Consider the following 57,671-nt stretch of genomic DNA (forward strand, 5'->3'; position numbering starts at 1 on the left):
GCTGGGGGCGCAGGAGGATGCTCGCGAGCTCTACCGGGTGGGACTGGAATCGGTCGGCTTCCTCCTCGCCGTCGGCGACCTGCTGATCGGCTGGTTCCTGTTGCGCCAGGCCGAGATCGCGCTACACGCACTCGACGGCGACCCGGATCCGCGTGAGCAGGATTTCTACCGCGGCAAGGTGGCGGTGGCGAAGTTCTTCGCAGGCAACGTGCTGCCGCGGCTGGCCGCCGAGCGGAAGGTCGCGGAGTCGATCGACGTGTCGATCATGGACCTGCCCGAAGAGGCCTTCTGAGCGTCGGTCAAGATGGCGAGACCAACCGGTGGGATTGACGAGGAAGGGACCCCATGAAGGTGATCACGTCCATCGACGACGCGGCGTCCGCGGTCGGCGAGGAGCTCGGCGTCAGCGAGTGGCTGCAGATCGATCAGAAGCGCATCAATGACTTCGCCGACGCGACCGGGGATCATCAGTGGATCCACGTGGATGTGGAGAAGGCCAAAGCCGAAAGCCCTTATGGCACACCGATTGCGCACGGTTTCCTGACCCTGTCGCTGATCCCGGCGCTGTCCAAGGACAACTTCCGCATCGAGAACGCGAAGATGGCGATCAACTACGGACTCAACAAGGTTCGGTTCGTGGCGGCCGTCCCGGTGGACAGCAGCATCCGGGTGCGGTCCGAACTCGTCGGCGCCGACAAGGTCGACGACAACACCGTCAACCTGACCGTCAAGCACACCATCGAGATCGACGGTGTCGACAAGCCCGCCGCCGTCGCCGAGATGATCGTCCGCGCGCTGTTCTGACCAGACACGAAAAAGCCCCGACACGCTCGCGCGTGCGGGGCTTCTTCGTGTGACCGGCTATTCGGGGGTGTACCCGAACGGCAGCAGCACGCTCTTGGCCTGGGTGTACGCCTCGATACCCTCGGGCCCGTTCTCCCGGCCGATGCCGGAGTTCTTGTAGCCACCGAACGGCGAACCCGGATCGAACGCGTACATGTTGACCGCGTAGGTACCCGTGCGGATCTGGGCGGCGATCTTCATCGCCTTGTCGTTGTCGGTGGTGTAGACCGAACCGGCCAGACCGTAGACGGAGTCGTTCGCGATGCGGACGGCATCCTCTTCGGTCTCGTAGGGGATCACCGCCAGGACGGGTCCGAAGATCTCCTCCTGCGCGATCGTCATCGAGTTGTCGACATCGGCGAAGACCGTCGGCTGCACGAACCAGCCGCCGTCGAGCCCCTCGGGACGCTCACCGCCGGTGACCAGCCGGGCGCCTTCTTCGACACCCTTCTTGATGTAGCCCTCGACCCGCTCGCGTTGCTTCTCGCTGATCAGTGGGCCGATCATCGCGCCCGGGTTGTCGGGCAGCCCGATCGGCATGGCCGCGACGGCGGCGGACAACTTCTCGACGACCTCGTCGTAACGCGACCGCGGCGCCAGGATGCGGGTCTGGCCGACACAGGCCTGCCCGCAGTTCATCAGTCCGGAGAAGACCAGCATCGGCAACGTCGAATCCAGGTCGGCGTCCTCGAGGATGATCGCGGCCGACTTGCCGCCCAGCTCCAAGGTGCACGGCTTGAGCTTCTCGGCGGCGATCTTGGCGATCTCCTTGCCGACGCCGCTGGACCCGGTGAAGGTGAACTTGTCGATCTCGGGGTTGGCGGTCAGGGCGCGGCCGGTTTCAGGGCCGCCGGGCACCACCGAGAGCACACCCTCCGGCAGGCCGGCTTCGGCGAAGACGTCGGCCATCGCGAACAGCGACAGCGGGGTCTCCGCGGCCGGCTTCACGACGATGGTGCAGCCGGCCAGCAGCGCGGGGCCGAGCTTGTTGGCGGCCAGGAAGAACGGGACGTTCCACGCGGTGACGGCGGCGACCACGCCGATCGGCTCGCGCAGCACCATCGTGGTGCCGTAGACGCCGTCGCGGAAGTCGCGCCAGGTGAACTTGTCGGCGGCACCGGCGAAGTACTGGAACGACGACATCGCGGCGCCGTACTGCATCATGTCGACGATCGTCGGCGGCTGGCCGGTCTCGGCGGCCAGCAGGAACTTGAACTCCTCGGCGCGCTCTTCGAGGATCTTGACGGCGCGGCCCAGGATCTCGCCGCGCTCGGTGGGCGACATCTTCGGCCACGGGCCCTCGTCGAACGCCTTGCGGGCGGCGGCGCAGGCGGCGTCGACATCGGCCTTGGCAGCCAGCGGCACCTTGCCCACCAGTTCGCCGGTGGCAGGGGAGTGCACTTCGATGACCTCGGAGGTGGACGGCTCGGTCCACTTGCCGCCAATGAACAGCTTGTCCCACTCGGTTCTGAAAGCCGTGCTCTGTGTCATGACCGTCACACTACCTATTGGAGACAGAAACTAGAACCTGTTCATTTCGGGCGAATCGGCGGCTGCAGCACCAGCACCAGGTTGCTCACCAGGAACTCCCGTACGCCGGCCAGTCCGGTCAGCCCCCACGCCCATCGCGGGTGGTAACGCGGGAATGCCGCGACCAGCGTTCCGGTTCCGGCCGCCCAGCGCAGGCCCGCGGCCGCGGAGACGGCGAACAGCGACGACCCGTAGTTGTTCTTGGGCGGGTGGCCGTGCTTGCGGGTGTAGCGGGCCGCCGCCCGGGCTCCGCCCAGGTAGTGCGTGAGGCCCATCTCGTGGCCGCCGAACGGCCCCAGCCAGACGGTGTACGACAGGATCGCCAGACCGCCGGGCCGGGTCACCCGCAGCATCTCCGCCCCGAGCTGCCACGGGCGCGGCACATGCTCGGCGACATTCGACGACAGGCACACGTCGACACTGCCGTCGGCGAACGGCAGGGCCATCCCGGATGCCCGGACGAAGGAGCCCGGCCCGGCCTGCCGGACGTGCTCGGCGGCGTGCATCTCACTCGGATCCGGTTCGACGCCGACATAGCTCCAGCCCGATCGGGTGAACGCGGTGGCGAAGTAGCCCGGCCCGCCGCCGACGTCGACGAGCGTGTGTCCGGCCACCGGACCGTTGGCGGCCTGCCACAGGTCGGTCACCATCTCCGCGGTGTCGGTGGCCAGGGCGCCGTAGAAGCGGGCGGGGTCGGACTGTTCGTACCGGAATTCACTGAGCAGCCGCGTCGATCTGCCCAGCGTCGCGCGACGGGCGAACAGGTCGGTGACGGCCATCGGGCCCACCTTAGTCAGCTCGAAATTCACCCTCGCCAGAGTTGAAACTCACGCTGCGCAGAAAAAGTTCGAGGTGCAGAGCTGCAAAAAGTGAAACTCGACTGGCGGTCTAGGCTGGCGTTGATGTCCACACCCGTTCGCTCCGTCCTGCTGTTGTGCTGGCGGGACACCGGCCACCCGCAGGGCGGCGGCAGCGAAACCTACGTCCAGCGCATCGGCTCGCTGCTGGCCGAATCCGGCATGGACGTCACTCTGCGCACCGCCCGGTATCGCGGTGCACCCCGTCGCGAGCTCGTCGACGGTGTGCGGGTCAGCCGCGGCGGCGGGCCCTACAGCGTGTACATCTGGGCGGGGCTGGCCATGGTGGCCGCCCGGCTCGGCCTAGGACCGCTGCGCGCCGTGCGCCCCGACGTCGTGATCGACACCCAGAACGGGGTGCCCTTCCTGGCCCGGCTCGCCTTCGGCCGCCGGGTCGCCGTCCTGGTGCACCACTGCCACCGTGAACAGTGGCCGGTGGCCGGTCGCTTCTTCGGCCGCGTTGGCTGGCTGGTCGAATCGTGGCTCTCGCCGCGCATGCACCGGCACAACCAGTACGTCACAGTCTCCCTGCCGTCGGCCCGCGATCTGTCCGATCTCGGCGTCGATACCGCGCGGATCGCCGTGGTGCGCAACGGTCTCGACGACGCTCCGCCGGACACCCTGACCGCACAACGGTCGTCGACGCCCCGGGTCGTGGTGTTGTCACGGCTGGTGCCGCACAAGCAGATCGAGGACGCGTTGGATGCGGTGGCGGCGTTGCGGCCCCGGGTCGACGGCCTGCACCTGGACATCGTGGGCGGTGGCTGGTGGCACGACCGACTGGTGGAGCGGGCCGAGAACCTCGGCATCTCCGATGCCGTCACGTTCCACGGCCACGTCGATGACCACACCAAACACGCTGTCGTGCAACGGTCCTGGGTGCATGTGCTGCCGTCACGCAAGGAAGGTTGGGGCCTGGCCGTCATCGAGGCCGCCCAGCACGGTGTGCCGACCATCGGCTACCGGTCCTCGGGTGGTCTCACCGACTCGGTCATCGACGGGGTCACCGGCGTGCTGGCCGACGATCACCACGACCTGGTGGATCGCCTGGAACGCCTGCTGACTGACCACGTTCTGCGCGACGAGCTGGGCGCGAAGGCCACGGCGCGCAGCCGGGACTTCTCCTGGCAGCAGAGTGCCGATGCCATGCGCACGGTCCTGGAGTCGGTGCACACCGGCGGCCGGGTCAGCGGCGTCATCTAGCACGAGATCGACGTCAGGGCTGCGATTGTGCCCAAATAACGACCGTGGCGTCGATTTCGGTGATGCTCAGGCCCGTTGCGGCCAAAGCCGATTAGCGCGCGGTGTTTTCGAGTGAGCCGATCAGCTCGGCGAAACGCCGGGCCGCCGCGTCGACGCCGGCGTCGTCGTCGGTGCCGGCCAAGTCGAGCAGCAGGCCGCGCATGACCGCCAGCCCCAATCGGGCGAGCGTGGGGTCGTCCGCGGATCGTGTCACCGTGAGCCAGCGATCGACCGCGCCGGGCAGCATCGTCGCGAACGGTGATTCCCCCTGGGCCCCACGGGCATAGCATTCGAAGAACAGTCGCTCGAGCGCTCTCAGTTCGGGCCTGCGCAGATGCTCCCACATCTCGGCGAACCCCGTGCCGCCCGCTGCCATCAGCTCACGCAACAGCGCCATCTGCCTGCGTTCCACCTCGTCGACGATCGCCAACAGCAGCTCGTCGCGGGATCCGAAGTGGTGCAATAACATTCGGTGGCTGGTTCCCACCGCGTCGGCGAGTTCACGCAGCGCGCGTCCACCGACACCGTTCTCGGCGCAGTCGGCGACCAGGGCGTCGAGCAGTTCCGTGCGCCGTCGCAGATCAGGCGTTCGAACCACGAAGCTTCCGCAAGCCCTCGCAGCGCGCCTTCAACCCCTGCGCTTCCATCGCCAGGTAACGCCGCGTCATCCGCTGCATCAGCACTCCGACTATCGCTCCGACCACTCCGCGCTGGGCGAGGTCCTGTCGCACCAGTGTTCCGCCGCCGGCAGCCGGCAGCACCTCGTGTCGTGCCGAGGTCAGCCCGCCGGGTGACCGCTGCACCCACGTCCACGATGTACCCGGCTCGATGTCCGTGACCGTCCAGATCAGCCGGGGCATCCGCGGTTGGGTGATCTCGAAGCGGCGCCCGACCGCGAGTTGTGCGCCGTCCAGGCCGTGCAGTCGGGTGACCGATGCGGTCCAGTCCGGCCAGTGCTCGACATCGGTGAACACCTCCCACACCAGATCTGCGGGTGCATCGATCGCGACGCTGCTGGAACTGAGCATGTACCAGATGGTACATCTTTAAGGCGGAGCAGCTCAACCGCCTTCGGCGTGAAGGTGGACCAGCCCGGAGGCGACGGCATAGCGCGGCCCATGTGTGCCGTCGACGTTGGCCCGGCCGACGGCCACCGGAACGGAGCGCAGCGACTCGCCGACCGTCCGCAACAGTTCGTCGTCCAGCGCGCCGCCACCGGCCAGCACCAGCGCGACCGGCGGCTCGTCGAAAGCCTTCAGGCAGCGTGCGATGTTGGCGGCCACGGTCTGCTGCTTGACCGCCAACCGCAGGCTGCGCCACTCCTCGGCGGCCAGCCGGTTGGAGAACGGGACCAGCCCGGCGTTGCCACGGGTGCACAACCGGCCGATCGCCTCGGGCGGGGCAGGAGCGTCCAGAAACACCCGGCGGCCGTCCTCCTCGTGAGCGATGTGCGGCCCCTCCACCCGGATTGCCGGTGAACGCTTGATCTGCTCGGCCAGTGCCCGCGGCACTCCGAGGGTTGCCGCGACCGCGGTGGTGATGGCCTCGCCGGCACCGGCAGCGACCACTTCCTGGTCCGCGCCGATCAGGTCGATGGTCCCGCCGCCGATATCGCAGACGATCGACCCCGGCGGGAGATGGGGAGTGGTGTGGGCACCGCGCGCGGCCGCCCGCGGTTCCGACGCGATGGTCCGAGCCGGGCGACCGCACAGCTCCGCCAGGGTGGCGGCTGCGTCGGCCACCTCGTCAGCGGCCAGCAGCGCGACCACCGTGCCGCTGGTCTCCGCGACCCCGCGGCGCAGCCACGCGCCGTCGTCGATGGCCTTCAAACTGGTCAAGTAGGCGTCGTCGACCGCGATTCCGGACGCGGCCGAGGCCACGGCGGCCAGGCGCACCGCCACCACGGTGCCGGGCGGCCGGACCCGCAGCAGGCTTTCGGCCTCGGCCGGCGAATAGCGCCGCACGACGCCGTCGACGCGACAGTCCGCGTAGTCCCCGTCGGCGGACGGCGGCTCGGGCTCTCCGTCACGCAGAGTCACCGCGATGGCCGGTGAATCCGCCAATTCGCGGGTGAACTCGGCGATCTGGTGAATGTGCTCGTGCGCCACCCCCAGCGCCGCCGACAGCGCCAGCGGATCGGCCAGCGCCCGATACGACCGCCCTTGCGCCACCACCTCGATCGCGACCGGCGCGCCCGGTCGCAAACCGCCGAGCTCGACTTCGTCGACAACCGGGATGCCTGCGGGTATCCGGTTGGCGATCAGCACGGCCTCGTCACGCTCGACGATCACCCCTGCGATGTGCCATCCGCGCTGGACGGCGTCGCTGATCTGCCGTGCCGCGACCTCGAAATCGACTGTTGCGCCGACCGATACGATCGCTGGCCGGGCGGCCACGGAACCGATGACATCGGCCAGCGGTACGTGCACGCCCACGGCCGATCCCGCCCCTGCCGGCGTGCTGGCGCTGGGCCTGCGCAGGCTTCGCACCGGGCAGTGCGGTGGCGTCGGTGGCGGCAGTGGTGCGGTGGCGGTGTCCACCGGACGCAATACCGACAGCACCACCTCGTCGACTCTGCACTCTGCCTGCACCTCGAGTTTGTGCAACAGCGCCGCCGCGCCGGCCAGGGATTCCCGAGATCCCTTGCGACCCCGGGTCGGTGCCTGTCCGTGGCATACGGGTTCCACTGAGCCAGACGAAGTCCGGGCGACGACGATCTCGGTGGTGTGGTTTCCGACGTCGATTCCGGCCACCACGCTCAACGCAGCAGACCCCTGCGCTGGTAGACCGCCGCAGCGTGACGCACCAGCTCCGCACACCGGGCCGCGCCGCGCGCCTCCAGATCGGCCACGAGTGCGTTCAGCTCCGGCGCCGTCGACCGGTGCGGGCGCAACGCCTCGTAGAGCTTCATCACCTCGTCGTCACCCATCGTCGCCAATTCGGCTGCGCGAAGGAAGTTCTCGGCCAGTTGCGGGTTACCGCCCGCCGCGGCGACGTCCGCCTGATGAACCAATGCCGACGGCTCCATTCGGAGATCTGCCAGCGTGAGCTTGCCGTCGACGGCGGCCGCCACGGTGAATCGGTCCTCGGTCATGCTCGCCTCGCTTCGACGGTCACGGGTGATTCGCCCGGTTCGCACGCTTCGCGCTCCAGGGCCACGAGCGCCACTGCCCTGGCGTGATAGCGCGCCGAAATGGACTCGTCGGTCCCGCCGGTGAAGATGGGTACCGGCGCCATGCCCTTGGCGTGGCGGGCGGCGTTCTTGCCCAGCTGGCGGTACATGTCCGCGTCCAACAGCGGTGCCACACTGAACAGCTCGAGATTCGCCAGCGGCGCCAGATCCCGCCGGTGGATCAGAGCAGTACCCTTGCCCTGCAAGCCGATTCCGATCCCGGATCCGGACAGCTTGGCAGCGGTCAATCCGATCAGCCCGACGTCGATGGTCGATCGCACCCGGACCAGCCGGGCCACGCAACCTTCCTCTTCCAGCCCCGCTTCGATCTGCCGGAGGACCTCACCGACGGTCAGCCCGCACAGGGTCAGCCACACGCTGCACCCCAGTGCCGGCGACAAACCGATGCACACCTCGCGCGGATCGCTGCCCTGCCTGGCGGTCTCGACCGGGGTGAACGTGATGTGACCGTGGTGGTCGGCCTGATCGGCGGTCAGCTCCGCCGTCGTCCGGGCTTGCCGGATGTCGTCGATCTCCGCTCGCCGCTGATCGGACAAGGCATAACCCGTTCCCGGGCCGGCATAGTCGTTCGGGTCGGTGAGCTTGGACAGCACGTTGAAGTCCTGATCGAAGATGGCCGATGTCTGCAGCTGGTCGCCGCGCAATCGTTCGGCGGTCAGGCGCATGATCGACTCGGCTTCCGGCTCGAAGCCGGTGCGGTGCAGCGCGGCCACGACGTCGAACACCGTCAGCTGGCGAGCCTCGATCGCGGCCGCCGCCTCGGCGACCATCTTCGGATGCCCGGCGGGCAGGTCGCGAGATCCGTTGGCCACCACCACCTCGTCGACGCGGGCATCGTCGTAGTCGGCAAGGCCGAGATCCCGGTAGACCGCTTGCACCGCCGTGGCCGCCCGCCGGCGCACTCGCGCCAGGTGCTCGGCCGATACCGTCCGCAGTCCGCCGTCGGCACCCCAGTCCCGCTGCAGCACCAGGAAGTCGTCCATGTCGTCGGAGTTGAAGTTCGACAGCGCAAAAGCGTTGTCGTAGCGGGGAATCGAGCCGAATCCGGAGAAGATGAAGTCCGCCCCGGCGAGCAGGACGGGCAGGGTGTGGGCGCTGCGACGAATGTCCGACTCCGAGATCAGGTTGTCGTTGCCTGCGCAGGACTCGAGGTCGCGCAGCATCACCATCAGGTTCTCGGCCAGCAGTTCTTTCATGCCCTCCGGGACTGAGGCCACCACACCGACACCGTCGATCCCGCCGTTCTGCACGCCCTGCGACCCGAGCGCGCGGGCCAGCGACACACACCGGGACTCCAGATACAGGATCGAACACTTCTCGGCCGCACCCATCAGAACTTCGGCACCGCCACCGCTGGTCACCCGCATCTTCAGCCCGCGGGAGGCGTAGGCCGAGGTGAGAATGGCCTTCGAGAAGGGAGTGTCGTCACCGTCGACGAACACCTGCTCGGTTCCGTAGATCGAGATGGTCTCGGCGTAACTGGTCAGGCCGCGCAGGCCCAGCCGCAGCTCCAGGGCTTCTTCGATCGAACACTGAGCGAGCGCCCCCGGAACACCGACCTGGCTGCCGATCAGCAACGCGACGGCGTTCGACGGGGCATCGCCGAGCACCGGCACCGTCGTCTCGACTTCCCGAAAGCCATAGGCCACCGCGCTGGCCGCGTCGGCGGCGATCAGCAGCGGATCGTCGAGCTGGTTGGTGACGTGCGCCTGATTGCTCGGGGTACGTCGGGCGCGCATCTTGGCCATCGCCATCTGCATCTCGACCGGCGTCATCACCGCGACCACTCTGGCCAGCTTGGCCGGCGTGGTGCCGCCGATCAGACGCACCACCTCGGAGCGCGGCACATTGACGTCGACGGCCATCCTGGCCAGTGCGACGTCGTCGAGCGCCATCGCTTCACCGGCCGTCTCGAGGTCGATCCCGTGCCGGGCGATGAACTCGTCGATGACGTCGAAGTCGCTCGCGGATTTTCCGTCCAACTCGACCACGACACCGTCGCGCACCACCAGAGACGGTGCGGGGTCGTGCGGGCTGTGCATCGCGGCCAGGCCGAGAGTCGGGTCGGCCACGCTGAAGCCGTCCAGGTTGACCGCTTTCGCGTCGAGTATCCGCATCCGGCCCTGGTCGAGATCTTCAGGGCGGGAAAGAACCTCGTCGTCACGTCCAGCCATACTCTCTGTCATCCTCGTTCCGCTTCGCGAATCGCTTTGTCCTCGAATACGATACGGGCGATCAGGGCGCCGCGTCGGGGGTCGCCGAACTTGACCTGCGCCGCCGGCGCGCGGCGCTGAACACAGCCACCGCCCCCGCGGCGCCCAGCGTCAGCAGCCATACCAGGTGGGCCACGAACACCGCGAGCCGCGCTGCGGGTGTCGCACCGACGCTCACCCCCCCGACGCGGTACAGCGCGAGCTCGCCGTCGCGGTAGGCCACCGGCAGCTGCGCCAGGGTCCGCTGTGCGTTGCCGATCGTGCCTGCGCTGCCCGATTCGATGACCACCCAGCCCACCCCGGCACCGGCGAGCGCCTCGGGGGAACCGCCGGCCAGCAGCATCCGCTGGACATCGCGGGCATGGCCGCCCTCACCGGGGACCTTGTGCCCGGAGATCGTCAGGTCACCGGTGGCCAACACCTCGGCGCGGACCCAGCGCGGCAACGGATCGAGCACCGGTGCCGCACCGGCCCACGCGAACTGGCGCATGCTGTCGGCGGGCAGCACGGCGACGTCGGCCGGGTCGGCGTCGATCAAGCCGGCCACCACCGCCCAACCCTGCGGATAGCGCACCGGCGTCACCTTGCCCCAGGCGCCGAAGGCCAGATCGGGCAGCACGGCGATGAGCGCCACGACCCCCATCACCGCGGTGGCGCCGGGCCGGAGCCGGCCCCGCAACGTCACCACCGCTGCCGCCGCGGCGACCGCATAGCCGGGCATCGCCAGCGCCACCCACTTCTGCCCGTCGCGCAGGATCCCGACCGCGGGCACCGCTTCCACCACGTCACGCAGCACCGCCAGCCCCGGTCCGGTGGCCGCTGCGGCGGGCAGCAGCACGCCGACCGCGGCGAGTGCCAGCAGCGGCAGCACGGACCGGCGACGCAGTACCGCGGGCAACCCGATGGCCACGATGCCCACCAGCACCAGGGTTGCGGGCAGCGCGAAAAGCATTGTGCGAGAAGAGGGAACAGCCTCGGCGTTCCAGATTCCGCCGAGTCCCGCCAGGCTGCCGAGGGTACCCAGGCCCGGCTCCGCCCGAGCCGCGAACGCCGTCACACCCGGGGACGGCGACGAGCCGAGCCCGCCGCCCAACGCCGACGCCATCAGCCACGGTGACGCCGCGAGCACCGCGGTCGTCAGCACCCCGACCGCGCACCATGGCCGCGACGCCCCCGTCCCGGGAACCGCGACACACACCAGCGCCACCACAGCGGCCAGTAACAGCCCGGTCGGTGTCAGCCCGGCCAGCGCGATCCAGAACACCACCGCCGCCCACCGAGCCACGGTCGCCTCATCCCGCACCCGAATCACCGCGGCAGCCACCCACGGCAGGCAGCCGTACCCGACCAACAAGCTCCAGTGCCCTTGGAGCAGCCGCTCCGCGACGTAGGGGTTCCATACCGCGAGCGTCGCCGCGATCAGCTGCCCGGGCATTCCGGCATCCGGGACCAGCTCGGCGGCCAACCGTCCGGCTCCCCAGCCGGCCAGGAAAATCCCGGCGACCAGCAGCGCCTTCACCAGCACGCCGCCGTCGAGCACCGGCGTCAAAGCGGCGATGAGGAAGTCCTGCGGGAGTGCGCGGGGCGCTGATTCGGACAAACCCAGCGCCGCATCGGAGAAATACGACCGCGGCGTGGACACCGCATCGCGCAACAACAGATAGCCGGGCGCCAGCAGCGGCGCGGTGACCGCGAGAGCCAACAGGAGTGCGTAGCCCGGCACCACCCACCGGACGGCCCGGTGCGCCCGGGTCACGGGAGTGCTCACCGTTGCGGCGGCGGAGGCTCCAGGTCCGGTCTGGCCGCGGGCAGCTTCTCGGTGGCCGCCTCGGCGGCCGGCATCGGTCCGGTTTCGTCCTTGCCGAAGAAGCCATGGTCGGCGGTGTCCAGGCCGGGGTCGATCAGAGCCGACTCGGCACGCAGGCTGAACGTGCCCAGCAGCGCCCCGCCCACGAGTGCCACCAGACCGGCGGCGGTGAAGCTGATCGGCAGCACCCGCGACCACAGTCCCACCCGGTCGCGCTCATCGCGGGCGGAGGCCACCCGGGACTCGATGGTCTGCTCGGTGGAGGTGACCTTGTAATCGGCCAGTTCCATCTCCGGGCGCAGCGCATCGCGGGCGTAGTAGTGGTTGGCGTGCTCGGTGGACTTCACGATCACGCCGGTCACCGGGTCGACCCAGAAGGTGCGCTGCGCGGCGTAATAGCGGGTCATGGTGACCGGCTCCTCCGGCGGCCCGGGCAGACCCCACAGCTCGGCCCGCGCGGTCACCTCGCCGTCCTCGTTCTTGTCATAGAGCGAGGCGTACTTGATCGGGTCGACCAGCTTGCCGTCGGCGTCGTAGCCGACGTTCTGGGTGAAGCGGTAGGTGGTCAGCCCGTTGACGTCTTCCTGGCCGTCGTAGTTGGCGTCGAAGGCCTTCTGCGCGATCGGGTCGAAGAACGGATAGGTCTTCTTCTCGGTGCCGAACGGGAACCGGTAGGCCAGGCCGTCATGAGGAAGCGCAATGTTGGTCGGCGGCTTGTTGTCCTCGATACTCCGCGGCTTCTGCACCGACCCGCCCGGATGGGTGTCGTCGGACACCGCCATCGCGGTGCTGCGGTTGACGGTCACGGTGTCGACCATGGCCAGCAGCAGGCCGTTGTCCTGTTGCTTGTCGCTGCGTCGCACGCTGGTGCCCGCTTGCAGCGTCACCACGTCGGCGTTGGCCGGCGACTCGACGGTGATCTGCTGCTGGGAAACCAGCGGCACGTTCTTGTCCACGACGAACTTCTCACCCATCAACGACGCCGGGTCCAGCGCACTACCCGTGCCGTCGCTGACCAGAGTCTCGTCGATGTTCAGCGGGATCTTCTTGATCTTGCTGGAGGTGTAGGTCGTCAACAGCAACGCGGCGATCAGGAGGGCGGCTCCGAGCCCGATGATGCCGAATGCCGCGATACGCACCATGCCTGCGCGATTCACGCTGCCGTGGCCTCCTCACTGCCGATCGTGCCGCACCCCGCCTGACGGCGAAGCAAACCTGTTCGACCCTAACAGCCCAGCCCAAGGCACCGGTTCATTAGGAGGTCGCCACCGCAGGCCAGGTGTACCCACTTTCGCGAACCACCCCATTCCGGCGCACACTGGCTCCCATGACGTCGGACGCGCAGGGGGTCGGGGGCACCCGCGGCTTCCTCCCCGCCGTGGAGGGCATGCGCGCGTGCGCCGCCATGGGAGTGGTGCTCACCCACGTCGCATTTCAGACCGGCACCACCGGCGCCGTGGTCGGACGCCTGCTGCATCGCTTCGACCTGGCCGTCGCGGTGTTCTTCGCGCTCTCCGGCTTCCTGTTGTGGCGCGGGCACGCCGCCGCGGCCCGCGGACTGCGCCGTCGCCCACCCACCGGGCATTACCTGCGTTCGCGGCTGGTGCGCATCATGCCCGGATATGTGGTGGCGGTCGTCATCATCCTGACGCTGCTGCCGGAGGCCAACCACGCAAGCTTCACGGTGTGGTGGGCCAACCTGACGCTGACCCAGGTTTACGTCCCGCTCACGTTGACCGCCGGACTGACCCAGATGTGGAGCCTGTCGGTCGAGGTCAGCTTCTATCTGGCGTTGCCGATCCTGGCCTTCGCGGCGCGCCGGCTGCCGGTGCGGGCCCGGGTCCCGGTGATCGCGGCGATCGCGCTGGCCAGCCTCGGCTGGGGTCTGCTGCCGATTCACACGGTGCAGGGGGTCAACTTCCTGAACTGGCCGCCGGCCTACGCCTCCTGGTTCGCCGCGGGCATGCTGCTGGCGGAGTGGACGGTCAGCCCGCTGGGGTGGGCGCACAAGCTGGCCCGGAACCGCTGGGCCATCACCGGTATCGCACTGGCGGCCTATCTGATCTCAGCCTCACCGCTGGCCGGTCCGAAGGACCTGGTTCCCGCCACACTGGGGCAGTTCGTGATCCGCACCTCGATGGGGGCCATCGTCGCCGGTGCGCTGCTGGCGCCGCTGGTGCTCGACAGGCCCGACACCCGGCACCCGATTCTGGGCAGCCGGTTCATGGTCACCCTGGGCCGGTGGTCCTACGGGTTGTTCGTCTGGCACCTGGCCGCGCTGGTGATGGTGTTCCCGATGGTCGGCCGGTTCATGTTCAACGGCAACCTGCTCGTGACACTGGTGCTGACGCTGGTGCTGGGCTTCGCGATGGCGGCGGTCAGCTATGCCCTGATCGAATCGCCGTGCCGGAATGCCCTGCGGCGCTGGGAGTATCGCGAGAAGGCTCCGGTTCCGCCGCTGGACAGTTCGGTCGATGATGCGCCGGAGCCCGTGATTGCGCGATGATCTTTGCCTGACCCGATGTCTGAAGGGATCGCCATGGCTGCTGAACCATTGACCATCATGTTCTGGCCCGAGTCGGCCTACGGCCCGACGAACCAGTGCATCGGTCTGGCGGCCATCCTGCGTGGGCGCGGCCACCGGATTGTGTTCGCCGCCGAAAGTTCGTGGGCGGGCAAGCTCGCACCGCTGGGCTTCGTCGAAGAACTGGTCGATCTGGCCGAACCCGTCGACGGCGCGGCCGACGAGGATCCCGGCAAGTTCTGGACGGACTTCATCGCCGAGACCGCCCCGGAGTTTCGCAAGCCGACTGTTTCGCAGCTCGAAACCTTCATCCAGCCGACCTATCAGGCGCTGATCGACGGCGCCAAATACTGTGAGCCGCGACTGCGGGAGATCGTCGCCCGACACCAGCCCGACGTGATCGTCGAGGACAACGTGGTGCTGTTCCCGGCGTTGGTGAGCGCAGGTGCACCGTTCGTCCGGATCGTGTCGTGCAGCCCGCTCGAAGTGCCGGGACCGAATGTGCCGCCGCCATTTTCCGGGCTGCCCAGTGCCGACCCCACGCAGTGGGACACCTACCGGGCCGAGTTCGACCGCACCCACCGTGCGATGTGGTCCGACTTCAACGCGTGGGTTCAGCGCCACGGTGCCGACCCGCTGCCGGATCTGGAGTTCATGCCGCGCGACAACGCCGCCAATCTCTACGTCTACCCGGCCGAGGCCGACTACCTCGACGCACGTCCGCTCGACGACAGCTGGACGCGGATGGACTCCAGCGTCCGCGAGACCGACGCGGAGTATGAGCTGCCCGCGTCGGTCGCCGACCGTCCGGACGCCAGCGCGCTGATCTACCTGTCGCTGGGATCGTTGGGCGGCGCCGACGTCGAACTCATGCAGCGCCTGGTCGACGTGCTGGGCAAGACCGAGCATCGGTACATCGTCAGCAAGGGTCCGCAGGCGGATCGGATCACGTTGGCCGACAACATGGTCGGCGAGCAGATGCTGCCGCAGACCAAGGTCATCCCGCAGGTCGATCTGGTCATCTCGCATGGCGGCAACAACACGGTGACCGAGGCCCTGCACTTCGGCAAGCCGCTGATCGTGCTGCCGCTGTTCTGGGACCAGTATGAAAATGCCCAGCGCATCGACGAACTCGGCTTCGGCGCTCGACTCGACACGTATGCCTTTCGCGACGAGGAGCTCATCGCGGCCGTGGACAGGATCCTCGCCGACACCGAGCTCCGAAACCGGCTGTCTGGAATAGGCGAGTCGATCCGGGCCCGAGACGGTCTGCGTGTCGGGGCCGACGTGATCGAGCAGGTGGGACTGCAGCATCGGAACCGCGACAGCGCGTCAGGCTGACGACGTGTGCGGTGACCTCGACTCACTGGATCTTGTTGACGGTAAACGACTTTCGATCGTCGCGACGAAAGACGGGCTGACCGCCGAACCGCAGGTCCGCGACTCCGCCGGGTCGTGGCGACGTGCCCGGCCCGGCGATGGTGTCGCCGAGGCGCTGCTGGCACTGTTGGCGGCGTCGCCGGAGGTGTCCGAGATCGGATCGTTCACCGTGCACGCCTGGTCAGCGCGGGTCGCAGCGGGCGAACGCGCGATCACCGTGGATCAGACCAACGAATCGGTGATCGTGGGTGACGCGGCGGTGGTTAAGTGGGCCGCCCATCTGCAGGCCGGACCGCATCCGGCGCCAGGCCGGATCGAGATGTTGCGCGCCAATGGCTTTCGGCACATGCCGTGCCCGTGGGGGCTGGTCACCTGGCGATCGGAGGACGGCGCGGAGACGCTGGTGGCCGGTGTCGACGAGTATCTGCCCGGCGCCGTCGACGGGTGGACGTGGGCGGTGGACCTGATCGCGTCGGCGGCAGCCGAGCCGGACTCCCCGGCGGACGACGTGGCGACGGCGGCCGCTGACGTCGGCACTGTGATCGCCGAACTGCACGCCGCACTGGCTCCCTCCGCGACCATCGCCTCGCCCGCCGACGCCGAGCGGTGGCGGGCGGCAGCAGCCGCGACCCTGGATGAGGCTCGGGCGCACAGTGATCCGGCCATGCGCGATCTCCTCGAAAGCCGGATGATCAACGAGATCTTCGACAGCCTGGGCGGGATGGCCGGCGCTCCGGTGATCGAGGGCCACGGCGACCTGCATGTCGGCCAGATGCTGAGACATCCCGGCGGGTACGCGGTCATCGACTTCGACGGGAATCCGGTACTGCCACCCGCCGAGCGTGTCCTGCCGATCCCGGCCGTCCTCGACGTCGCCGGGTTGGCGCAGTCACTGAGCCATGCGGCGATCGTGGCCCGCCGCCACCACCGCGTCGATGAGGTGGCGTTGTCCAGGGTCGAACGGCTGGCCCGCGATCACTTCACCCGCAGCTACGCCGCACACCTGGCCGCACTGGGGCACGGCGAGCTGTACGATCCGGCCTGTCTGCGAGCATTCCGCTTGCAGCAGGTGTTGCGGGAAGTCGTCTACGCCGCACGGCATCTGCCGCGCTGGATGTACGTTCCGGAGGCGGCACTACCCATGTTGCTCGACGAAGGAATCACCGGTGGACCCTGACGGCTTCGCCGCGGACCTGGCCCGCAAGCCCGAGGCGTTGTCTCGGCTGGCCGAACGACTCGCCGCCGGCAATCCCTGGGCAGCGGTCGTTCCGGCCAGCACGCAGCGGGTGGTGTTCGTCGGGATGGGCTCCTCCGCCTACGCCGCGGGCGTCGTGGCCGCGCGGATGCGCGCGCGAGGGATTCTCGCGGTCTCGGAGTTGGCCTCCACCCGTCTGCTGCCGGACTGGGGACCGGGCACTCTGGTGGTGGCAACCTCGGCGACGGGTGGTTCGGCGGAGACGCTGGACGCGCTGCGTAGGCTACCCGCCGGGGCGACGACGGTGGCGCTGACCAACACCGCAGGCTCGGCGATCACCGAATGCTGCTCCGCGGTCGTCGATTTGGCAGCAGAACCCGAGCGCGGCGGGGTGGCCTGCCGGAGCTATCAGCACACGCTGGCGCTGCTCATGGCGCTGGAGTCGCATCTGGCCGGCCGCGACACCGCCGGGTTGGTCGCGTCGATCGCGACGACGGCCGAAGCGAGCGCGCACCTGCTCGACACCGAGGCGGCCTGGCGTCCCGAGGTGGCAGACATGCTGCTCGGGCCCGCGGGCACTCACCTGGCGGCGCCGGCCCACCGGTTCTGCTCAGCACAGCAGGGCGCGCTGATGCTCCGCGAGGGCCCGCGCCGTGCCGCCGTCGGCTGTGAAACCGGCGACTGGAGCCACGTCGACGTCTACCTCACCAAGACCACCGACTACCGGATGCTGGTCTTCGCCGGCTCGGAGTGGGAGGACCAGATGGCGGAGTGGACGACGTTGCGCGGCACCACCGTTGTCGCGGTGGGTGGCACCGTGCCGGGGGCCCGGCTCGAGGTCCGTTACCCCGGCGACGAGCAGGATGATGTGCGGCTGCTGACCGAAGTCCTGGTGCCGGAACTGGTCGCGGCCCGCGCCTGGCAGCAGACCGCGACGGCCTGACCTAACCCCGCAGCCGGGCGATCACCTGATCCCGCACCGCGGATCGGCGGGCTTTGCCCGCGTCGTCCCGCAGCGGGGTGTCCACGAACTCCACCGCGCGCGGCACCTTGTAATCGGCCAGCCGCTGCGCCACGAACTCCTTGACGTCGTCTTCGGTGAGCACGTCACCGTCGGTGTGCACCAACGCATACGGCACCTGACCGAGGTCCTCGTGCGGCACCCCGACGGCCAGACAGGACAGCACGGCGGGGTGCTCGGACAGGGCGCTCTCGATCTCCGCGGGGTACACGTTGCGGCCGCCGACGGTGAACATGTCGACCCGACGGTCGGCCAGGTACAGGTAGCCCTCGGCGTCGAACCAGCCGAGATCCCCCAGCGAGTCCCAGCCGTCGCGGGATTTGGCGGTGCTGCCGATGTAGCGGTAGGTGGGCTGCGAACCGGGGCTGGGGCGCATGTAGATCTCCCCGAGCACCCCCGGTGGGCATTCGGTTCCCTCGTCGTCGAGGACCTTCATCTCACCGGCCACCACGCGCCCGACTGATCCGCGGTGGGTCAGCCATTCGGAGCCGCTGATGAACGTCAGCGCCTGAAGTTCAGTGCCGCCGTACAGTTCCCACACCGCGTCCGGGCCGAGCAGGTCGATCCACGCCTGCTTGACGTTCGGCGGGCAGACGGCGGCGACGTGCCACAGCCGGCGCAGCGACGACAGGTCGTAGGCGGCCGGGTTGGCGTGGTAGACGGGCAGCAGTCGCTGCATGATCGTCGGCACGGTGGTCAGGTAGTTCACCTTGTAGTCGGTGATGACCCGCAGGAAGCGCTCCGGGTCGAACCTGGGTAGCAGCACCAGGTGCTGCCCGGTCGCCAATGCGATGGTGGCCGAGGTGAATCCGGTGTTGTGGCTCAGTGGGACCGGCACCAGCTGGGTGTCGGTCGGTTCGTTGCCCATCCCCATCGCCACCAGGTCGGCCGGATACCGGCTGTCCCCACCGGCCTCGATGAGTTTCGGCCGTCCGGTGCTGCCGCCCGACGCGATCGACTTCCATGCCGGTGAAACCGCCTCGGGCAGTGGAGCATCCGAGAGATCCGGACTGCCGGTGAAGTCGGCGCCCACCGACGGCACGACCCCGCGCGGGTCGGCGCGCCCGACCAGCAGGGCGCGCGGCTTCAAATCGAGCAGCCCTTCGAATTCGGCGTCCGGCATCCGCGGTGACAGCGGTTGCGGGATGGCGCCGAGCTTCCACACCGCGACCGTCGCCTGCACCCACTCGATCGAGTTGGCCACCGCGATCGTCACGTAATCGCCTTGACCGACTCCGAGTTCGGCATAGGCGCGGGCCAGCCGGTTCGACACCGACTCCAGCTGAGCGCGCGTGATGGTGCGGCCTTCGCACGACACGGCCGGGCGATCGGGTGCCTCGGCGGCGAGCTGGCTCAGCCGGGCCCCGAGCGCAGGCGTCTGGTCACTCATAGGCGCCTTGCTTGGCGAAGATGGCGCGGGGATTGTCCACCAGCATGGTGGTGATCTGCTCGTCGGTCACTCCGCGCCGGCGCAGCGCGGGAAGCACGTCGTTGTGAATGTGCCGGAAGTGCCAATTGGGCATGGCCACCGGGACGACTTCCTCGGGCAGCCAGTCGATGTAGCAGGACGCGTCATGGGACAGCACCATCTTGTCGGCGTGCCCGCGTTCGCACATCCGCACGACGGTGTCGACGCGGTCGTCGAAACTGAGGAAGCCGTCCAGCCCGAATCGGTCCATGCCGAGGTACGAGCCTGCGGCGATCAGTTCCTCCAGATAGCCCAGGTCGGTGGTGTCGCCGCTGTGCCCGATGATGACCCGGCTGAGGTCGACGCCCTCTTCGGCGAAGATTCGTTGCTGCTCGAGACCGCGCCGGCTCAGCGCGTGGGTGTGGGTGGTGATCGGCACCCCGGTCTGTTTGTGGGCCTGGGCCACCGCGCGCAGCACTCGCTCGACGCCCGCGGTGACCCCAGGTTCGTCGGTGGCGCACTTGAGGATTCCCGCTTTCACGCCGGTGTCGGCGATGCCCTCGGTGATGTCCCGGACGAACAGATCAGTCATGATCTCCGGACCGTCAAGCAGGGTTCCCGGGCCGGTGAAGTGGAAGTACATCGGCACGTCGTTGTAGGTGTAGATCCCGGTGGCGACCACGATCTGGAGGTCGGTCTGTGCGGCCACCCGCTGGATACGCGGAATGTAGCGGCCCAGCCCGATGACCGTCGGGTCGACGATCGTGTCCACCCCGAGTGCCTTCAACTCGTTGAGCTTGGCGACCGCGTCGGCCTCGCGGGCCTCGCCGTCACCCCAGCCTTCGGGATAGTTGGCCATGATCTCCTGCGACAGGATGAAGACGTGTTCATGCATGAACACCACACCCAGGTCGCTGGTCGCGACCGGGCCTCGCACGGTCTCGACCTGTGACGGCTCTGTCATGCCGACACCCTAACGGGAAATGCTTGTGTCCTCTTTGGTTTCGCGATCAGTTCGAGGCTGTCGAGGACGGATGGCGGAGGCGGCCAGCGCGCCGACGGCGATCAGGGCGAGCAGCTGCACCCACGGTGAGTGGCCGATGTAGCCGTCGACCGAGCGCCACGGGTAGCGCGACAGCAGCGCGCCCGCCGCGATCAACCCGCAGGCGCTGGCTGTCAGTGTCAGCCGGTCGCGCAGCCGGGCCCGCCCGCGTAGCAGGTATCCGAGCAGCATGGCCGTCCCGAACACGGCCAGCCCGCCGACTCCGGCGATCAACCCTCCGGCGGCCAGCGCCCCGGCGCCGGCCAGCAGCGGCACGGCCCAGGGCCGGGCCGGCTCGTGCGCTGCCGGCGGGCGCCGCGGCGGCACCAGCGCCAACAGCAGCAGCAGCGGGAGCAGGGACAGGCCGACGGCGAGCCCGATCCGGTAGATCCGGTTCGAGGGGAAGCTGACCGTGACGGTGCCCTGTTCACCGGCAGGTACCACCCAGCCTTGTTGCCAGCCGTTGACGATCACCGGCGTGAGTGTGACCCCGTCGGGCAGTCGGGCCACCCAGCCGGGATTCACGCTTTCCGGGACCACCAGCACGCGTGCGGTGGGCGCCCGGTGGACGTCGAACTCCCGGCGATCAGCACCCCAACTGGTGACGTCGGCGGGAGTCGTTGGGGCGGTGCTGATTTGGCTGGCCAACGGGCCGGACAGCTGGGCTCCGTCCACCACGAATGCCGAGCCGGGACTGATCAGCAGCTCCTGTTGGCCGGCGGGCAGAGCGATCGGCGCCGGGTCGCACGCGCGGGCCGGGACCGGTTCGCCGTCCAGCAGTGCGCCGACGGTCGTCGTTACCGAGGTCTGCACGAACCGGCCGGACACCGCGACGATCGGTCCCTGGCCGCACGGGATCTCGATGGTGCGTTTGCGGTTGGTGGCCGCGTCGGCGGCGGCGACGGGCTTGCCGTCCGGGCCCAGTACACCCACCTCGGCCAGGCCGGGGGGCTTGAGCTGATCGAAACCCAGTGCGGTGCGGTCGATCACGTCATTCCAGTCGAGCAGGCTGATCCGGACGGTGTCGGTCAGCCGTGGACGCAGCGTCAGCCTTTGCGCACCGGCATCCGGTCTGGCGTCCATCCGGCGGACCTGCGGGCCGTCACCGAGGTCGACGGCCACCATCGTGGGATGAGTGGGCAGCGCCGACGAGCTCGGGGTCAGCACCAGGCCGGTGACCTCGGTCGGTTTCGGCAAGGTCACCGTGAGGGTGGGGGCACTGCGATGCTGCACCACGTTCTGGGGTGCCGTCCACGAGGTGCGCGGGTCGCCATCGGTTGCGGCATAGGCGGATCCGTCGACGTCGATCAGATCGGCGTCGGCGCGTGAGCGGACGGTGCCCGGCTGGGCTACGAGGTCCGCCAGATGCGGTCCCTGCCGGGCGCGGACCCAGATCGTGGGGATGACGTCGATCGGTTTGGGCACGGTCAGCGTGCGGCTCAACGTGACCGGCTCCTCGGGGGCCTGCGACATCGACGCCGCGCAGTGCACCCCGTCGGGGGAATCGGCACAGCCTTGCCGACCGAGCAGTTCGGAGCCGAGGTCCCAGCCGGCAATCGCGGACCCACCGGGCGGCCCGGGCACGACGACGCTGTGCCTGATGTCGACGGGATGGGCGAATCCGGAGGCGTCGAACTGGGTCACCGACAGATCGGTGATGCCGAACTGAACACCCGACGAGCCGTCGTCGGTGCCGATCGCGGTGATCCGGACCCACGGCGACTCGCCGTAGGGGAGCGCCACTGTGAGCGGTTTGCCCGGCTCGTCGAAACGCACTGTGGTGGTGCCGTTTACGGTGGACACCTGCAATCGGCGGACCTGGGCCCCGACAGCGGTGGCACTCGGGGTGATGGTCAGCGTTGCATTGGTGACCGGATGGTCGAAGTCGACCTGCAGCCACTGTCCGATCGCGGCCTGCAACGAGTTGGACACCCACGCGGTGGCCGAGTCGCCGTCGATGGCGGCGGCCGGTCCGCTGGCCGGCGCGACGTTGGGCAGCGCGGTGGCGTCCGACGACGAGCTCGACGCGGACAGCCGCCCTCCGGTCCAGGCGCCGTGGACGGGCCGGGCGCCGGGAACCGGGTAGTCGGGTACCCGGTTGAAGGTGTTGCGGTGGTCGCCCTCGGCCCGGGCCGCCGACGAGTGATCGTCGACCCGGCCGTAGTCGGTTTCCCGGTCGACGGGGGTATCTGTCACGGTGACCACCGGTACCGGAAGCCCGGCGCGCTGGGCGTCCGAGGTCAGCAGCATCGGGCCGAGGGGCGGTAGCCCGAGCAGCCTGCGGCGTTCGTCGATGCGCAACAGCACCTCGGGACCGCCGTCTATCCGGGCCATCCGGTTCGCATCGGTCAAGTACGGTGTCGCCGGATTGCCCTGGGCGCCAACGTGATAGATCTCGACTGCGGGATAGCGTGGCCGCAGCCCGCTGTCGCTGATGAAACCGTCCAGTGTGCCCGGTCCGACCGGGTCGCCGAACTGCGCCACCTTCTGCAGACCCGGCGATCCGTCGATGGCGCGGTGCACCAGCAGCGGGCGGGCCGAGCGTGACTTGTCCGGGTCCAGGTCGTTGCGGACCACCACGTAGGAGATGCCCTGGCGGGCCAGGGTGTCGGCCAGGCCCGCCGACGGCCGGCCCGCGGCGAACAGTCGCTGCACCGAATCCAGCGCACGGATCGTCTGCGGCGGGGTCAGGGGAATGGAATCACGTACCCCCCAAGGGCTTTCGCCGAGAACCTGCAGCGGTTCATCGTGGCTGTTACCCCAGACCTGGGTGGCGAACGGCGCACCGGGAACCACCAGCACCCGGCCTGGTGTCGGCTGACCGGTGTTGTTCTTGGTCAGCCAGTCCGCGGCCTGATGCCAGTAGTCCGGGATCGCGCGGAATGCACCGGGCGGGGTGAGCCGGCCGGTCCAGGCCATCGACGTGGCGACCATCAGCGCGGCCATCACGACGATGCCGACCGCCACCCGCTTGTCGTTCTCGGGATGCGCGAACGCCCGCACCCATACCGGCCGGGGCGCGCTGCCGGGCAGCGGGATTCGGCTGAGCAGGTGTGCGAGCCCCAGCACCAGCGGGAGACGGATCACCGGCTCCAGCTTGTGGACGTTGCGCAGCGGGGCGCCCGCCGCGTCGAGGAAGGCCTGCACGTGCTGCGCCACCGGCGAACCGAGTCCACCGGAGTAGCCGAGGCCCAGCAGCACCACCCCGGTGAGCAGCATGATGACCAGCCGGCCGCGGGCCGGCATCGAACGCAGCGCCAGCCCCGCCATCCCACCGGCTGCGACGAGAGTGGTCGCCAGCACCATGGCCGGCTGGGTGACGAGTTCGGCCGCGGCGGTGGCGTTCGGCGAGACGAACGGCGTCCAGCTGTCGGTGCCGCGCAGCATCTCGGTCAGCGACGCCCACTGCGTGGTGACCCCGGAGGACTCGATGAAGTCCAGGAACGGTGGACTGATCCGGCCCAGCAGCAGCAGCGCGACCACCCACCAGGTGACCGCTAGCGCGGAGGCCAGCGCCCACCAGGCGCTGAACCGCAGCCACACCCGGTTGGGTCGGTGACACAGCCACCAGATGATCGCCGGCAGACAGCCGGTGAGCGTCGCGACGGCGTTGACCGCTCCCATCAACGCCAGCGCCAGACCGGCGCGGCCCGCCAGCATTCGCAGCGATCTGCTTCGTCCCGACGTCCCCGGCCCGGCGGCTCCGGCGCCACCCTTCAGCGCAAGGATCACCGGCAGCAACACCCACGGCGCCAGCATCATCGGCAGCGTCTCCGAGGAGATCGACCCCAGCGTGGTCAGCACCCGCGGGGACAGGGCGAACGCCAGAGCGCCGATGATGCGCGACGAGCGGGTCCCGATGCCCAGCGCTTCGGCCACCCGCAACAAACCCCAGAAGCCGGCGGTCAGCAGCAACGCCCACCAGAGCCGCTGAGTGACCCAGCCCGGCAATCCGAGGGTGTCGCCGAGCAGGAAGAACGCCCCGTGCGGGAACAGGTAGCCGTACGCCTGGTTCTGCGCCTGGCCGAACGGCAGGTCGCTGTTCCACAGGTTGGCCGCGCGGGTGAGGAAACGCAGCGGGTTCGCGGTCAGGTCGAGCTTGGTGTCCGGCGAGATCAGTCCCGGCGACTGGGCGAAGCACAACACCAGCGCGACGAGGAAGACACAGGAGAGCCAACGCCGCGATAGCGGCGGGGTCGTGATGGGCGCCTCCGTGACCGCGGGGGAGGCGGCGGCGATAGTGCTCAGGCTAGCCGCGGTTGCCGTACTCGACGCGGTTCAGCACCGACGACGCCGGGTCGCCGGGCGACAGCGGGGGCTTGGTGTCCTGCTGGATCATCAACGTCACGCCGAAGATCGCGGCAGCTCCGAGCAGCAGACCGACCACGATGCTGGCGGCGGCGGGAACCACGAACCGGTTCATGGTCGCTTCTCCTCGCGGGTGCTGGGACGGTGCAGATCATCGGGTGAAGACCCGCAATGTCACGGGTGAATACCCGCTGGCAAACCTAGCACGCGGCCAACCTTGGTTGGCCCTCGGCGAGGGCCGTGACAGCATGTGCGGATGCCTAACCGCCTGTTCTCGATTCGCGGAGTCGCGGCCCTGTCGGCACTGCCCCTGCTGCTCGTCGGCTGTTCAGGGACCGCTTCGCGCCCCGCGGCGTCGTCGTCGGCACCGGTCGGCAAGTCGTCGTCGGCCAGCTCGGTGCCGTTGGCCGGACCGGCCCAGGCGCCTGCCTCCCCGGCACCGCCGGCGTGCGGCGACGGCCCCGGGTTGCTCAGTGCGATGTCGACCCGCGACAAGCTCGCCCAGGTGCTGATGGTCGGGGTCAAGGGGGCCGCCGATGCGCGCAACGTGGTGGACACCTATCACGTCGGCGGCATCTTCATCGGCAGCTGGACCGACCTGTCGATGCTGACCGATGGCTCGCTGCCCGACTACGCCAATGCCGGCCCGCTCCCACTGGCTGTCAGCGTCGACGAAGAGGGCGGCCGCGTGCAGCGGCTGACGTCGCTGATCGGCGACGCCCCGTCGGCGCGGGTGCTGGCGCAGACCCAGACCGCCGATCAGGTGTACCAGCTGGCACTGGACCGGGGAAAGAAGATGCGCGGCCTCGGCATCACCATCGACTTCGCGCCCGTCGTCGACGTCACCGACGCCCCGGACGACACCGTGATCGGCGACCGGTCGTTCTCCGACGACCCGGCGAAGGTGACCGAATACGCCGGTGCGTACGCCCGCGGTCTGCGCGACGCCGGTCTGCTCCCGGTGCTGAAGCATTTCCCCGGCCACGGTCACGGTTCGGGCGACTCGCACACCGCCGGGGCGGTCACCACCCCGCCGCTGGACGCTCTGATGACCAACGACCTGGTGCCCTACCGCACGTTGACCACGGAAGCGCCCGTCGCCGTCATGGTCGGCCACCTCGAGGTGCCGGGGTTGACCGGGACGACGCCGGCCAGCCTGAGTGCCGCGGCGGTGGGTCTGCTGCGCAGCGGCGGCTACGGCGGCCCGGGTTTCGACGGCCCGGTCTTCAGCGACGACCTGTCCAGCATGGCGGCCATCGCCGACCGGTACGGGGTGGCCGAAGCGGTGCTGCGCAGCCTGCAGGCCGGCACCGACGTGGCGCTGTGGGTGACCACCGACGAGGTGCCGGCGGTGCTCGACCGGCTCGAGAAGGCGGTCAATGCGGGTGAACTGTCGCTGCCCGCCATCGAGACTTCGGTGTTGCGAATGGCGCGTCTCAAAGGGCAAAGTCCCCGCTGCGGCGGTTAGCCTGAGAGATCACGGACTCAGCGACGCGGGGGTCTGGCGGAAGGCGGTGATATGGCGGGTGGCACCAAGCGGTTGCCCCGTGCCGTGCGGGAGCAGCAGATGCTCGACGCCGCTGTACAGATGTTCTCGGTCAACGGCTATCACGAGACGTCGATGGACGTCATCGCCGGTGAGGCGCAGATCTCCAAGCCGATGCTGTATCTGTACTACGGCTCCAAGGAAGAATTGTTCGGGGCGTGCCTGGCCCGCGAACTGAGCCGCTTCATCGAAGCGGTGCGTGAGGACATCGACCTCAAGCAGAGCCCACATGACCTGTTGCGCAGCGTGATTCTGTCCGTGCTGCGATACATCGACGCCAACCGGGCCTCCTGGATCGTGCTCTACACCCAGGCGACCAGCTCTCAGGCGTTCGCGCACACCGTCCGTGAGGGCCGCGAGAAGATCATCGACATGGTGGCCCGGCTGCTGGAGGCCGGCACTCGACACCCTGAGCCCGGCACCGACTTCCACATGATGGCTGTCGCCCTGGTGGGTGCCGGTGAGGCGGTCGCCGCCCGCGTCAGCGCAGGCGACGCCGATGTCGACGAGGCCGCCGACATGCTGATCAACCTGTTCTGGCGCGGCCTCAAGGGCGCCCCCGCCGACAAGGAAGCCGCACCCGCGACTTCCTAGAGCCCGCGAACCGTTCCGGTGAGGTGCGGGTATCCCTTGCTCAGGTTGCGCATCGAGATGTCCCAGCCGTCGGTGACCCGGTCGACGTAGAGACCGGCGGTGGCCGGCAGGATGACCGGCTTGCCGAACTTCACCGAGTAGCGGACCGCATCGGGTATCTGCGCCTCGATGTTGGCCAAAACCGCTGCCGCGCTGAACATCCCGTGGGCAATCACCGTGGGGAAGCCGAACAGCTTGGCGCCGACCGACGTGGTGTGGATCGGATTGTGGTCCCCGCCGATCGATGCGTAACGCCGGATCTGGCCAGGGCTGATCCTCAGGATCGCGTTGGGCGGCGGCAGCTTCGGCCGCTTGGGCGGTTCGGGTTTGGGTCCACCCGACAGGCTGGTGCGCTGCTGGTGCAGGAACGTCGTCACCTGATGCCAGGCGTGCTCGTTGCCCACGTGAATGTCGGCGATGACGTCGACCAGCAGGCCTTTGCGGTGCTCCCGCAGGTTCTCGGCGTGCACCGCGAGCTTCACGGTGTCGGTGACCGCGATCGGGCGATACCGGGTGATCTCGTTCTCCACGTGGACCGCACCCATGGCGGCGAATGGGAAGTCGAATCCGGTGATCAGGGACATCACGGTGGGAAACGTCAGCACGAACGGGTAGGTCAGCGGCACGGTGTCGCCGAAGCGAAGGCCGGTGACCGCCGCGTAGGCGGCGACGTTGGACGGGTCGATGGCCAGTTCATCGACCGTCAGGGTGCGGGTGGGCAGGTGGTCGCTGCGCGGGATGAATGGCAGCGAGCCCGCCGCGGCTCGCAGCATGTTGCGCAGTCCGCTCGGCTGTTCGGTCACGGTTGTCACCTCAGGCTCCCAGCATGGCCTGGCCGCAGACGCGGATCGTGTTGCCGGTGACGGCATTCGACGCGGGGCTGGCGAAGTAGGCGATGGTCTCGGCGACGTCGACCGGCTTGCCGCCCTGATACAGGGAGTTCAGCCGGCGGCCGACCTCGCGGGTGGCCAACGGGATCGCGTCGGTCATCGCGGTCTCGATGAATCCGGGTGCGACGGCGTTGATCGTGATGCCCTTGTCCGCCAGCGACGGCGCCAGCGCCTCGGTGAGGCCGATCATGCCGGCCTTGGTGGCCGCGTAGTTGGTCTGTCCGCGGTTGCCTGCGATCCCGGCCATCGAGGACAGCCCGACGATGCGTCCGCCGTCGCCGATGCTGCCGTTCTCGATCAGGCCTTCGGTAAGGCGTTGCGGTGCAAGCAGATTGACCGCGACGACGGCATCCCAGCGGGCGTCATCCATGTTCGCCAGCAGCTTGTCGCGGGTGATGCCTGCGTTGTTGACCAGGATGTCGGCGCGGCCCCCGTTGTGCTCGGCGTAGTGCTCACGCAGATGCGCGGTGATCTTGTCGACGGCATCCTCGGCGGTGACGTCCAGCGGCAGTGCGGTGCCACCGACCTTCACCGCGGTTTCGCTCAGGGCATCACGCGCACCCTCGACGTCGATCGCGACGACCTTGGCGCCGTCGCGGGCGAACACCTCGGCGATCGTGGCGCCGATGCCGCGGGCGGCGCCGGTGACGATCGCGACCTTGCCGTCCAGCGGCTTGTCCCAGTCGGCGGGCGGGGTGGAATCCGCGGCGCCCACATAGAAGACCTGCCCGTCGACGTAGGCCGACTTGCCCGACAGCAGGAACCGCAGCGTCGACTCCAGGCCTGTCACGGCGGGTTTCGCCGCCGGCGACAGGTAGACGAGCGAGACGGTTGCCCCGTGGCGCACCTCCTTGCCCAGAGACCGGGTGAATCCTTCGAGGGCGCGCTGGGCGATGCGTTCGTTGGCGCTGCCCGCCTCGTCGGGCGTCGTGCCGATCACGACGATGCGACCCGAGTGACCGAGATTGCGCAGCAGCGGGGTGAAGAACTCGTACAGACCGCGCAGTCCGATCGGCTCGGTGATGCCGGTGGCGTCGAAGACCAGCCCGCCGAACGAGTCGGCCCAGCGGCCGCCCAGGTTGTCGGCGACCACGTCGTAGTCCTCGGCCAGCGCCGCGCGCAGTGGCTCGACCACGCGGCCGTCACCACCGATCAGCAGTGAGCCGGCCAGCGGCGGCTCACCGGCTTTGTAGCGGCGCAGCGTCTCGGGCTGCGGAATGCCGAGCTGCTTGGCCAGCAGGGAGCCCGGCGCTGAGTTGACGATCTGCGAGAAAAGGTCGGAAGCCACGAACATGCCTTTCGAGTTGCGATGCGGGTGGACCGGGAACGAACTTACTCCAGAGTAAGGACCGTGCGTAGTATGGGTGGGTATACCCCCTCTCAAACCGAACCCAAAGGGGAGATTGACGTGGCCTCTACCACTAGAAACAGCCGCCGGGTCGCCGTGATCGGCGGCAACCGCATTCCGTTCGCGCGCTCCGACGGCGCATATGCGCAGGCATCCAACCAGGACATGTTCACCGCCGCCCTCGGCGGGCTGGTGGACCGATTCGGGCTGGCCGGCGAGCAACTCGGCGCGGTGATCGGCGGCGCGGTGCTCAAGCACAGCCGCGACTTCAACCTGATGCGGGAGAGCGTGCTCGGCAGCCAGCTCTCGCCCTACACCCCGGCGATCGATCTGCAGCAGGCCTGTGGCACCGGTCTGCAGGCGGCCATCGCCGCCGCCGACGGAATCGCCGCCGGACGCTATGAAGCCGCGGCCGCGGGCGGGGTGGACACCACCTCCGATGCCCCGATCGGGCTGGGCGACGAGCTCCGTCGCACCCTGCTCAATCTGCGCCGCTCCAAGTCGAACGTGGACCGGCTCAAGCTGGTCGGCAAGCTGCCCGCCTCCCTCGGCATCGAGATCCCGACCAACGGCGAGCCGCGAACCGGGCTGTCGATGGGCGACCATGCCGCGATCACCGCCAAGCAGATGGGGATCAAGCGCGTCGACCAGGACGAGCTGGCCGCCGCCAGCCACCGCAACATGGCCGCCGCCTACGACGCCGGCTTCTTCGACGATCTCGTCACCCCCTTCCTGGGGCTGTACCGGGACAACAATCTGCGCGCCGACTCCAGCGCCGAGAAGCTGGCCAAGCTCAAGCCGGTGTTCGGCGTGCGCAACGGCGACGCGACGATGACGGCGGGCAACTCGACCCCGCTCACCGACGGCGCCTCGGTGGTACTGCTCGCCAGCGATGAGTGGGCAACGTCACACTCGCTGACTCCGCTGGCCTATTTCGTCGACTCCGAGACCGCCGCGGTCGACTACGTCAACGGTGCCGACGGCCTGCTGATGGCACCCACGTACGCGGTGCCCCGCCTGCTGGCCCGCAACGGTCTGACCTTGCAGGACTTCGACTTCTACGAGATCCACGAGGCATTCGCGTCGGTGGTGCTGGCCCACCTGCAGGCGTGGGAATCCGAGGAGTACTGCAAGGAGCGGCTCGGCTTGGATAGTGCACTGGGCGGCATCGATAAAACCAAGCTCAACGTCAACGGCTCCTCGCTGGCGGCCGGCCATCCGTTCGCCGCGACCGGCGGCCGGATCGTGGCTCAGCTGGCCAAACAGCTGGCGGAAAAGCACAAGGCGACGGGACAACCGGTGCGTGGCCTGATCTCCATCTGCGCCGCCGGCGGCCAGGGCGTGACCGCGATTCTCGAGGCCTAGAAAAAAATCGAAAAAAGTTTCCGTGGGTTTGTAACGAACCCGTCCGGGATACAGATGTATCGGATAGCTCCGTGTTGCCGTCTGACCCCCCGACCCGACGGCAACACGGGGCATCCTCTTTGTTTGTGTCCTATTGACATGAACGAAGGACCGCCGCTGGACAAGAGGGGATTCCAGCGGCGGTCTCTATGAGGACTCCCAGCTGTCCCGCAAAGCCGATGAGCAGTCTTTCCGCTAGCCCCGGTCTACCAGCCCCGATTGCACGAGTGCGGCGTCCACGAATTGCTGCACCGGACGGGCTTGGAAGAACCCGGTATGCCCGCCGCGGTACCAGCCGATGTCCGGGCGCCCCCAGTGCTCCCACAATCCCAGCACCTGCTCGCGCGGGTGCACGATCCGGTCGGCGACGCCGGCGTAGATGAACCGGCCCTGCGGGGCGACCTTCGGTTGCAGCGACAGCGGCGAGATCATGTCGCCGATCGGTGCGGCCAACTCCAGGGTTCGGTGCCGCGGATCGTCGACGCTCAGTCCGGCGTGCCGGCCCAGGATCGACACCAGGTTGGCCGGTGGCACGCCGAGGATGGCACACGTCAGGTCCTCGTCGAGGCTGGCGACCAGAGCTGCGATGTAGCCGCCCAGCGAGATGCCGTTCACCCCGATCCGCGCGCCGGGTTGCTGCGACCTGATCCAGGCCAGCACCCGGCGCACGTCCCACACCGCCTGCGCGGTGGCGTGGACGTCGTCCATCACGTCCTCGCCGGGGAACACCGCGCCCTTCGGCAGACCTTTGGCCCGCGGGCCGTGCATCGGCAGCACCGGCAGGATGACGTTGAGGCCGAATGCCTCGTGTAGATGCCACGCCCGGAACAGCGTGAGGTCCAGATTCACCCGGCCCATCTCGGTGCCGTGGATGCACACCAGCCACGGCCGGGGCTCGCTGTGGCGCAGCATCAGTGCGTATTCGCGGCGGTTGCCGGGGTAGCTCAGCCAACGCTGGCGCCCCGGTTCCCGGGCGTAGGGCGTGTAGCCGCTGTCGAACGACATCCGCTCGTGCTTGCGGTTGCCTTTGCCGAACGTCCGGATCGATACGTTGGTCGGCACCGGCGGAGCGGCGAAAAATCCTTCCGGCCTGGCCAGCCAGCCGTGCTTGCCGTAGAAGTCGATGGCCTTGACGACTTCGGTGTTGATCTTGTCGTAGACGGCGGCGTCGCTGAGCGGCCTGCGCATGCGAAGGCCGACCAGCACGATCTCGTCCCGCAGGGCGTGCGTGGCCAGCGAAAGCGTCGGTCGCGCGACGGGCAACTCGCCACTACCGCCATCGAGGTATGCGCCCCAGGACCGCGCGTAGTACCCAGCGGTCTTGGTGAACGGCGCGACAATATTCGCCAGAGGAGCGCCACCACCAGACTTTTTGCCGGTAGCAGCCGGATGCGCCGGAACTGCATCGTTGCTGTCGGGCATTGCCATTCCTAGAATGTAGCGGATCACCAGCTCACTGCCAGAGCCCAAAGTCCCGATATCCGTGCGCCTGCGCGGGTCAGCTGGCACAAAAGACCTGAAGTCCCCGGCGAGTCGGCACCGAAACGCCAACGGCTCCGAGACCCGAAGGTCCCGGAGCCGTTGTGCGTGGATGACTCAGAAGGCTGCTTCGTCGAGCTCCATGATCTCGTTGTCCAGCGTCTCGACCACCTGGCGAGTGCTGGTCAGCAGCGGCAGCATGTTCTTCGCGAAGAACGACGCCACCGCGATCTTGCCCTCGTAGAACGAGCGGTCGGCCCCGCTGGCACCGGCGTCGAGAGCTGCGATGGCCACCGCGGCCTGCCGCTGCAACAGCCAGCCGATGACCAGGTCGCCGACGCTCATCAGGAAGCGGACCGAGGCCAGCCCCACCTTGTAGATGCTGGCGGAATCCTCCTGCGCGGCCATCAGGTAGCCGGTCATGGACGCGGCCATGGCCTGGACGTCCTCGAGCGCCTTGGCCAGCAGCTCGCGCTCCGACTTCAGCCGGCCGTTGCCCGACTCGTTGGAGATGAACGCCTCGATCTGACCGGCCACGTGCGCCAGCGCAACACCCTTGTCGCGCACGATCTTCCGGAAGAAGAAGTCCTGCGCCTGGATGGCGGTGGTGCCCTCGTAGAGCGAGTCGATCTTCGCGTCGCGGATGTACTGCTCGACCGGGTAGTCCTGCAAGAAGCCGGAGCCGCCGAAGGTCTGCAGGCTTTCGGTCAGCTTGGCGTAGGCCTGCTCGGAACCGACACCCTTGACGATCGGCAGCAGCAGATCGTTGACCTTCACCGACAGTTCGGCGTCGACGCCGTGCAGAGCCGCGGCAACCTCGGCGTCTTGGTAGGTCGCGGTGAACATGTACAGCGAGCGCAGTCCCTCGGCGTAAGCCTTCTGGGTCATCAGGCTGCGGCGGACGTCGGGGTGATGGGTGATGGTGACCCGCGGTGCGGTCTTGTCGGTCATCTGGGTCAGGTCGGCACCCTGCACGCGCTCCTTGGCGTACTCCAGGGCGTTCAGGTAGCCGGTCGACAGCGTCGCAATGGCCTTGGTGCCCACCAGCATTCGAGCCATCTCGATGACATCGAACATCTGCGCGATGCCGTCGTGAACCTCACCGACCAGCCAGCCCTTCGCGGGCACCCCGTGCTGACCGAAGGTCAGCTCACAGGTGGTGGAGACCTTCAGGCCCATCTTGTGCTCGACGTTGGTGACGAAAGCGCCGTTGCGTTCGCCGAGCTCGCCGGTCTCGGGGTCGAAGTGGAACTTCGGAACGAAGAAGAGCGACAGGCCCTTGGTGCCCGGGCCGGCACCCTCGGGGCGGGCCAGCACCAGGTGGAAGATGTTCTCGAACATGTCGTCGGAATCGGCGGAGGTGATGAACCGCTTCACGCCGTCGATGTGCCACGAACCGTCGTCCTGCTTGACGGCCTTGGTGCGTCCGGCGCCGACGTCGGAGCCGGCATCCGGCTCGGTGAGCACCATGGTCGAGCCCCAGCCGCGCTCGGCGGCGAGGACGGCCCACTTCTTCTGCTCGTCAGTGGCCAGCTTGTAGAAGATGCTCGAGAAGCCCGCTCCACCGGCGTACATCCAGACCGCCGGGTTGGCGCCGAGCACGTGCTCGGCCAGCGACCAGACCAGTGCGCGGGGAACCGGCGTGCCGCCGAGCTCCTCCTCGATACCGACCTTGTCCCAGCCCGCTTCGGTCACGGCGTGCACGGACTTCTTGAACGACTCCGGCAGCTTCACGGAGTGGGTCTCGGGATCGAAAACGGGCGGGTTGCGGTCACCCTCGACGAACGATGCGGCGACGGGCCCTTCGGCCAGCCTGCTCATCTCCTGCAGCATCTCGCGGGCCGTGTCGGCGTCCACATCGCTGTAGCTGCCCTGGCCGAGTGCCTTCTCGAGACCGAAGACTTCGAACAGGTTGAATACCTGGTCGCGCACGTTTGACTTGTAATGGCTCATGACGGCTCCTCCTCAGCGAGAATGTCATCTGAATTTTGGGCTTTGTGGTTGAGTACTTTGGTCTAAGTTACCCACCAGTAACACGGCTTACTATACCCACGGGTAACTGGAAATCAACCGCGTGTGAGCAAGTTCAGCCAACTAACCAACCCACCGGTCGGTTTGGGGTATTACCGCGCTCGTCAAATCCAAACTTCGGGCCGTCCACCAGGCTCTGAACAGGTCAGATGCCCGGCCGCGTGAAACGCGGCCGCAACGCCGCAGCGGTGCGATCTTCGTCACACTCGCTCCGGCGTTGCCGCGTTTCAGTCCTCGGAGGCGGGTGAAGGCGCGGACTCCGCAGGCTCTGCGGAGGTCGCCGGTTCCGGCTCGGCCGCCGGCCCGTCGGCATCCGGCAGCTGCGAGACCAGATGCTCGGCGAGCTCGCCGATCGTCGGATGGTCGAACACCGCCGTCGGGCTGATGTCGAACTTCCCGCCGAACTGACCGAACAGCCGGTTGCGCAATTCGACCGCCATCAGTGAGTCCGTGCCCAGATCCAGGAACCGGCTGGACGCGGCAGGCGGCTGCGCGAGACGCAGGAAGCCCTGCACCTCCTTCTGCAGGAACTCGGTGATGAAGCCGGCTCGCGCCGCCACCGGAAGCTCCTGCAGCTGCCGCAACAACTCGCTGTCCCCGACCACTGTGCCGTCGCCGCTGGGCAGCACCTGGTCCAGCAGCGGCGGACGGATACCGGCCAGCATCTTCGCCGTCCGCTGCCAGTTCGCCTTGAGTACGGTGGCCTGCGCGACGCCCTGCCGGATGGCCTCGCCGAGAGCGGCCAGTGCCGCCGAGGGTTCGAGCGGCATCATGCCCTGCGCGCTGAGGTTGGCGACAGCGGCCGCCGAGCTGGCCATGCCGCCCTGCGCCCACGGGCCGAAGTTGACGGCGGTGGCGGGCAGTCCCTGCGCCCGTCGTTGCGCGACGAGCCCGTCGAGCAGCGCGTTGGCTCCTGCGTAGTTGCCCTGGGCGGGCGAGCCCAGCACCGCCGAGGCCGACGAGTACAGGATGAAGAAGTCGAGATCGTCGTCCTTCGTCAACCTGTGCAGGTGGTGCGCGCCATACGCCTTGGGCCCCAATACCTTCCGGAACCGATCGAGGTCCTGCTGCGGCAGCAGGGCATCATCGAGCACACCGGCCAGGTGTGCCACGCCCGCCAGTGGCGGCAACTCGGCCCGGATCCTGTCCAGCAGTTCGGCCACCTCGGACTCCTCGGCGACATCGGCCGAGAAGACGTGGATCCGGCAGTGGAATCGCTCGGTGACGGCGTTGATGGCCGCCTGGGCCTCCGCATCCGGGGCGCGGCGGCTGGTCAACACGATGTCGCCGGCGCCCAGTTGGGCCAGGTACGACGCCGTGTGCAGGCCGAGCGCACCCAGACCGCCGGTGACCAGATAGCTCCGATCCCCGCGCGGCTGAAGCGGTTTGGGCATCTGCACGACGATCTTGCCGATGTGGCGGGCCTGCTGCATCCGCCGGAACGCGGTCCTGGCCTCGGTCAGCGGGTAGACCTCGGCGGGCACCGGCGTCCACTCGCCCTTGGCCAGGCCGTCGGCGACCTCCACCATCAGTCGCTGGATGTGGTCGGGATCGGTCATCATCGTGACGTCCAGCGCGACGATCTCGTAGGCGATATCGGGACGCAGTTCGGCCATCTGCTCGTGCGTCCAGATGTCGCGTTTGGCGATCTCGGCGAACCGGCCGCCCTTGGCGGTGGCCCGCACCGTCGCCTCGACGAATCCTTCGCTGGTCAGCGAGTTGAGCACCACATCAACACCTGCGCCGTCGGTGTCCGCCAGGATCTGGTCTGCGAATTCCGTTGTGCGCGAGTCATAGACGTACTCGACACCCATGTCCCGCAGGGTGGCGCGCTTGTACTTGCTCGCGGTGGCGAACACGGTGGCGCCGTGCGCACGTGCCATCTGCACCGCGGCCAGCCCCACACCACCACTGGCGGCGTGGATGAGCACCTTGTCGCCGGGCTTGAGCTTCGCCCAGTCGAACGCGAGCCGGACCGTCAATGCCGCAGCGGGAATCGTCGCGGCATCGACCGCGCTGATCCCGTCCGGCACCGTCGTCAGCAGTGGCGCGGGAACGTTCAGCCGGCTGGCGAAGGCACCCTGCATCGACCCGAAGACTCGCTGGCCGACCTCGAATCCGGTGACCGCGGAGCCGATGTCGGTGACCACACCACACAGGTCGCCACCGATCGGGCCCGGATCACCGGGGTAGAGGCCCAGCACGTTGAGCACGTCACGGAAGTTCAGGCCGGCGGCCTCGATCCGGACCTGCACCTCGTTGTCCTTCGGAGGGGTCACCTCGATCTCGGTCAGGCGGAGGTTGTCGATCGCACCGCGTTCGGTCGGCGCCAGGGCGTAGTCGTCGCTGCGCGGCATCGGCAGCTGACCGTTACGCGCCCAGTGCAGCAGCCGGGATACCAGGAAACGTCCCTGCCGCACTGCCATTTCCGGCTCGACGACCGGGGCGCCCAGCGCACCGGGCAGCCAGCTCAGCGACTCGTCGCCGCCGTCGGAGTCGACCAGGCGAACACGCAGGCTCGGCTGCTCGGCGATCAGGGTGCGGCCGAATCCCCACAGCGCTGACTGGACCGGATCGACCGGCTCGCCGGGCTCGGTGGCCACCGCACGTTCGGTGACAATCCACAGGCCGTCGGCCAACGTGCCCTTCTGCTCGGCCAGTGCGGTCTGCGCGGCACCGAGCAGCGTGGCGACCTGCGCCTCCAGCCGGGACGCGAGTTCCGCGGTGGAGCCGTCCTCGGCAGCGTGTCCCGAACTGCGCCAGACGATTCCGGTGACCGGCGCACCACGTTCGGCGGCCTCGGCGAACGCCCGCTGCCACGACTGCGGATCCGTCGCCTCGTCGATCGTCACCGACCCCGGAACCTCGGTCGCCAGCGAATCGAAGCCGGCGATCAGCCAGGTGCCGTTCGCGCTCTTGGCCGCATCGTCTCCGGCCTCCTCAACTGCGGGAGCCGCCGCGATCTCCTGCCAGCCCAGGCTGTACAGCAACCGGGTGGAATCGCCACCCAGCCCACGCATCAACGCTTCGCGCGGCGCACGCTTCACGGTGAACTCGGCGATACCACCGAGCACTCGGCCGTCCCGATCCAGGAAATCGATGTCGAAGACCTGGGTTTCGTTGGTGATGGTGTTCTCGTGCCAACGGGCCCGGCAGTAGAACCGCCGCGGCATGTTCTCGGCGATCGTCACCTGCCCATACCGCAACGGCAGGAACAGGTCCGTCATCCCCTGCTCGGCAGCCAGGGTGGCGGGGAAGGCGGGAAATGCCACACCGGTGCACAGGTCCAGCAAGACCGGGTGGATCGGCTCGGGGCCGAGATGCTCGCCGAGTTCTTCGCCGACCGCGATGTCCCCGATCGCCTCACCCGTGCCGACCCACAACGACTTCAGCGAGCCGGACCACGTCGGACCCCAGGCCAATTCCATGTCGTGGAAGATGTCGAACAGTTCCTGCGGGCGGGTGCGATTCATCTGCTCGATCGCCTCGTCCGGGGCCACCGTTTCCGCCGGTTCCGCATCCGGGTCGACGCCGGAGAGCAGGGTGCCGTCGGAGTTCAGCGACCACTCGGCCTCCCGAACCCCGTGGGGCCGACTGTGCACCTGGAACTTCCAGCCGTCGTCGACGGGATGCAGGCTGAGCTGGACCTCACGAGAGGCCTTGTCGGGCAGGATGATCGGTTCGTAGAAGAAGACTTCCTTCACCCGTGCCGGTGCGCCTGCGGCGGCCATGGCCATCGCCGCGTACGTTGCGCCGGGCACCACCACGGTGCCGTAGATGACATGGTGCGCCAGCCACGGTTGGGTCTTGACCGACAGCACGTTCGTGTAGACGGTGTCGCCCGACGCCAGGTCCTTGGCGCTGCCCAGGATCCCGGAAAGCCGAACGCCGTCCGAGCCCAATCCAGTGGTATTGGATGCTTTCGGCCAGTACCGGCGGCGCTGGAACGGATATGTCGGCAGTTCGAGTCGCCGGCCCGTCGTGTGGAACCGGGCCGCGAAATCCGGCCGGTGTCCGCAGATGTAGGTGGTGGCAAGCGCTTCGGTCATCTGGCGCGCAGCGTTGGCGCCCTTGCGCAGCGACACGATCGCGCGCGGCGTCGCCGAGGACTCCGGCCAGATCTGCAGTGCCGCGGCGGTCAGGATCGGTTGCGGACCGATCTCCATCAGCACCGAGCAACCCAGGGCCGCCACGGTGCGCACACTTTCGGTGAACTGCACCGGCTGCCGGGAATGCCGGCGCCAATACTGCGCGTTGATCGGCGTCTCGGCGGTGAGCACCGCGCCGGTCCGGTTGCAGACCAGCGGCCGGGTCGGCACCGCGTACTCGAATTGTGTTGCGAACGTTTCGAATTCGTCGAGCACCGGATCCAGTAGCTCCGAGTGGAAGGCGTGGCTGGTCTCCAGCCAGGTGCATCGGGCGCCGTCCTCGCTGCAGGCGGCGACGATCTGCTCCAGATCCTCGCCCGGGCCCGACAGCACCGTGTTGCGGCCGTTGTAGGCACCGACCGAGACGCGCGGGAAGCTCGTCGCGGCGCGCTCCACGTAATCGGGGTCGGCGAACACCGCGACCATCCGGCCGCCCTCGGGCAGGCTGCCGAACAACCGGCCCCGCTCGGCGATCAGGCGGATACCGTCCTCGAGGCTGAACACCCCTGCCACGCACGCGGCCGCGTACTGGCCGACGCTGTGGCCCAGCACCACGTCCGGTTCGATGCCCCACGACTGCCACAGCCGGGCCAGGCCCATCTCGACGGCGAAGATCGCAGGCTGGGCGAATGACGTGTGCCGCAGGGTTTCCGCGTTCTCGCGGTCACCGGAGAACAGCACGTCGAGCAGGGGACGCGGCAGCATCGGATCGACGGCCTGCGCACAGCGGCGCAGGGTGTCGGCGAATACCGGTTCCGTGTCGAACAATTCCTTCGCCATGCCCGGGTACTGGCTGCCCTGTCCCGGGAAGAACCACGCGGTGGTCGGCGGGTCGGTGCACTCGCCGCGGAGCACGCCCGGGCGTAGCCGGTTGGCCACCAGATCGTCGAGCAGCATCTTGGCCTCGGACACGGAGTTGGCGACCACGGCCGCCCGGTGCTCGAAGTGCGATCGTCCCGCCCCCGCGGTGTAGCTCACGTCGGCGATCGAGGCATCGGGATGGGCTGCCAGCCAATCGGAGTAGCGCTGCGCCAACGCCAGCAGGCCCGGCCCGGACCGTGCCGACAGCGGCAGGACGCTCAGCGGCTCACGCACCGGCTCCGGCGCGATGACCTCGACCGGTTCGTCGGCCGGATCGTCACCGAGCGCGGGCTGCGGTGCCTCTTCGATCAACACGTGGGCGTTGGTGCCGGTGAAGCCGAACGAGCTCACCCCGGCGCGGCGCGGCCTGCCGTTGGCGACCCACGGGGTGGCCTCATCGACCACCCGCACCGGCAACGAGTCCCAGGGGATGTGCGGTGACGGGTTCTGGAAGTGCAGGTTCTGCGGCAGCAATTCGTTCTGCAGCGACAGCACGACCTTGATCAGACCGGCCACACCGGCAGCGGACTCCAGGTGCCCGATGTTGGTCTTGGCCGTGCCCATCAGCAGCGGCCGGGCCGAGTCACGACCCGCGCCGTAGACGGCCGCGGCGGCCTGCACCTCGATCGGGTCACCCAACGGGGTGCCGGTGCCGTGAGCTTCGAGGTAGTCGACATCCGCGCCGCCGAGACCCGCGCGGGTAAGTGCCGCGGTGATGAGGCGTTGTTGCGCACCGCCATTGGGCACGGTCAGACCACTGGACGCACCGTCCTGGTTGACCGCGCTGCTGCGGATGACCGCGGCGATCCGGTCGCCGTCGCGTTGCGCGTCGGACAGCCGCTTGAGCACCAGGATGCCGCAACCCTCACCGCGGACGTAGCCGTCGGCCGCCGCGTCGAAGGTCTTGCATCGGCCGTCGGGCGCCAGCATCCGGGCCCGCGACGCCGCGACGATCGACGCCGGGCTCAGCAGGACGTTGACGCCACCGGCGAGGGCCATGTCGCAGTCACCGGAGTGCAACGCCTGGCTGGCCTGGTGCACCGCCACCAGTGATGAGCTGCAGGCGGTGTCCACCGCCATCGCAGGTCCTTCCAGGCCGAGGGTGAACGCCACCCGGCCTGCGATCGCGTTGAGCGCGTTGCCGGTGATGAAGTGGGCTTCCAGGTTCTCGACCGATTCGCCGGACAGCAGGTGCGAGTACTCATTGGCGCCCACGCCGACGAAGACGCCGGTGCGGCTGCCGCGCAGCGAGGCGGGGGAGTAGCCCGCACGCTCCAAGCCCTCCCAAGCGATTTCGAGCATGAGGCGCTGCTGCGGGTCGATCCAGACCGCTTCGCGCGGGGAGATGCCGAAGAACTCCGGGTCGAAGCTGTCGACGCTCTCCAGGTAGCCGCCGCTGCGGGTGTAGATCTTGCCGGGCGTCTGCTGATCGGGGTCGTAGTACTGGTCGACGTCGAAGCGGTCCTCGGGGATCTCCCGGATCGCGTCCACGGCGCCGGACAGCACATCCCAGTACGCATCGGCATCAGCCGCACCCGGGAACCGGCAGGCCACCGCGATGATGGCGATCGGCTCGTCGGTCGCCGAACCCGCCAGCGACGCCGGCGCGGCGGCAAGCTGTGCGCCGGCCTTCTCGTTGAGGTTGAGCACCTCGCCGAGCAGGTAGTCGGCCACGTCGGTCAGCCGCGGGAAGTCCATGGCGAGTGTCGCCGGAAGTTCCTTGCCGACAGCCTGTTCCAGACGGCGTCGAAGTTCGACGGCCATCAGAGAGTCCATGCCGAGGTCGAAGAATCCGGCCTCTTCGCGGACCTCCGACGCGTCGACCCGAGTCACCTCCGCGACGGTGTTGCGCAGATACTCCAGAACGAGCTTCTTACGCTGCTGGACCGGTGCGGCGGTGAGCTGTTCGACCAGCCGGGTGGTGCCTGACGCACCGGTGGCCGCGGGCACCGACTCCGGAACTTCGCGGGCCACCTCGGCCATCAGCGACCGGTGGCCGGCCTGCAGGTAGATCGGCAGGAAGCGGGCCCAGTCCATGCGCGCCACAACGGCTTCGGCCGGACCTTGCGAACCGGCGGCGGACATGACATCGGCCATGCCGGCCAATGCATCGGTGGGCGACAGTGTGCGGATGCCACGCCGGTCCAGCTGGGCCCGGGCGTCCTGGTCTGCCATGCCGGCCGACCACGGGCCGAAGTTCACGCTGATGCCGTGGACGCCGCGCTCGCGCAGCCGCCACGTCAACCCGTCGAGGAAGGCGTTGGCCGCGCTGTAGGCGCTCTGGCCGTAGCTGCCCCACACCGACGAGATCGACGAGGTGGACAGGAAGAAGTCCAGCTTCAGATCGGCGGCGGCCTCACTGAGGTACCAAGCGCCCCAGACCTTTCCGGAGAACACGCGGTCGATCTCGGTGCTGTCGAGGGAGCTCAGCGGGGTGGTGCAGTTCTCGCCGGCGGCGTGCACGATGCCTGCCAGTGGCGGCAGCTCGGCGGCCACGGTGGCGAGCAGCCGCGCGACGTCGTGCGGGTCGGCGACGTCGGCCGCGATCACCCGGACCGCGCAGCCGTGTTGTTCGCCCAGCGCGTCGATGCGGCGCTGCGCGGCCTCGTCTGGGGCGCGGCGGCTGGTCAGCACCAGCTGGCGAGCTCCGTGCGCGGCCAGGTAGCCGGCGATTTCCAGCCCGATCGAGCCGAGCCCGCCGGTCACCAGATAGGTTGCCTCGGAGCGCAATTCCAGCGGGGTCGAGTTCGGCTGACCGGTCCGCCGGACCAGCCTCGGGACATGAACACCGCTGTCCCGCAACGCGATCTGATCCTCACCGGGCGACGCGGTGACGACCTGTTTGATCAGCCGCGTCCACTCGTCGGCGCTGGTCCCGGACAGATCCGCCAGGCCGCCCCACAGCTGCGGGTACTCCAGCGCGGCGACGCGGCAGAAGCCCCACAGTCCGGTCTGCTCCGGCGCCACCGTGTCGGTGTCGCTCACGCGTTGCGCGTTGTGGGTCAATACCCAGATCGGGCTGCGCAATTCGGCGGCAGCCGCGGCGCGGAACAGGCGCTGGGTGCCCCCGAGTACGCGGTGTTGCATCCGCAGCAGGGACCGCATCGACGACGCGCCGTCCGAGTCCAGGGCCGCGAGGTGCAGGATGCGCAGCGCGGGCTCGTCCTGCACCGCCGCGATCAGGTCGGCGACCAGACGCTCCTCGTCGGCGTCGGACACCGGCAGACCGAGGACGCGATGCCGGTGGCCGTGTGCGGTCAGCGCATCGACCAGCGGGCGCATGACGGCGTCGTCGTCGCCGATGAGCAGCCACGCTGCGCCCTCGCCAACCTCGGTCGACGGGCTGATGGATTTCTGCCAGCGGACCTCATAGCGGATATCGGCGATGGACTGTGCGCTCCGCTGCCGATTATGTTGGGCGGCAAGCTTGCTCAGCACCTCGGCGGCAGTGGTGGATCCGTCGCCGCCGAGCAGTGCGGCCAGTTCCTCGATCCGGCCGTCCTCGAGCAGCTGCACAGCCTCGGTGCGGGCGGCATCATTGGCTGTCGACTGGGATTGCTTGCTCTGATACCAGTACTGGCGATGCTGGAAGGGGTAGGTCGGCAGATCGAGCTTGCGGGCCGGCTCGTGCAGCAGTGCGGCGAAGTCGGGAACATGCCCGGCGACGTAGGCGCCGGCCAGAGCCTCGGTCAGCTGGCGGTGGTCCGCGCCGTTACGGCGCAGCGACGCAACGGCTTTGGGTGCGGTCGCCGGGTCCGGCCAGGCCCGCAGTGCAGCGGCGGTGAGCACCGGCTGCGGGCCGACCTCGAGCAGCAGCGCGCAGCCGAGTTCGGCCAGCGTCGCCACCCCCTTGGCGAACTGCACCGGCTGACGGGCGTGGCGGCGCCAGTACTGCCCATCGAGCTTGGCGTTGCGGCCCAGTGCTGCCCCGGTGCGGTTGCACACCAGAATCCGCTGAGGTGCCGCGAATTCGAATCCGTTGGCGTAGGACTCGAAGGCGTCCAGCGCCGGGTCGAGCAGTGACGAGTGGAATGCGTGGCTGGTGTCCAGCCAGTCGCAGCGGGCGCCCTCGTCCGACAGGTGGGCCACCGCGCGTTCGAGGTCGGTGGCCGGTCCCGACAGCACCGTGTTGGCGCCGTTGTAGGCGGCCACCGACAGGCTCGGGAACTCGTCGGTCAGGCTCTCCACCCGGTCCGGGTCGGCGAAGACAGCGCACATCCGCCCGCCGGCGGGCAGGTCACCGAAGAGGCGGCCGCGCTCGGCGAGCAACCGTGCGCCGTTCTCGAGGCTGAAAACCCCTGCGACACAGGCGGCGGAGTACTGGCCGACGCTGTGGCCGAGGACCACGTCCGGCTCGAAACCCCACGACTGCCAGAGCCTGGCCAGGCCCATCTCGACCGCGAAAATCGCAGGCTGGGCATGCCGGGTCTGCTTCAGGGTCTCGGCGCCATCCAGATCGAAGATGACGTCCAGCAACGGGTTTTCGAGCACATCGGCGACAGCGTCGGCGCACCGGTTCATGGTGTCGGCGAACACCGGTTCGGTCTCGAACAGTTCGCGGGCCATGCCGGCGTACTGACTGCCCTGTCCGGGGAACAACCAGGCGGTCTTCGGCGCATCGACGCAGTCGCCGCGGACCAGTCCGGGAGCGGGTAGGTCGTCGGCGAGCGCGCCGAGCAGCTCGCGGGCCGACTCGACGGAGTTGACCACGAGGGCGGCGCGGTGCTCGAAGTGGGCCCGGCCCGCCCCGGCGGTCAGGCAGACGTCGGCGAGAGTGGCGTCGGGGTGCTCGCCCAGCCAGCTGCGGTAGTCCTGTGCGGTCTGCACCAGGGCGGCCGGGGTGCGCGCCGACAGCGGAAGCACGGCGAACCGGCGGTCGTCCGGCGCTGGGCCGGTAGTGACCGGGTTGGTGACCGGTGCCTCTTCGAGAATGACGTGGGCGTTGGTGCCGGAGAACCCGAACGAGCTGACGCCGGCGATACGCGGTCGATCGGATCGCTCCCACGACCGAGCCTTGTCCACGACCTGCACCGGGATCCGGTCCCACGGGATGTGCGGGGACGGGTTCTTGAAGTTGAGGTGCGGGGGCAGCTCGGAGTGCTCGAGCGACAGGACGACCTTGAGGACGCCGGCCACGCCCGCGGCGGCCTCCAGGTGGCCGATGTTGGTCTTCGCCGACCCGATCAGCAGCGGCTGGTCCGCGTCGCGGCCCTTGCCGAGCGCGGCGGCCGCGGCCTGGACCTCGATGGGGTCACCCAGCGACGTCCCGGTTCCGTGGGCTTCCAGGTAGTTGATGTCGGTGGGTGTCAGGCCGGCCCGCTCCAGCGCCTCGGCGATCACGCGCTGCTGAGCGACGCCGTTGGGTACGGTCAGCCCGCCCGAGGCGCCGTCCTGGTTGACCGCGCTGCCGCGGATCACGGCGCGGATGTGGTCGCCGTCGCGGAGCGCGTCGTCCAGGCGCTTGATGGCGATGACACCGCACCCCTCGCCGCGTACGTAACCGTCGGCCGAGGCGTCGAAGGTCTTGCACTTGCCGTCGGGCGCCAGCATGCGGGAGTGCGAGAACGTGATCATGGTGGCCGGGCTGAGCATGACGTTCACCCCGCCGGCCAGTGCCAGATCGCATTCGTCCAGCAGCAGTGCCTGGCAGGCCTGGTGAATCGCCACCAGCGAGGAGCTGCACGCCGTGTCGACGGTGACCGCGGGGCCCTGCAGCCCCAACCGGTAGCTGATCCGGCCCGCGGCGGCTGCGCTGGACGTGCCGATTGCCAGATAGGCCTCGATCTCGGGGTAGGTCAGCGCATCGGATGCCATGCCCAGGAAGTCATGGGTGGCCAAGCCGACGAAAACGCCGGTTCTGCTGTTCGCCAAAGTCGTTGGCGCAGTGCCGGAATGCTCGACCGCCTGCCATGCGGTCTCCAGCAGCAGTCGGTGCTGCGGATCCATCAGGTTGGCTTCGCGCGCTGAGACCCCGAAGAACGGTGCGTCGAACCCGGTGACGTCGTCGACGAACCCGGCTCGCCGGGTGACCATCTTGCCTGCCGCGTCCGGGTCGGAGTCGAAGAACTCCTCAATGTCCCACCGGTCGGCGGGCACCTCTGAAATCGCGTCCCGGCCGCTGTGCAGGACGTCCCAATACTGGTCCGCGTCCGCGGCTCCGGGAAGACGTGCCGCGTAACCGATGATTGCAAAACGAGGCGTCTGCTGCGTCGGACGTTCGGTGGGTGCCATCAGGTTGTGTTCTCCGCATCGGGCCGGTGAAGTGTCGCAGTGCTGTCGTGGGAGACCACGTCAGGGCCAGGAACAACTTCCGAACGGCCACGGCTCGGTCATCTCCCGACAGCGACGGCCGGCTCATCTCCCGACGGTCAGTATTGCACGGGCGTTGCTGAACGAACGGCTTTCACCCTGGTGTCGACGGGTGCGTGGCCAGGCGTTACCGGTTTATTTAGGGCCTTTAGTCACTACTTGTGACCAGGGGCTTTACGGGTCGACGGCGAACCGCCACAGCGACAGGCGCTATCTTGGTCTGGCCACCAGGTTGCCGGTCTCCAGGCCGTAGCCGCTGTAGACCCGGGAGGGGAATTTTGCACATCGGGAAGATAACCATCGGCACAATCGATGATTGGTCGCCGAGCCCCGGTGTGGTGATTTCCTGGCACCCGACAAAGGCCGCAATGGAAAAGGCGCGTCAAGCGCCCGTCAGTTCGGTGCCCGTCAGCTATATGCAGGGCCAACACATTCGCGGTGTCTACGAACAGGACAAGGCCGGACTCGACTATTCGCGGCAGATCATCGCCACCTGCGAAGTGCCTGGCCAGTGCGATATCGACGCCATGAATCACGCGCTGAACGCGTATCTTCGCCGCCACGACACGTATCGGAGCTGGTTCGAATACGCGGGGTCCGGCGATATTGTCAGGCGCACCATCACCGATCCCGCCGATATTGAATTCGAACCGATCGACAACGGCGTCATGGCGGCCGAGGATGCGCGCAAACATATCGTCGACATTCCGACTCCCATGGAATGGGGCTGCTTTTCTTTCGGTGTCGTGCAAAGTGACGATCACTTCGATTTTTATGCCAGCATCGACCATGTTCACGGGGATGCGGCGCTGATCGGGATCACCATGCTCGAGGCGCACGGCATGTACACGTCCCTGACCATGACCGGACAGCCGATGGCGCTGCCCGAGGCCGGCAGCTTCGACGATTTCTGCATCCAGGAGCGCGACGCCACCGCGGATCTGACCGTCGATTCGCCGGAGGTCCGGGCCTGGATCGAGTTTGCCGAGAACAACAACGGCACGCTTCCCGAGTTCCCGTTGCCGTTGGGGAACGCCCTGGAGCCGACGGTCGCTGACATGGTCGGCGAGATGATCTTGGACGCCGATCAGACCGCGCGATTCGACGCGGCGTGTACCGCGGCCGGCGTTCGCTTCGTCGGCGGTCTGTATGCCTGCACCGCCATGGTCGAACATGAATTGACGGGTGCGACAACGTATTACGGGCTCACGCCTCGGGACACCCGCAGAACCTCGGACAACTTCACCACTCAGGGCTGGTTCACCGGCCTGGTGCCGATCACCGTGCCGATCGCCGCGACGACGTTCGGCGAGGCCGCTTGGGCGGCGCAGACGTCGTTCGATTCCGGCCTGAGCCTGGCGCGGGTGCCGTATTACCGGGTGCTCGAGCTGGCTCCGTGGTTGGAGAAGCCGCACCCGAACTTCCCGGTCTCGAACTTCCTGCATGGCGGCGCCGCACCGCTCAACGCTGTGCTCGCGGCCGCTGACATGGGCTATTCGAACAACATCGGGATCTACTCCGACGGCCGCTTCAGCTACCAGCTGACGATCTATATATTCCGGTATGAGGCCGGCACCGCGATGGCGGTGATGTTTCCGGACAATCCAACCGCCCAGAAATCGGTCGCTCGCTACATCGCCGCGATGAAGTCGGTGTGTGGACGGATCGCCGACAGCGGGCATTGGTGACGCCTTTTGTTGGATTCAGTGAAGTGTTGGATTTCGTGAAGTTCGATGCAGTGAAGGGGCACGGGGCCGCAAGGCCTCGCGCGGTGTGAGGAAATTGTGCGACGGCTGACCGATTTTGTGGTGCGGTGGCCCTGGGCTGTGATCGGTGTCTGGGTTGCCCTGGCGGTTGCGTTGCCGCTGACCTTTCCGAGCCTGACCGAGATGGCCCAGAAACATCCGTTGTCGATGTTGCCGGCCGATGCGCCGTCCAGCGTGGCGGCGCGGCAGATGACCGAGGCGTTCAAAGAACCCGGCGGTGACGATCTGCTCCTGGTGGTGCTGACCGACGAGCGGGGTTTGACCCCCGCTCATGAAGCCACCTACCGCAAGCTGGTCGCCGCGTTGCGCGACGACCAGCACGACGTCGTGATGTTGCAGGATTTCGTCGGAACACCTGCTCTGCGTTCGTTTTTGACGAGTAAGGACAACAAGTCCTGGGTGGTGCCGGTCGGACTCGCGGGCGCGTTGGGGACCCCGCAGTCCTATGAGGCCTACAACCGGGTGGCCAACATCGTCAAACAGAGCACCGCGGGCAGCCCGCTGGAGGTGCACCTGACCGGACCCGCGGCCACCGTCGCCGACCTCACCGTGGCCGGCGAACGAGACCGCCTGCCGATCGAGATCGCGATCGGTGTGCTGGTGCTCCTCGTGCTGTTGATCGTGTACCGCAATCCGATCACCATGCTGCTGCCGTTGATCGGCATCGGAATCTCGCTGGTGATCGCGCAATCGGTGGTCGCAGGTTTGTCGCACACCACCGGTCTGGGGGTGTCCAACCAGGCGATCATCCTGTTGAGCGCGATCATCGCCGGTGCGGGAACGGATTACGCGGTCTTCCTGATCAGCCGCTACCACGACTACATGCGCCGCGGCGAGGACTCCGACGCGGCGGTGCGGCTGGCATTGAACTCGGTGGGCAAGGTGATCACCGCATCCGCGGCCACCATCGGAATCACGTTCCTGGGCATCAGCTTCGCCAAGATGGGGGTGTTCTCGACCGTCGGTGTGTCATCGGCGGTCGGCGTCGGGGTGTCCTTCCTGGCCGCGATCACGTTGTTGCCGGCCATCATTGCGCTGGCCGGCCCGCGCGGTTGGATCACGCCTCGCCGCGAGTTGACCGCACGGTGGTGGCGGCGGTCCGGCATCCGCATCGTGCGCAGACCGCGGGCACATCTGGTGGCCAGCGTGTTGATCCTGATCCTGTTGGCCAGCTGTGTGGGGCTGGCGCACTACAACTACGACGACCGCAAGGCCGTGGCACCGGGGGCCCCGAGTTCGGTGGGTTACACCGCTCTGGAGCGGCATTTCGATCTCAACCAGTCGATTCCGTCCTACGTGCTGGTCCGCTCACCACGCGATCTGCGTAACCCGCGGGCGCTTGCCGACCTCGAGCAGATGGCGGAGCGCATCAGTCAGGTGCCGAACATCTCGATGGTCAGCGGTATCACCCGGCCCCTCGGTGAGGTGCCGCAGGAGTTCCGTGCCACCTATCAGGCCGGTCTGGTCGGCGACCGGCTGGGCACCGGCTCGGCGATGATCGCCGAGAACATGGGCAGCCTGAACCGGCTGGCCGGCGGCGCCGACACGCTGGCGAACAATCTCGGCGACGTGCGGGGTCAGGTCGGTCAGATCACCAGCAGCGTGCAGAGCGTGGTCGACGCGTTCGGCTCCATCAAGGGCCAGTACGGCGGCGACAAGCTGGTCAAGAACGTCGAAGTCGCGACCAAGCTGGTCAACGCGGTCAACCGGCTCGGCAATTCGATGGGTGTGAGCTTCACGGCGGCCCGGGACATGTTCGCCTGGGTGGGCCCGGTGCTGGTCGCGCTACACGGCAATGCGGTGTGCGACCTGGATCCGTCCTGCGCAGAGACCCGTGGGCATTTCCAGGCTTTGGTCGACGCCCGCAATGACGGCACCCTCGACGAGATCAATTCGCTGGCAACGCAATTGCAGTCGATGCAGGACAAGCAGTCCCTCAACGCGACGCTCAACCAGCTCAATGACGCGTTCGGCCGGCTGACGAAGCTGATGCGTCAGATGGGGCTCGACTCGCCCGGCGGCGCGAAGGCGGGCACGACCAAGCTCCGGCAGGGGGCTGATCGCGCCGCCAGCGGAAGTCGGGACGTGGCCAACGGCGTGGACCAGGTCGTCGACCAGATCAAGCTGATGCGTACCGGGCTCGATCAGGCGGCCGCGTTCCTGCTGTCGATGAAGCAGAACGCCGCATCGCCGGCTATGGCGGGGTTCAACATTCCGCCCGAGGTTCTCGAGCTGCCCGATTTCAAGATGGCGTCGAAGATGTTCATCTCACCGGACGGGCACTCGGTTCGGTATCTGGTGCTGACCAAGCTCGATCCGTTCAGCGCCGCGGCGATGGATCAGGTCAACGCGATCAGGGACGCCGCCCGTAGCGCGCAGCCGAACACGTATCTGGCGGATGCCACGATCTCGATGGGCGGGTATCCCGCCGCGCTGCGCGACACCCGCGACTACTACCAGAAGGACATCCGCTTCATCATCGCGATCACGATGATCGTGGTGTTGCTGACGTTGATGCTGTTGCTGCGGGCGGTGATCGCGCCGCTGTATCTGGTTGGTTCGGTGGTGCTTTCGTACTTCGCGGCGCTCGGTATCGGCGTACTGGTCTTCCAGTACTTGTTCCATCAGCAGTTGCACTGGACGGTGCCGCCGCTGGCCTTCGTCGTGTTGGTGGCCGTGGGCGCCGACTACAACCTGTTGTTCGCGTCGCGGCTGCGGGACGAGTCCGCGGACAGCACCCGCTACGGGGTGATCCGGACGTTGTCGTCGACCGGTGGCGTGATCACCGCGGCCGGATTGATCTTCGCGGCGTCGATGTGGGGCCTGTTGTTCTCCAGCATCGGTACCGTGGTTCAGGGCGGGTTCGTCATCGGCGCCGGGATCCTGCTGGACACGTTCCTGGTCCGGACCGTGACCGTACCCGCCATGGCTACGCTGGTCGGAAAAGCGAACTGGTGGCCGTCACGATCGAGCTCGCAGGGGAGCGTCAAAGCATGAAGAAGCTACTCGCTGCGGCGACAACGCTGATCACGGTGTGCGCCACGGGCGGAGTCGCCGCCGCCGACCAACCGTCACCGGGCGGGTCGCAGGGTGACGGGCCGACCCCGATCGGCACGCCCGGCCGGGGCTATGCCCTCGGTGGTGCGCACGTGCTGGGCATCCCATACGACGAGTACATCCGCCGTACCGGCGCCCAGTGGTTCCCGGGCTTGGACCGGCAAATCGTGGACTATCCCGCCGGCCAGGTTCAGGGCCACACCCTGGAGCGGTTGTTCCCCGGTATCGGCAAGCTCGACGACAACTTCCCGGGTCTGGGTATCGACGGCCCGAGCATCGGCGAATCGGTCGATGAGGGCGAGGGCAACGTCCTCCGGGCGGTTCAGGCGGGCGGCCCGGGTACCGCGATCGGGTTGTCCGAGGGCGCGATGGTGCTCAACGCCGTGCAGAACCGGTTGGCCACCGATCCGAACGCGCCGCCACCGGATCAGCTGTCGTTCGCCACGTACGGCGATCCGATCTCCCCGCACGCGTTCGGGGCGGGCTTCCTGGCCCAGAACTTCCCGGTCGGCAGTGTCGTTCCGGCACTGGACTACCGGATCCCCCCGCAGGTCGACAGCCAGTACGACTCGTACCGCTTCGTGTCGGCCTACGACAGCATCGCCGACTGGCCGGACCGCCAGGACAACTGGATGGCGCTGGCGAATGCGGTCGTGGGGCTGGCGACCGGTCACACCGCCGTCGCGTTCACCAATCCGAGCATGGTGCCGCCGCAGAACATCAGGACCACGGTCAACTCCCGGGGCGCGAAGACGACGACGTACTTGATCCCGGAACAGCACCTGCCGTTGGTGTTGCCGTTCAAGTACCTCGGCGTGGACGAAGGGACACTCAGGCAGCTGGATGCGGTGCTGAAACCCTCGGTGGATGCCGGGTATTCGCGCAACGATGACCCGTTGACCGCGCCGATCGAGGTCGACCCCGTGAACGGTTACGACCCGGCCGCCGTCACGGCGCCGGCCACGCAGGCCGCCTTCGGTGGCGGCAGCGATCCGCTGTCGCAGCTGACGGCGGGGCTGCAGTATGTGTTGAACCACGGCCCCAGCGCGCACTGATCCAGACGGCCGACAGGGATCAGACGCCGAGAAGACCCGCCGCGAGTAGCACGACGCCGACCACGGCCAGCAGCGCCGCCACCTCGCGGCGCCGCCGCGCCCGAACCCAGCTGTGCAGTCGGGTCATCGCCGCATGCGTGCGCTGCGGGGCCGCCAGATAGGCCAGCAGCGGAATCTCGACGAGTGCGAATGCGATCACGGTGAACGTGAGCAGCGCCGCGAACCGCATCGCGGGATCCGCGGTGCCCGCGCCGATCACGGCCAGCGCCGCCAGGTAGTCCACCGAGGGCAGCGCGATCCCCAGACCGGCGACTCCGGCGACCCACAGCGACGGACCGTCGAGCAGACGGCTCAACCACGCCGGCACCGTCCGGTCGCGGCGGCCCTTGGTGACGGCCAGAATCGCCGCGGCCGCCAGGGCCAGCGCACCGATCACGATCTGCACCCGTGGGAGGGTGAAATGCGCCGAGGCCGGTATGTGCGATTCCAGCGCGAACAACACCACCGCGCCGACCGACAAACCCATCACGAAGCCGCCGCACAGGAACGCGGCCAACTGCAGATGCGGGCGGGGACGATTCAGCATCACCACCGACATGCCGATGCGGAACGGTTCCAGACTGACGGCCACGGCCATCACCAGCAGGGTGAACCACATCGGATGATCAGCTACGCATCCAACCGCACGAACTGTCCTTGCCGATACTGTTCGACGCACCCGGCGCGGCGGATCTTGCCGCTGGTGGTGGTCGGTATGGACCCGGGCTCCACCAGGACGATGTCAGCCACCTGCAGACCGTGAGCCCGCGAAATAGCCGCGACCACATCGCTTTTCACTGACTCGAGGTCGGTATCGTCGCGGTTCTTCAATTCGACGACGGTGACCAGCTTTTCGGTCTCCTCATCGGCCACCGCGATCGCTGCGACCCGGCCCCGGGTGATCTTCTGCACCGTCGCCTCGATGTCGTCGGAGTAGTGGTTGCGGCCGCGCACGATCAGCATGTCCTTGATGCGCCCCACGATGAACAGGTCACCCTCGGAGACGAAGCCCTGATCACCGGTCCGCAGCCAACCGGTCGTGGGGACGTCGCCCGCCGGGCCGGCCAGCGTCGCGCCGAAGGCGGAACCGGTCTGCTCGGGTTTGCGCCAGTATCCGGCCGAGACGTTCTCGCCATGCGTCCAGATCTCGCCGACCGTGCCGTCCGGGCACGTCTCGCAGGTGTCGGCGTCGACGATCCGCACCAGCGGCGATGCCGGCAGTTGGTACCGCAGCAGCTGGGTGCCACCGGGCTTGCGAATGGCGTTGCCCTGGGTCAGTTCGTCGGCGTCGAACTCGACCACCTCCGGCACCTCATTCGCGGTGCTGCTGGCGACGTAGACCGTCGCCTCGGCCAGACCGTAGGACGGTGCCATCGCTTCGGGACGAAAACCGTTGGGCGCCAACCGCTCATTGAACCGCACCAGGGTGTCGGGATGGATCCGCTCGGCTCCGTTGATGATGCCGATGACGCCGCCGAGGTCGAGGCCGTCCAATTCCTCGTCGGTGCTGCGGCGCGCGGTGAGGTCGAAGGCGAAGTTCGGTGCACCCGACCATGCTTTCGGGTGGCGTGCCAGCGCCTGCAGCCACCGCGCCGGCCGGGACAGAAACGCGATCGGGCTCATCAGGTCGGCCGGGTGCCCGCTGAAGATCGGAGCACCGATCCCGAGCATCAGGCCCATGTCGTGGTAGAACGGCAGCCAGGAGACCAGGCTGGTACCCGGTGGGAACTCGCCGCCGAAGTGTGGCACGTAGTCGGCCATCAACTGGTCGAAGTTCGCCACCATATTGCGGTGCGAGATCATCACGCCGGCCGGCAGCCGGGTCGATCCCGATGTGTACTGCAGATAGGCGATGTCGGGGCCGTCGGGCACCTCGACGCTGTCGGCGCCGGGTGCGTCGAGGTCGAGGGTGTCCACGGCAATCGTGGCGATCACGGCGGCGCCGTCGTCGACGTACTGCGCGGCCACCTCGAACACCGCGGAGGTGGTCAGCACGACTGTCGGCGACGTGTCCGTCACCACCGCGCTGACCCGCTCGTCATGCGACCCGGGCACGGGCACCGAGAGTGGGACGGCGATGAAGCCGGCCTGCATGGCACCCAGGAACGCGACGATGTAGTCCAGGCCCTGCGGCGCGATGATCAGCGCCCGGTCGCCCGGGACGCCCTGCTGGCTGATCTCCCGTGCGACGTTGAGGGTGCGGCGGTACACCTGAGACCAGGTCAGACTTTCGGCGACGCCATTCCAGTCCCGGTCGTAGTCGGTGAACGTGAAGGCGACGGCATCTGGCGTCGTATCGGCGCGGTCACGCAGCACGGACAGGATGGAGACGTTCGGCACTGTCCAAGGCTACTCAACGAAGATTTGAGCTGTGCCCGCCCCCAGGAGTCTCAATTGCCCTCTGGGCGGGATTCATTCTGGCCGCGGCCGGGCGCGACGTGGGAAGATGTCAACGCTATGAGCAACACAGAGCTGAGCCCCGCCTCGCTGCGTGAGGCGTTCGGCCATTTCCCGTCCGGTGTCATCGCGATCGCCGCGGAAGTCGACGGCGTCCGGGTGGGCCTGGCCGCCAGCACCTTCGTGCCGGTGTCGCTGGACCCGCCGCTGGTCTCGTTCTGTGTGCAGAACAATTCCGAGACCTGGCCCAAGCTGAAGGACCTGCCGTCCCTGGGCATCAGCCTGCTCGGCGAATCGCACGACGCGGCGGCCCGCACGCTGGCAGCCAAGACCGGCGACCGCTTCGCCGGGCTGGAGACGCACTCTCATGAAAGCGGTGCGGTGTTCGTGCACGGCACCAGCGTGTGGATGCAGAGCTCGATCGATCAGTTGGTGCCGGCCGGTGACCACACCATCGTGGTACTGCGGGTCCAGGACATCACTGTGCATGACGTGCCGCCGATTGTGTTCCACCGCAGCACATTTCGCAGACTGGGCATCTAGCCCAGCCTGATCTCCGCTGTCGGTCAGCGCTTCTCGGCGAGTTCGTCGCGATAGCCGGCGACGCGCTGTTCGAGTTCGTCCGCATCGGCGGTCCGACCCTGCTTGCGGGCCAGCTCGGCGCGGGCGGACAGCTCGCGAATCGCGGTGCGGATGTCGTTGATGCTGTGGACTGTCCCCATCTATTCGAGGCTACTCACGCTTGCGCCAACGGGAACCTGCACTGGCGAGCAGACGCAAAACGCCCCCGAACACTCAGCGTGTCGGGGGCGTTCGCGTCTGCTCGCGCGAAGGAGCTACTTCTTACGGAACAAAATGTTGCCCAGCCAGACCACCGGGTCGTACTTCTTGTCGGCGACGCGCTCCTTCATCGGGATCAGCGCGTTGTCGGTGATCTTGATGTGCTCGGGGCACACCTCGGTGCAGCACTTGGTGATGTTGCAGAAGCCGAGGCCGTTTTCGTCCTGGGCCATGTCGCGGCGGTCGATGGTGTCCAGCGGATGCATCGACAACTCGGCCTGGCGCATCAGGTAGCGCGGGCCGGCGAACGACTTCTTGTTCTCCTCGTGGTCACGGTTGACGTGGCACACGTTCTGGCACAGGAAGCACTCGATGCACTTGCGGAACTCCTGGCTGCGGTTCACGTCCTCCTGCTGCATCCGGTAGTCGCCCGGCTGCAGATCCTTCGGGGGAGTGAACGACGGGATCTCCCGCGCCTTCTCGTAGTTGAAGGACACATCGGTGACCAGATCGCGCATCACCGGGAACGTTCGCAGCGGAGTGATCGTGACGACCTCGTCCTCATCGAACGTCGACATCCGGGTCATGCACATGAGCCGCGGCCTGCCGTTGATCTCGGCGGAACACGAACCGCACTTGCCGGCCTTGCAGTTCCACCGCACGGCGAGGTCGCCGGCTTGGGTGGCCTGCAGCCGGTGCACGATGTCGAGCACCACTTCGCCGTCGTTGACCTCGACGGTGTAGTCCTGCAGGTCGCCGCCGTCCTCGTCGCCGCGCCAAACCCGCAGTTTTGCGTCGTAAGCAGCCATTCTCAGCCCTTCCGGTCAGGGTGCTCGGCCAATTGATCTTCGGTGTAGTACTTCTCGAGTTCGCTCAGCTCGAACGTCGCCAGCAGATCGGGCCGCATCACGGGCTGCTGTTCAGGCGTCACCGTCACGTCGGGCACGACCGCGTCCGCTTCGCCCGGCGCGACCCGGCACACCAGCAGCTTGTTCCGCCAGTGCGAGTCCATCTTCGGGAAGTCGTCGCGGGTGTGTCCGCCACGGCTTTCCGTGCGCGCCAGCGCCGCCTTGGCCACGCACTCGCTGACCAGCAGCATGTTGCGCATGTCGATCGCCAGGTGCCAGCCCGGGTTGAAGATCCGGCCGCCCTCGACGACGACGTTCGCGTAGCGGGCCTTGAGCTCGTCGATCTTGCCCAGCGCCTCTTCGAGTTCACCCTCCTTGCGGATGATGCCCGCCAGGTCGTTCATCGACTGCTGCAGCTCGGCATGCAGGGTGTAGGGGTTCTCCGGGTTGTCCTTCGGCTCGAACGGCGCGAGCGCCAGCGTGGCGGCCGCGTCGACCGCCGCGTCCGACACCGCGGGACGTTCCGAGAGTGCCCGCACGTAGTCGGACGCACCGAGCCCGGCACGCCGGCCGAACACCAGAAGATCGGACAGCGAGTTGCCGCCCAGTCGGTTCGAGCCGTGCATACCGCCCGAGCACTCGCCCGCGGCGAACAGGCCCGGCGTCGCGCCGGCGCCGGTGTCGGGATCGACCTCGATGCCGCCCATCACGTAGTGACAGGTCGGACCGACTTCCATCATGTCCTTGGTGATGTCGACCTCGGCCAGCTCGATGAACTGGTGGTACATCGACGGCAGCCGGCGCTTGATCTCCTCGGCGGGCATGCGGGAGGCGATGTCGAGGTAGACGCCGCCGTGCGGGGTTCCGCGGCCGGCTTTGACCTCGTCGTTGATGGCACGGGCAACCTCGTCGCGAGGCAGCAGGTCAGGGGTGCGGCGTGCCGAGTCGTTGTCCTTGAGCCACTGATCGGCTTCTTCCTCGGATTCGGCGTACTGCCCCTTGAACACGTCGGGGATGTAGTCGAACATGAACCGCTTGCCTTCGGAGTTCTTCAGAACACCGCCGTCACCGCGGACACCCTCGGTGACCAGGATGCCCTTCACCGACAGCGGCCAGACCATGCCGGTCGGGTGGAACTGGATGAACTCCATGTTGATCAGGCCGGTACCCGCGCGCAGGGCAAGCGCGTGCCCGTCGCCGGTGTACTCCCACGAGTTCGACGACACTTTGAACGACTTACCGATGCCGCCGGTGGCGAGCACCACGGCGGGCGTCTCGAACAGGATGAACTTGCCGGTCTCGCGCCAGTAGCCGAAGGCGCCGGCGATCTTGTCGCCATCCTTGATCAGATCGGTGATCGAGCACTCGTGGAAGACCTTGATCCGGGCCTCGTAGTCGCCGAGTTCCTTCTTGTCGTCCTGCTGCAACGAGACGATCTTCTGCTGCAGGGTCCGGATGATCTCCAGACCGGTGCGGTCACCGACGTGCGCCAGGCGCGGGTAGGTGTGGCCACCGAAGTTGCGCTGGCTGATCTTGCCGTCTTTGGTGCGGTCGAACAGTGCGCCGTAGGTCTCGAGCTCCCAGACCCGGTCGGGGGCTTCCTGCGCGTGCAGTTCGGCCATCCGCCAGTTGTTCAGGAACTTGCCGCCGCGCATGGTGTCACCGAAGTGCACCTGCCAGCTGTCCTTGGTGTTGACGTTGCGCATCGCCGCCGCGCAGCCACCCTCGGCCATGACGGTGTGCGCCTTGCCGAACAGTGACTTCGTCACCACGGCGACTTTGAGACCGCGTTCCCGGGCCTCGATCACTGCTCGTAGGCCTGCGCCGCCGGCACCGATCACGACCACGTCGTAGGAATGCCGTTCGACTTCCACCGTCATTTGACCTCGCTCAAGCTATGGGTTTGAAAGTTCTTCTCAGCCAACAAATCTCAGGTCAGAGATGGTGCCGCTGGCCACCAGCATGACGTAGAAATCGGTGAACATCAGGGTGCCGAGCGTGATCCAGGCGTACAGCTTGTGCCGGGTGTTCAGCTTGCTGACCTGGGTCCAGATCCAGTACCGGACCGGATGCTTGGAGAAGTGCTTGAGCCGTCCGCCGGTCACGTGCCGGCAGGAGTGGCAGGAGATCGTGTAGACCCACAGCATCACCACGTTGCCGACGAGGATGATGTTGCCCAGGCCGAATCCGAAGCCACCGGGGCCGGTTTCGGAGTGGAACGCCACGATCGCGTCGTAGGTGTTGATCAGCGAGATGATGCCGGCGATGTAGAAGAAGTACCGGTGGGTGTTCTGGATGATCAGCGGAAAGCGGGTCTCGCCAGTGTATTTCGCGTGCGGCTCGGCCACGGCACACGCCGTCGGGGACTGCCACACCGAGCGGTAGTAGGCGCCGCGGTAGTAGTAGCAGGTCAACCGGAACAGCAGCAGGAACGGCAGTGACAGGAAGGCGTACGGCAGCAACGACAGCAGTCCGGTCGTCGGCAGGATCTGCGGCCAGAAGTCGCTCGCCTCACCG

38 protein-coding genes (2 of these 38 running past the window's edge) are annotated in these 57,671 nt (G+C 68.0%); 14 read left to right on the forward strand and 24 right to left on the reverse strand.

The window, feature by feature from the left end; genetic code table 11:
• Nucleotides 1-292, forward strand: the 3' end of a protein-coding gene (locus tag AB4879_RS06990; protein WP_102807809.1) for an acyl-CoA dehydrogenase. The gene continues 1,538 nt to the left of window position 1, outside the view; the window shows 292 of its 1,830 coding nt (coding positions 1,539-1,830); its start codon lies off the left edge, out of view; it ends in the stop codon at nucleotides 290-292.
• 53 nt (nucleotides 293-345) lie between these two features.
• The gene (locus AB4879_RS06995; RefSeq protein ID WP_102807808.1) at nucleotides 346-804 is read left to right on the forward strand and encodes a MaoC family dehydratase; all 459 of its coding nucleotides are present in this window, start codon (nucleotides 346-348) and stop codon (nucleotides 802-804) included.
• A 57-nt stretch (nucleotides 805-861) separates the two neighbouring features.
• Here AB4879_RS06995 and AB4879_RS07000 read toward each other — a convergent pair whose 3' ends face one another.
• Together AB4879_RS07000 and AB4879_RS07005 are read right to left on the reverse strand one after the other, a co-directional pair.
• Nucleotides 862-2,334 carry an aldehyde dehydrogenase gene (locus AB4879_RS07000; RefSeq protein WP_370507014.1) on the reverse strand — a complete coding sequence of 491 codons (1,473 nt, stop codon included), beginning with the start codon at nucleotides 2,332-2,334 and terminating at the stop codon, nucleotides 862-864.
• 41 nt (nucleotides 2,335-2,375) lie between these two features.
• Nucleotides 2,376-3,152, reverse strand: a complete 777-nt coding sequence (locus tag AB4879_RS07005; protein ID WP_370507015.1) for a class I SAM-dependent methyltransferase — start codon at nucleotides 3,150-3,152, stop codon at nucleotides 2,376-2,378.
• Nucleotides 3,153-3,275: 123 nt separating this feature from the next.
• Here AB4879_RS07005 and AB4879_RS07010 point away from each other — a divergent pair, with 123 nt between their 5' ends.
• Nucleotides 3,276-4,433, forward strand: a complete 1,158-nt coding sequence (locus tag AB4879_RS07010) for a glycosyltransferase family 4 protein (RefSeq protein ID WP_370507016.1) — start codon at nucleotides 3,276-3,278, stop codon at nucleotides 4,431-4,433.
• A 91-nt stretch (nucleotides 4,434-4,524) separates the two neighbouring features.
• On the opposite strand, the gene AB4879_RS07015 is transcribed toward AB4879_RS07010, so the two are convergent.
• From AB4879_RS07015 to AB4879_RS07045, 7 genes are all read right to left on the reverse strand, one after another.
• Entirely contained in the window at nucleotides 4,525-5,070 is a 546-nt protein-coding gene (locus AB4879_RS07015; protein ID WP_370507017.1) for a TetR/AcrR family transcriptional regulator, read from the reverse strand.
• Nucleotides 5,054-5,500, reverse strand: a complete 447-nt coding sequence (locus AB4879_RS07020) for an SRPBCC family protein (RefSeq protein WP_370507018.1) — start codon at nucleotides 5,498-5,500, stop codon at nucleotides 5,054-5,056. Before AB4879_RS07020 ends, AB4879_RS07015 begins: the two co-directional genes overlap by 17 nt.
• Nucleotides 5,501-5,533: 33 nt before the next feature.
• On the reverse strand, nucleotides 5,534-7,228 hold the full coding sequence (locus AB4879_RS07025; protein ID WP_370507120.1) for a diol dehydratase reactivase ATPase-like domain-containing protein: 1,695 nt from the start codon (nucleotides 7,226-7,228) through the stop codon (nucleotides 5,534-5,536).
• A 2-nt stretch (nucleotides 7,229-7,230) separates the two neighbouring features.
• On the reverse strand, nucleotides 7,231-7,566 hold the full coding sequence (locus AB4879_RS07030) for a diol dehydratase small subunit (protein WP_102807801.1): 336 nt from the start codon (nucleotides 7,564-7,566) through the stop codon (nucleotides 7,231-7,233).
• Nucleotides 7,563-9,782, reverse strand: a complete 2,220-nt coding sequence (locus AB4879_RS07035) for a propanediol/glycerol family dehydratase large subunit (RefSeq protein ID WP_102807800.1) — start codon at nucleotides 9,780-9,782, stop codon at nucleotides 7,563-7,565. The genes AB4879_RS07030 and AB4879_RS07035 overlap by 4 nt, the downstream gene beginning before the upstream one ends.
• Nucleotides 9,783-9,900: 118 nt before the next feature.
• On the reverse strand, nucleotides 9,901-11,646 hold the full coding sequence (locus tag AB4879_RS07040; protein WP_370507019.1) for a hypothetical protein: 1,746 nt from the start codon (nucleotides 11,644-11,646) through the stop codon (nucleotides 9,901-9,903).
• Nucleotides 11,643-12,842 (reverse strand): DUF3068 domain-containing protein, encoded by a 1,200-nt coding sequence (locus AB4879_RS07045; RefSeq protein ID WP_370507020.1) that lies wholly within the window; start codon nucleotides 12,840-12,842, stop codon nucleotides 11,643-11,645. Before AB4879_RS07045 ends, AB4879_RS07040 begins: the two co-directional genes overlap by 4 nt.
• 170 nt (nucleotides 12,843-13,012) lie before the next feature.
• Between AB4879_RS07045 and AB4879_RS07050 the strand changes: the two genes are divergently transcribed.
• The 4 genes from AB4879_RS07050 to AB4879_RS07065 are packed head-to-tail and all read left to right on the forward strand — an operon-like array spanning nucleotide 13,013 to nucleotide 17,727.
• On the forward strand, nucleotides 13,013-14,191 hold the full coding sequence (locus AB4879_RS07050; protein WP_370507021.1) for an acyltransferase family protein: 1,179 nt from the start codon (nucleotides 13,013-13,015) through the stop codon (nucleotides 14,189-14,191).
• A gap of 33 nt (nucleotides 14,192-14,224) precedes the next feature.
• On the forward strand, nucleotides 14,225-15,550 hold the full coding sequence (locus AB4879_RS07055; protein ID WP_370507022.1) for a glycosyltransferase: 1,326 nt from the start codon (nucleotides 14,225-14,227) through the stop codon (nucleotides 15,548-15,550).
• Between the two features lie 4 nt (nucleotides 15,551-15,554).
• The gene (locus AB4879_RS07060) at nucleotides 15,555-16,766 is read left to right on the forward strand and encodes a glucosamine kinase (protein WP_370507023.1); all 1,212 of its coding nucleotides are present in this window, start codon (nucleotides 15,555-15,557) and stop codon (nucleotides 16,764-16,766) included.
• Nucleotides 16,756-17,727, forward strand: a complete 972-nt coding sequence (locus AB4879_RS07065; protein WP_370507024.1) for an SIS domain-containing protein — start codon at nucleotides 16,756-16,758, stop codon at nucleotides 17,725-17,727. The genes AB4879_RS07060 and AB4879_RS07065 overlap by 11 nt, the downstream gene beginning before the upstream one ends.
• A gap of 1 nt (nucleotide 17,728) precedes the next feature.
• On the opposite strand, the gene AB4879_RS07070 is transcribed toward AB4879_RS07065, so the two are convergent.
• The 4 genes from AB4879_RS07070 to AB4879_RS07085 are packed head-to-tail and all read right to left on the reverse strand — an operon-like array spanning nucleotide 17,729 to nucleotide 24,678.
• Entirely contained in the window at nucleotides 17,729-19,195 is a 1,467-nt protein-coding gene (locus AB4879_RS07070; RefSeq protein WP_370507025.1) for an AMP-binding protein, read from the reverse strand.
• Nucleotides 19,188-20,177 (reverse strand): phosphotriesterase, encoded by a 990-nt coding sequence (locus tag AB4879_RS07075; protein ID WP_370507026.1) that lies wholly within the window; start codon nucleotides 20,175-20,177, stop codon nucleotides 19,188-19,190. The genes AB4879_RS07070 and AB4879_RS07075 overlap by 8 nt, the downstream gene beginning before the upstream one ends.
• A gap of 9 nt (nucleotides 20,178-20,186) precedes the next feature.
• On the reverse strand, nucleotides 20,187-24,458 hold the full coding sequence (locus AB4879_RS07080; protein ID WP_370507121.1) for an alpha-(1->3)-arabinofuranosyltransferase: 4,272 nt from the start codon (nucleotides 24,456-24,458) through the stop codon (nucleotides 20,187-20,189).
• Nucleotides 24,459-24,504: 46 nt separating this feature from the next.
• The gene (locus AB4879_RS07085) at nucleotides 24,505-24,678 is read right to left on the reverse strand and encodes a DUF2613 domain-containing protein (RefSeq protein ID WP_102807792.1); all 174 of its coding nucleotides are present in this window, start codon (nucleotides 24,676-24,678) and stop codon (nucleotides 24,505-24,507) included.
• A 141-nt stretch (nucleotides 24,679-24,819) separates the two neighbouring features.
• Between AB4879_RS07085 and AB4879_RS07090 the strand changes: the two genes are divergently transcribed.
• Both AB4879_RS07090 and AB4879_RS07095 read left to right on the forward strand, forming a co-directional pair.
• Nucleotides 24,820-26,031 (forward strand): glycoside hydrolase family 3 N-terminal domain-containing protein, encoded by a 1,212-nt coding sequence (locus AB4879_RS07090; RefSeq protein WP_102807791.1) that lies wholly within the window; start codon nucleotides 24,820-24,822, stop codon nucleotides 26,029-26,031.
• Between the two features lie 51 nt (nucleotides 26,032-26,082).
• Nucleotides 26,083-26,703: a TetR/AcrR family transcriptional regulator gene (locus AB4879_RS07095; protein ID WP_370507027.1), complete on the forward strand. Its 621-nt coding sequence runs from the start codon at nucleotides 26,083-26,085 to the stop codon at nucleotides 26,701-26,703.
• Here AB4879_RS07095 and AB4879_RS07100 read toward each other — a convergent pair.
• Both AB4879_RS07100 and AB4879_RS07105 read right to left on the reverse strand, forming a co-directional pair.
• Nucleotides 26,700-27,515, reverse strand: a complete 816-nt coding sequence (locus tag AB4879_RS07100; protein WP_233209348.1) for a MaoC/PaaZ C-terminal domain-containing protein — start codon at nucleotides 27,513-27,515, stop codon at nucleotides 26,700-26,702. The two genes, AB4879_RS07095 and AB4879_RS07100, sit on opposite strands and share 4 nt — an antisense overlap.
• A 40-nt stretch (nucleotides 27,516-27,555) precedes the next feature.
• Entirely contained in the window at nucleotides 27,556-28,920 is a 1,365-nt protein-coding gene (locus AB4879_RS07105; RefSeq protein ID WP_370507028.1) for a 3-oxoacyl-ACP reductase, read from the reverse strand.
• A 72-nt stretch (nucleotides 28,921-28,992) separates the two neighbouring features.
• On the opposite strand from AB4879_RS07105, the gene AB4879_RS07110 reads away from it, so the two are divergent.
• A complete protein-coding gene (locus AB4879_RS07110; protein ID WP_233209338.1) occupies nucleotides 28,993-30,345 on the forward strand; it encodes an acetyl-CoA C-acetyltransferase in 1,353 nt (450 codons plus the stop codon).
• Nucleotides 30,346-30,579: 234 nt separating this feature from the next.
• On the opposite strand, the gene AB4879_RS07115 is transcribed toward AB4879_RS07110, so the two are convergent.
• The 3 genes from AB4879_RS07115 to AB4879_RS07125 all read right to left on the reverse strand — a co-directional run bounded on the left by AB4879_RS07115 (nucleotide 30,580) and on the right by AB4879_RS07125 (nucleotide 45,134).
• On the reverse strand, nucleotides 30,580-31,806 hold the full coding sequence (locus tag AB4879_RS07115; protein WP_370507122.1) for an alpha/beta hydrolase family protein: 1,227 nt from the start codon (nucleotides 31,804-31,806) through the stop codon (nucleotides 30,580-30,582).
• 174 nt (nucleotides 31,807-31,980) lie between these two features.
• Nucleotides 31,981-33,816 carry an acyl-CoA dehydrogenase gene (locus tag AB4879_RS07120; RefSeq protein ID WP_370507029.1) on the reverse strand — a complete coding sequence of 612 codons (1,836 nt, stop codon included), beginning with the start codon at nucleotides 33,814-33,816 and terminating at the stop codon, nucleotides 31,981-31,983.
• Nucleotides 33,817-34,121: 305 nt separating this feature from the next.
• A complete protein-coding gene (locus tag AB4879_RS07125; protein ID WP_370507030.1) occupies nucleotides 34,122-45,134 on the reverse strand; it encodes a type I polyketide synthase in 11,013 nt (3,670 codons plus the stop codon).
• Between the two features lie 356 nt (nucleotides 45,135-45,490).
• On the opposite strand from AB4879_RS07125, the gene AB4879_RS07130 reads away from it, so the two are divergent.
• The 3 genes from AB4879_RS07130 (at nucleotide 45,491) to pe (ending at nucleotide 51,090) form a co-directional block, all read left to right on the forward strand.
• The gene (locus tag AB4879_RS07130) at nucleotides 45,491-46,900 is read left to right on the forward strand and encodes a condensation domain-containing protein (protein WP_370507031.1); all 1,410 of its coding nucleotides are present in this window, start codon (nucleotides 45,491-45,493) and stop codon (nucleotides 46,898-46,900) included.
• A gap of 96 nt (nucleotides 46,901-46,996) precedes the next feature.
• Complete coding sequence (locus tag AB4879_RS07135; protein WP_370507032.1) at nucleotides 46,997-49,975, forward strand: RND family transporter; 2,979 nt, start codon at nucleotides 46,997-46,999, stop codon at nucleotides 49,973-49,975.
• Nucleotides 49,972-51,090, forward strand: a complete 1,119-nt coding sequence (pe, locus tag AB4879_RS07140) for an acyltransferase PE (RefSeq protein WP_102807781.1) — start codon at nucleotides 49,972-49,974, stop codon at nucleotides 51,088-51,090. The genes AB4879_RS07135 and pe overlap by 4 nt, the downstream gene beginning before the upstream one ends.
• Nucleotides 51,091-51,109: 19 nt before the next feature.
• Here the strand turns inward: pe and AB4879_RS07145 are convergent, their stop codons facing one another.
• Both AB4879_RS07145 and AB4879_RS07150 read right to left on the reverse strand, forming a co-directional pair.
• Nucleotides 51,110-51,748 carry a GAP family protein gene (locus AB4879_RS07145; protein ID WP_370507033.1) on the reverse strand — a complete coding sequence of 213 codons (639 nt, stop codon included), beginning with the start codon at nucleotides 51,746-51,748 and terminating at the stop codon, nucleotides 51,110-51,112.
• A gap of 11 nt (nucleotides 51,749-51,759) precedes the next feature.
• Nucleotides 51,760-53,469 (reverse strand): AMP-binding protein, encoded by a 1,710-nt coding sequence (locus AB4879_RS07150; RefSeq protein ID WP_370507034.1) that lies wholly within the window; start codon nucleotides 53,467-53,469, stop codon nucleotides 51,760-51,762.
• A gap of 117 nt (nucleotides 53,470-53,586) precedes the next feature.
• Between AB4879_RS07150 and AB4879_RS07155 the strand changes: the two genes are divergently transcribed.
• On the forward strand, nucleotides 53,587-54,069 hold the full coding sequence (locus AB4879_RS07155) for a flavin reductase family protein (protein WP_102807778.1): 483 nt from the start codon (nucleotides 53,587-53,589) through the stop codon (nucleotides 54,067-54,069).
• Nucleotides 54,070-54,092: 23 nt separating this feature from the next.
• Here AB4879_RS07155 and AB4879_RS07160 read toward each other — a convergent pair whose 3' ends face one another.
• The 4 genes from AB4879_RS07160 to AB4879_RS07175 all read right to left on the reverse strand — a co-directional run.
• Nucleotides 54,093-54,248 carry a hypothetical protein gene (locus AB4879_RS07160; protein ID WP_199189912.1) on the reverse strand — a complete coding sequence of 52 codons (156 nt, stop codon included), beginning with the start codon at nucleotides 54,246-54,248 and terminating at the stop codon, nucleotides 54,093-54,095.
• Between the two features lie 114 nt (nucleotides 54,249-54,362).
• Nucleotides 54,363-55,115: a succinate dehydrogenase/fumarate reductase iron-sulfur subunit gene (locus tag AB4879_RS07165; protein ID WP_102807777.1), complete on the reverse strand. Its 753-nt coding sequence runs from the start codon at nucleotides 55,113-55,115 to the stop codon at nucleotides 54,363-54,365.
• Nucleotides 55,116-55,117: 2 nt separating this feature from the next.
• Nucleotides 55,118-57,034, reverse strand: a complete 1,917-nt coding sequence (locus AB4879_RS07170; protein WP_370507035.1) for a fumarate reductase/succinate dehydrogenase flavoprotein subunit — start codon at nucleotides 57,032-57,034, stop codon at nucleotides 55,118-55,120.
• Between the two features lie 36 nt (nucleotides 57,035-57,070).
• Nucleotides 57,071-57,671 carry the 3' portion of a hypothetical protein gene (locus AB4879_RS07175; RefSeq protein WP_102807775.1) on the reverse strand. Its footprint extends 236 nt past the window's final position, so the window shows 601 of its 837 coding nt (coding positions 237-837); its start codon lies off the right edge, out of view — the gene reads right to left on this strand; it ends in the stop codon at nucleotides 57,071-57,073.

The sequence above is a fragment of the Mycobacterium sp. SA01 genome, from assembly GCF_041287105.1.
In the GTDB taxonomy this organism is placed as follows: domain Bacteria; phylum Actinomycetota; class Actinomycetes; order Mycobacteriales; family Mycobacteriaceae; genus Mycobacterium.

What these genes read in the sequence shown, in the direction of transcription:
- AB4879_RS07055 (WP_370507022.1), top strand. Translation starts at nt 14,225, where the DNA reads ATGGCTGCTGAACCATTGACCATCATGTTCTGGCCCGAGTCGGCCTAC.
- AB4879_RS07110 (WP_233209338.1), top strand. Translation starts at nt 28,993, where the DNA reads ATGGGTGGGTATACCCCCTCTCAAACCGAACCCAAAGGGGAGATTGAC.
- AB4879_RS07050 (WP_370507021.1), top strand. Translation starts at nt 13,013, where the DNA reads ATGACGTCGGACGCGCAGGGGGTCGGGGGCACCCGCGGCTTCCTCCCC.
- AB4879_RS07115 (WP_370507122.1), bottom strand. Translation starts at nt 31,806, where the DNA reads ATGCCCGACAGCAACGATGCAGTTCCGGCGCATCCGGCTGCTACCGGC.
- AB4879_RS06995 (WP_102807808.1), top strand. Translation starts at nt 346, where the DNA reads ATGAAGGTGATCACGTCCATCGACGACGCGGCGTCCGCGGTCGGCGAG.
- AB4879_RS07145 (WP_370507033.1), bottom strand. Translation starts at nt 51,748, where the DNA reads ATGTGGTTCACCCTGCTGGTGATGGCCGTGGCCGTCAGTCTGGAACCG.
- AB4879_RS07010 (WP_370507016.1), top strand. Translation starts at nt 3,276, where the DNA reads ATGTCCACACCCGTTCGCTCCGTCCTGCTGTTGTGCTGGCGGGACACC.
- AB4879_RS07090 (WP_102807791.1), top strand. Translation starts at nt 24,820, where the DNA reads ATGCCTAACCGCCTGTTCTCGATTCGCGGAGTCGCGGCCCTGTCGGCA.
- AB4879_RS07020 (WP_370507018.1), bottom strand. Translation starts at nt 5,500, where the DNA reads ATGCTCAGTTCCAGCAGCGTCGCGATCGATGCACCCGCAGATCTGGTG.
- AB4879_RS07030 (WP_102807801.1), bottom strand. Translation starts at nt 7,566, where the DNA reads ATGACCGAGGACCGATTCACCGTGGCGGCCGCCGTCGACGGCAAGCTC.
- AB4879_RS07085 (WP_102807792.1), bottom strand. Translation starts at nt 24,678, where the DNA reads ATGAACCGGTTCGTGGTTCCCGCCGCCGCCAGCATCGTGGTCGGTCTG.
- AB4879_RS07075 (WP_370507026.1), bottom strand. Translation starts at nt 20,177, where the DNA reads ATGACAGAGCCGTCACAGGTCGAGACCGTGCGAGGCCCGGTCGCGACC.
- AB4879_RS07005 (WP_370507015.1), bottom strand. Translation starts at nt 3,152, where the DNA reads ATGGCCGTCACCGACCTGTTCGCCCGTCGCGCGACGCTGGGCAGATCG.
- AB4879_RS07095 (WP_370507027.1), top strand. Translation starts at nt 26,083, where the DNA reads ATGGCGGGTGGCACCAAGCGGTTGCCCCGTGCCGTGCGGGAGCAGCAG.
- AB4879_RS07100 (WP_233209348.1), bottom strand. Translation starts at nt 27,515, where the DNA reads ATGCTGCGAGCCGCGGCGGGCTCGCTGCCATTCATCCCGCGCAGCGAC.
- AB4879_RS07035 (WP_102807800.1), bottom strand. Translation starts at nt 9,782, where the DNA reads ATGCGGATACTCGACGCGAAAGCGGTCAACCTGGACGGCTTCAGCGTG.
- AB4879_RS07000 (WP_370507014.1), bottom strand. Translation starts at nt 2,334, where the DNA reads ATGACACAGAGCACGGCTTTCAGAACCGAGTGGGACAAGCTGTTCATT.
- AB4879_RS07165 (WP_102807777.1), bottom strand. Translation starts at nt 55,115, where the DNA reads ATGGCTGCTTACGACGCAAAACTGCGGGTTTGGCGCGGCGACGAGGAC.
- AB4879_RS07170 (WP_370507035.1), bottom strand. Translation starts at nt 57,034, where the DNA reads ATGACGGTGGAAGTCGAACGGCATTCCTACGACGTGGTCGTGATCGGT.
- AB4879_RS07120 (WP_370507029.1), bottom strand. Translation starts at nt 33,816, where the DNA reads ATGAGCCATTACAAGTCAAACGTGCGCGACCAGGTATTCAACCTGTTC.
- AB4879_RS07155 (WP_102807778.1), top strand. Translation starts at nt 53,587, where the DNA reads ATGAGCAACACAGAGCTGAGCCCCGCCTCGCTGCGTGAGGCGTTCGGC.
- AB4879_RS07070 (WP_370507025.1), bottom strand. Translation starts at nt 19,195, where the DNA reads ATGAGTGACCAGACGCCTGCGCTCGGGGCCCGGCTGAGCCAGCTCGCC.
- AB4879_RS07160 (WP_199189912.1), bottom strand. Translation starts at nt 54,248, where the DNA reads ATGGGGACAGTCCACAGCATCAACGACATCCGCACCGCGATTCGCGAG.
- pe (WP_102807781.1), top strand. Translation starts at nt 49,972, where the DNA reads ATGAAGAAGCTACTCGCTGCGGCGACAACGCTGATCACGGTGTGCGCC.
- AB4879_RS07125 (WP_370507030.1), bottom strand. Translation starts at nt 45,134, where the DNA reads ATGGCACCCACCGAACGTCCGACGCAGCAGACGCCTCGTTTTGCAATC.